Here is a 42,620-nt window from a genome sequence, read left to right as displayed (position 1 = left end):
TCCAGCGACACATTGCCCCGCTGCCGCGGCAGGCAATCCTCGATACGCGCGAATTGCGCAGGCGTAAGTTCCATGCGCAGTATGTTAGCACGTAGTGTTAACAGGCCCTAGAGAAACGAGACCGATTTGGACGGAGTTCTTACAGAACTTAACGCCGAGCGAGAAGCTCACATGGGTCGATAGGCACTATCGGGCTAGCATCACGTGGTTGGCTGCGCCCCCGCCGCCCAGCACCGTTGTCCAGATTCACCATTGGGCAGGTCGGTCGTGGGTACTTTCGCCAGACGGTACTCCGCTAGGTACAGTTCAGAACGCACTCAATTCCCATCGAAGGGGCCTGCTACGCACACAGGTGGCGCAAGATGTCAGCAAGATCGACCTCGTTTATCTTGGTCCCGACGATCTGGCGGGCGCATAACCGCCAAGTCTCCGGCACCTTGGGCCGCTGTGAAATGCTTGGCCGACCGTCCGCTTCGGGTCGAAAGCCGTCTCATCGGACCTGAGCATCGTTGTTCGATCTGTTGGTCTTGTGGCCTGAATGCGCGCGAACGAAAAAAGTAGGTTACCGATGGCAGCCCGCCAGCCCCTATTGGCTGGCGGGTGAATTGACTGGCAAGCACCCACCGGGTCTGGCCTATGACCATCACACCCATCCACGCTCAGCCAAGGCCGTCGTCTGGTGACCGCCCACAACAATGTGGTCGAGCAGTCGCACATCCACCAAGGAGAGCACCTGTTTGAGTTGCGCCGTGACAGCTCGATCCGCTGCGGAAGGTTCAACCGATCCAGAAGGGTGGTTGTGCCCAATGATGATCGCGGCGCAGTTCGTCCGGATTGCGTGTCGAACAACCTCCCTGGGGTGTACTTCAGCACCGTCGATCGTTCCTTGGAACAGCTCTGCGTACTCAATGAGGCGGTGACGGCTGTCGAGGAACGCTGCGGCGAACACCTCCCGCTGGAGTCCCGACAACTTGTCCCGAAAGAACTCCTTTGCCTTCTTCGGATCGGTGAAAGACGCCCCTCGCCTCATCCGCTGCCCGACCACGGCTCGTGCCGCTTCCACGATCTCGTCACCGCTGGCGACCTTGTATCTGCGTGACTTGCTCCTCACGTAGAGCGACAGGTGCTCTGGCGTGTCTTTGTCCATTGCTTCCTCATCTATAAGATGGCCCTACAGGACCGGAAACGACGAAGGGGCGCACGGGCGCCCCTTCGATCGCTGTTCGTGTTTGCCCGGTCAGCCGCCAGGAGACGCCTGGTGTCCGGGTGAGTACTTCGTCCCCGTCGCGGTGTACATCCACACCAGGAACCTGCCAAAGCCGTACAACGCGAAGCCGTAGACGACCACTGCGCCAATCACCCTCGTCATCGCACCCTCCTTCGCTTGGCGTCATGCGGTGCCGGCACGGGCGACCTTCTTCTGAAGGCGCTCGTGCAAGCTGACGGTGTCGCTGGTTTGCGCTGGGGCGCCGGAACCCGGCTCCTGGCTATCCGGATAGAACTCCTCCACCACGGCCGGGACATCCTCTGCCAGGTCCTCAAACGCGCCATTGGCAAACCCACGGCGAGCGGCCTCGTCCAGGGCTTCCTGATCGAACCCCGCGTCCCTGCGGCTCTGGTCGACCTCCCGCGCCTGGGTAATGGCCTGTTCCAGCGTCAGCCCCGAGCGGACGACCAGGTCGACGTAGTAGATCGCTGAGCGGAAGCTCATCGTCGTCGACTTGCCCCGTAGCTTGAGCTCCAAGGGCATGCAGGCGAGTCTTCCGCCCGACACGGCGTGGAAGTACTGCAGCCGGGCCGCGAGCGTGCGGATGGTGTTGTAGGACGTGGTGCGCAGCACGAAGCTGCCCAGCTCGTCCTCCTCCCCCACTCGTACGTTGAGTCGGGCATAGGCCTTGCATTCGCCCATGGCGAACGCGCAGGCGTCCGGACCCGGACAGGACTCCTGGGTGACGCCCTCCTTGGCCATCCGGCGGCTGGTCTCTCCATTGCCCACGCACACCGGCCTGCCCGTACTCCGGTCGAACAGGGAGTAGTCCGCCCTCAGGTTCAACGCCGGGTCGTCGAACAGCAGCTGGACCGGGACCGATCGAAGCTTGCCGCCGGCATCCTTGCGTAGGGCCTCGTCGAGCGGGTGCAGGATCCACCCTTCCCTGTTCTGCACCTGACTGGTCAGAGTGAACTGGTCATCCTTCTCCGGCAGGCGCTTGCCGTTGCGCTCGACCACACGGCCGATCGAGATCCGCCCAACCACGGGCGGCGTGATTGCCAGGCCTTTCAGCATGGTCATGCTCCTTCTGGTGAGTGGGTGACGATCCGGAAGCGACGGCTCCCGGGCCTGGTGACGGTGAACTCGGCCACGAGCTCGGGGTGCGCCTCGACCAGCTTCTTGGTGTCGACGCTGGAGCTGTCCTTGGATCGGCGGAAAGTGATCTCACCGGTCGGGAACACTGCCTTCGAGGCTTCCCCCATCGCCTCCTGCAGCCGCTGGCGAAGGCACTCGGCCTGCTTGGCCTTCTCATCGATCTCGTCCCTGAGCGAGACAAGGCCCCTGAAGGCTTCCGAGAGCGCCCCGTCCTCGCTGAAGTCCACCGTGGTGTCGTTGCCCCGGTACAGGCTCCTGAGCGCCTTGGCGGCCGATTCACTGCCGTCGGCCGGCGGTGGAACGTCCTGGGTGACGTACTCCCAGAACCGGGCTTCCAGAACGACCAGGCGGGAGATGATCTCCTCATCCCGCTCGACCCGGTGGATCTCCAGCTTCTGGCCGCACAGCAGTACCGCCACGTCCGCGGCATCCTTGCCCGTGACCGCCAGCTGGTGCTGGACCTGGAGCTGGACGTATTCGGGCACGCCATCGCGCCACAGACGCGCTCCAAACTCCCCGGCCGTCTTGCACTCAAGGATCTGGACGTCCGGGTTGCCCACGACCTCGCGGTCGATGTTGGCCAGCATGTAGCTGTAGGTGGGGTGCTGCAGGACGGCGTTGAGCCGGCGGACCTTGATGCCCGTCCGCTGCGTGTAGGCCGAGGCCACGTAGGGCTCCAGCAAGGTGCCCCAGTACATGGGCGAGTCCTGACCCGGTTCCTCGTCCTGGACGGCCCGGCCGGTCTTCTCCATCCATAGCTCCAGCTGGCTCTTGTAGGGGCAAAGGCCGACTGCCGCGGCGGCGTCCGAGCTGCCGATTCCCTGCTTACGGACCTCCAACCACTCCTCACGCGCCATCTCCCGCGTGTCGATCAGGCGCAATGCCGGTGATCTGCTCATTACGGTTTCTCCAAAGAAAAAGGCCCGGCGCTCCTTTCGGAGGCCGGGCCTATGGGTTGCTGTTGAAACGGCTTGACGAGTGCTGGCTTCTAGGCCGGCGAGACCTTCATTGCGGTGGCAACGATGCGATCCAGGATGGCGGGGGCAAGATCAACGGACCCTCCGGCCAGCAGGTGCCGGCCGAAGTCCCGACCGAAGGGTTCCGCTACCTCGTAGCACCACAGGCCCGGAAACACCTCGCTGCAGGCCTGCCACGTCCGTCCCAGCAGCTCGGCCTGGTCGATGCACGCCCGGATGTAGCCCCACTCCCCCTCGAACGGCATGTCCGAGTAGGGAGTGCAGCTCTTGTCCAGGGCGTGCTTGGCGTCGATGGCGATGTAGGCCACGTCGAGACGATCGACCGCCATCGCTCAGGCCACCAGTTTCAGCGCTTCATCCCACGCGCGCTGCTTGATCTGGGCGCCCGCACCGAACCAGGCCGCTTCCCTGCGGTGATCGTCACTGCGGGCCCGCCGATGGTGGTCGACGAACTCGGTGACGCTGCTCAGCACGCCCCAAGCCGTTCCTTTGGCGCTCGCCAGCTCGGACCCCTTGCCTGCGCCGTCGTACAGGGCGCGAGCGGTCTTGAACGCCTGCTCATTGACCGCTACGCCCTCCCCGTCCGGGTTCGGATAGGTCAGGACCCGACGAAGCAGGCCATCGACCGAGTCCGGATCCACCGGGCAGTCGACCAGCGCCTTCATGCGGGCGACGAACGAGTCCCAGGTGGAGACGGTGATCCCGAGCTGGCGCTTCACCAGGTCCGGATTGAACTGGCTGCGGTGGGGCACCTTCACGGCCCCGGCGTTGCTGCCCAGGGCGATCGACAGGGTGTTGTTGCAGACCACTCGGACCGAGGTGAACTGGGCGGTCGTGGCCAGGGTACCGTCGCAGGCCGTGGCCAGCAGCAGGTAGCCGTCCACGCGGTCCCTTCGCTTCAGGACGGTGCTCTGCCCGGTCTTGGCCAGCGCCCAGAACTTGCGCCCCTCGCGGAGCACGCCGGCCGACTCCAGCTCGAAGCCGCCGACTTCGGTCAGGTCGCGGTAGAACTCCAGGATCTCACCCGGCTGGACCACCTTGTACCGCTTGGACACGACCGACAAAGGCGCTTGCGTGTCGGACCGGTACAGGACTTTCTGCTCCGGGAAGGCGTTGATGGCACCGATCCCGTTCTTGCCAACCACGTAGCGGACCTCCGACTCTTCGATCGACCAGTCCATGCCGGCCTCCCGCTTCCAAACATCGATCGGCTGTTGCGGCGCCAGCTTGTGACCGAGGCCGTGCCACGGCCGCTCGCCGGCATAGGCCATTGTTTCAACCAGGTGCATCGTCTCTTCTCCTTAATCTCGGGCATAAACGCACAAGGCCCGGCGATTGCCGGGCCTTGTGGTGTGTCACGGGTTGGATCACGGGAACTTCGGGTGTTTACTGCGGACGCAGCTGGCAACGCTCACCAGAGCTGTTGCGACTACCACAAGGATGCAGTAGATCGCCTCCGACCTGTCACTCATAGGGAATCCATGATGAAGGCGCACAAGGAGCGCTGTGCCCTTGCGCAAAGCCAGACCCTACTGGCTTCAACGAGGTGATATGTGGATGAGATTCTTTTGAATCCAAGCACTAGCACGGGGCGTAGCATTTGGCGAAGCAAATTCGAAGGTGGTGGCCATCTCGCCGCTCATAATGCCTGCCGCCGGACGAGGTAAGCCGGCCTTCATAGGCATCGGTTGGCTCGATAACCGTGGTTAGAGAGCCTGTGGCGTTTCCCTTTTGTTTGTCTGTGGCAGCAGCCACGGTTCATCACCTCCCTCTCATAGCCGCAGCTTGGTGTAGACGGCCTCGACCATGCAGTCGTCGCCATCCTCAAAACGCAGCCGTCCGAAGCCGGACTGCGAAATCGTCAGGTAAGCCTCCTCGCCAAGCGCGAGGGACAGGCAGCTCGAAGTCTTGATGTAGGAGTTCGTTCCGAAAACCTCATACCAGTCATCGTCCTCGCGACTCACCGTCACGACGTACTTGCCCGGCTTCTGCTTCGAGACACCAAATACGGCTTTCACGTCGCACTTGTCCTTGCTGTCGAAGAAGATGACCTCGCCGCCATAGCCGGAGGTCTTGAAGATCGCCTCCTCCGAGTAGGCATAGACGTAGCAGTAGCGCGTCTGGATGATAATGTCCTTGCCGTCGATCTTGTAGACATTGCTGCCCTTGCGGGTCAGGTTCACCTCGTAGTTCTCGGCCAGAGCGGGTGTGGCCTGAAGGCACATCAGTGCAGCAAGTGTCGTCAGAAGCGTCTTTTTCATCGCCATCGTCTACTGAGATTGAGAACTCGACAGGCGGCTCTTCACGAGGTCGAGCTTGGCCTTGTGTGCGAGCGGCCTGTTGAAAACACGGTTCTGGATTTGATCGGACACCTTGCTGATGGCGATGTACGCCATGCTCAGTCCTGATTCGCGCTCGGATGCCTTTTTCTCAACGAAGTCGTAGGGGAAGTTGTCGCAGAACTTGTGGAAGCCGGAGAACTGAGCGACATCTTTCGTGAACCGGAAGCCGTCCGGGGTGAGGCGTGAGCGCCGGGGATGGTAGAGATCGACGAACAGAATGAACCACTCGGCTCCGTTGAATGACACGGCCTCGAACACGTCCACTGTGCCCATGGCACCGAGTCGATGAAAGAGGATGCGCTGACCAGATTGGGTTTCGAGCCTGGACAGATACGCCAGTTGGCCAATGGGCCCGTTGACCGGGATCGGATTCGTCTCGATGAAACCAAACGAACCCGTGCCGTTCGGGTCTTTGTCGTAGGCAGGAGCGGACTCCAGCATCGCCCTCATCGCCGGATGAACGAGTTCCAATTGAAACGCCTCATCGTCGAGGATGCGGTGGATGTGCGCCATTGCCTCACGCAGCGCTTTGTCTTCCTTGTTGCCTCCGAATAGATTGGAAAGAAATCCCATAACGCTGCTCCATTGAATTTTTGGGCTAAATCACTGCAACACATCACTCAGTCGGCGCATGCCCGGCTTCTTGAAGGCCATGCGTATGGCTTGCTCCAGAATGTGGGTGTTCGCTCCATGAATGTAGGAAATACCGGTGTTGACCTTCTTGTCGTCCTTGGCTCCGATGCAGAACGAGCCGTCGGCGCTCCACACATGGACTTGGCCCCATGAGCAGCGCACCTTCTCGTTCGAGCCGAGGAACTTGCGCTTCACCAGCGTGATGCCGTCGTCGTGCAGGAGCGCATCGCCGAAGTACAGATCACGTCCAGCCTTCAAGGCTTCGAGCATCTCGGTGAGCAGGCGCACGCAGACTGCCCGCCAGAGCTTGTCGATGAACGTGTTGTAGATATCCTGCTTTTTCAGCTCCACGACCGCTTCGGAATTCCGGTTTCCAAATGCAATCGTGTAGGTCGTCCCCGTGGGTACACCGTTGACGGAATGGTTGACGCCGCCCCAGCGAACGCGCGTGATCGTGTCGAGCGGGAAATTCTGGCCTTTCCACGAGGCACCTTGGGGCGAGATGCTCAAGGTGTCCTTGAACATGACGCCAATCTCAGCGCGGTAGGTGATTTCGCGCTCCCACTCGCCCTGACGCGCTGCGGCCTGCTTGCGCTGCTGGAAGATGTCTGCGAGCGCGTCCGCGTCTTCCTCGGCGCGATCCGAAATCTCCGGCACTTCGGAAAAAAGTTCCTGAATCAGTCCGGTCAGCCGCTGCGACTGGGCGAGCATGTCATGCTCGTTGAACAGGTCGATGGCGAGGCTACGAATCTTGTAGGCCAAGTCGCGGCTTGCCTCGTGGTCGATGCCGCGCGCCTTCGAACTCAACTGGATGGGCTGCGCGATCTTGTCCCAATTGCGCGCAACGGCATCGAGCTTGTCCACATAGGGCTTGACGGCAGCCTCACCGGAACCCGCATGATCTCTGGCGGCCTTGATGAGTTTGTGGACGTTCTCGGCCTCTTTTTGCAGCACGCCTTGGGTTTCCACCTCGTAGCTGTCAACAAGATCATCAATCAGCCCCGGTGCATGATCCTCGCCGCCGGAGGTCACGCCATCCACGGTTTCGGTCATCACTTGGATGAGCGTCATCGGCGGCAGCCGGTCAAGCGCATCCTTGATGGCAGTCCGGTAATACCGCTTGCGCTCCGTCAGCTCGGCCTCGATTTGGTCGAGCGCACGCACTTCCGGAAAGCCCGATGCGGTTCGATCCTCATTGATGTCGCGCAGCACATCCTCTGGGTATAGTTCCTCCGCAAGGTACGCGGTCTCCATAATGAATTCGGCCAAGTCGTCTACATCGTGCTTGCCATCCACGGCTTCGAACGCAGCGGCCAGCAAATTCAGATGGGCGAGCGTCGGGAGGCTCGATTCCTCTCGGATCGCCATCGGATCGCTGATCAGGTTCTCGACCAACTGGGTGGCCTTGCGTGGCGAGACGCCGGGAAGCCACGCGATCTCTGCATTCAGGCGTGTGCGCGGGTTCGTCAGGTCGGAGCGTGCCTTCTGGCAAACGTCGTGATCCAGTTCCAGCGACTTTTCTTCAGCCAACTCGACGATGCGTCTGCGGTTGTCGCGGATCGTTACGCCCAAGACCGCAAACGCCGACTGATGTAGTGCAGTCGTGGTGAGGCGAGATTGCGGCTTGACTGGAATTGGCGGCGGAGCCGTCCTCTGGGCAGTAGGGGGAACGGGTGGCGGTCGCTGAGTCGTTGCCGAGCCTGGTGGTGCAGGCGCAGGCGCGGATGATGTTGTCGATTGAGCGCGAAGCATCGCAAGAAGCTGCGGGTCTTTCAGCGCCTCCAGAGCCTGAACAAGCGCCTCGCGGGGGACGGACAGTTTCTGGCCGTTGCGCAGTTCGTGGCTGTACTGCGCCAGTTGATCTTTGGACGACAGATGGTCGGACAGCGCCAGCGAGACGGCGTATTCGCTACTTGTTTGAGGCGCAGCACCACATTGCCGGCAGGCGACGAGTGCGCCGGATTTCGCGGAACCACATTTGAAGCAGATCGCCATTGCCATAACTTCGCTCGCTCACCATCACCGTAGTCTTGCCAACTGCTCAGACAAACATCTGTTGTATGCCGCTGGCCCATTGACATATTTGTCCGTTGAGCAGGCAGACTCAATTGACCCTCTATCTGCCGCCGAAAGCCTGGATAAATCCGGCCCGCCTCCCTGTTGATCTAGTGCTGCGAGTTGGGTGTTGAGGCATCTGTTGTAGGCAGCGGGGCCATTGACATACTTGTCTGTTGAGCATGCCGCTTCGATAGACTGCCGTTCAGAATTGGAAAGACGGGATAGATCGGGTCTTCTGCTCCCTTGCCCAGACATGGCCGAAAGTTGACGCGCTAGACATTGGTTGTAGGCCGCAGGCCCATTGACATACTTGTCAGTCGAACAAGCGGCCTCAATGGACTGCTGTTCTGCGGAAGACAAAGAACTAAGGTTTGGCCGCCGCACACCTGCTGCCAAAGCTGCTTTTTGGCGATCCACGCACGTTCGATACGCAGCAGGGCCATTGACGTACTTGTCTGTTGAGCACGCTGCCTCAAGCGAAGCGGCCTCTGCGGATGACAACTGAACTGGGGTGCTGACGGGGCGGCTATCTACTGATGGAGTTGATGTGAGGGCAGGAGCACGTTGTAGCTGAAGCAGCAACGCTTGATCTGCCACTCCCGTCGCAGCCAAGCCTCTGTCCTGCTGGAATGCGATGATTGCTGAACGAGTATCTCTGCCCATCAGTCCGTCAGCAGCGCCAGCTTCGTAGCCAAGTTCATTGAGTTTGCTCTGGATAGCTTGCACGGTTACGTCCGCCGCTGGGCGAGATGGCTCTTGAGGCGATAGCGACCCCGTGGGACTGCGAGTAAACCTGCTCCTACCTTCGGATTGAAGTTGACTCCGGTATGGCTCAATGTCTCGTTGAGCGCTGGTCAAATCATTGCGCCCTCGATTGTTGGTGTGATATCGAAATGAACTGCAACGGCTGTTGTAGTCGGCCACCATCGCGTTGAAGCGATCCACATCGGCATCGACGTAGTTATTGACGGCGGACTTCGTGGCATCCAGGCGAATGTCTTCGGCCAAGCAATACCGAATCTGCTCCCGTGAGAGCACGAGGTCTTGGCCGACCGGCGGCTTGGTCTCAACCGGCCGTGATGGTGCTTGTGGCTGCGATGGTGGCGTATAGCTCGGCGCGGCGCTTTGCGTTGGTGGTGAGTAGCTGGGCGCTGAGGAGGTTGTTGGCTTGTCTGCCTGACCGATCAACCAAAGCACTCCGAAGACGGCGGCAATGCCCAACACCCACTTGCCGCCGGATGAGCCGGAGGACGGCTGCGGAGGTTCTTGATAGGTTTGACGCTGGCTCGGTTGCGGCTGTGGCTGCGGTTGAGCAGGCTGCGGAGCCGGGCGCGGGGCACTCAGCGCAGCGGCAGCAGGTTCCTTCTTTGCAGCGGGAGGCGGCGTCGTGTCCACATCGGACACAAGCGAGGAGAGGCCTGCAAAGCCTCTGCCTTCTTCTTTTTTGTCGTTTTCTCCCCCAGCCACACCTATCTCCTAAATGAATCCGATCCGTCGCTTTGTCTCAGCGCCACCCTCACGTTCCCGTGCCGGTGACGAGTGCAAGGCGGCCAGCAAGCTGGCCTGATCCAGCCGATCTTTGCCGCCGCGTGCCGCCAGTCGCGCGCCTTCGCGCACCACGAAAGAGACGTCCGACAGTGGCCTGCCCGCCAGTTCCTTCGCCAGCGGCTTGGCGTCCACGTCCGCTTCCTTCGGCAACGAGGACAGTAGGTTGTCCAGTAACGCCTGCACCTCGACCTGGCTGGCGAAATCCACCTTGATGAGGTGATCGAAACGCCCACGGCGCTGGATGGCTGGGTCGATCATCTCGATGCGGTTCGTCATGGCGATGATCAGCACGTCGTTCTTCGCTGCCTCCGGAATACGGCGCAGGAACTCGGCTACTTCCTCCACGCGGTGATGACCCGACCCCATCTCGCGGTCGGCAAGGAACGCTTCCATCTCGTCGATCACCAGCACGGACGGCGCGCTCTCCATCGCCTTGTCGAACACCTGCGCGACCTTCTTGCTGGTCTCGTGGATGTACGGGCTGGCGACGCTGGAGGCATCGATCTGGAAACTCGGCCAGCCGAGGAAGTCCACCAGCCGGTCAACCGCGAAGGTTTTGCCGCAACCCGGAGGGCCGTGCAGGATCACCGCCGACGGGAATTCGATGCCGAGCGCCTTGTAGCGGTCACGGTGCAGGATGATGTCAACGATGTGTTCGTTGAAGAAGGCGGCCAGTTCGGGACGCCCGGCGAGTTCGAAGACCTTGTCGGGTTCGGGCGCACTGCGCTTGGTCTCGACCTTTTCTTCAGCGGGAGCGGCCTCGGTATTCTCGGTTGGCGCTTCCGGCTTGCGTTCGAGCGGGATGAGTTCGCCCACCTCGAACCCCGCCGCCTGCACGACATCCTTCAAGTGGCCTGCACCGATCCAGCTCATGTTCTGGCGCAATCTGCGGAAAGCGGAAGCCGGAATACTCGTTCCACCCGTCAGCCAGTAACCGAGCACGACATCATCGCCGGTGCAGGAACTGATGCTGTAGGTTGGCAGCAGGCGGGTGATCTTTTCGACGTAGAGCGCGTCTTGCAACGGCGATTCCGCATCGATGTCGCGCGTGGCCTTCAACGCCAAGGCGAACGACAGCGCCTCGGCCTTGTTGTCAGGGGATTTCGCTTCGCTGACCGGCAACAGGGTCTGGCTTGGCGCGCATGAGATGGCTCGTAACGGCCGATCTCCGAACCGGAAGGCGTCGAACGTGCCCTCGTCAATCAGTCCTGCGTCTTGCCAGCGAACGCCCAGATCGTCGTGGACGACCAGCGCACGACCGCCGCCTTGGGTGTCGTACACCTGCCAATCCGCGCCCTCGAACAAGGCGACGCGAACCTTCGCGCCGTCTGGCAGTTTGAATCCAATAGGGAGCCATGCATCGAGAGCCATGAGGATCAACTCCGAACGATATTGGCACCGGCCATCATGTCGTCATCACCCGCAGAGCCAACTTGAATCGAGAAAAGCTGGCCAACCACTGCTCGCAATTTGTCGATGTCATTGGCCTTGATGGCTTCGGTTCCGTGCGCCACAAGCTGTGCGTGCTCTCTGGCGTCAGAGAAAAGGTAACTGGCTTGAGCCATACGTTTGAAGTGATCGATCACGAACCAGTCCTGACGCCACAGGATCATGAAGTTGCGACTGCGCAGATCGTCCAGGTGCGATTCAAAATCGCTGCTGTTGTTGTCGAGAGCGCGTTGCGCCGTCTTCACCAAGTTGTCGAACGCCGATGCTTCGGTGGGACGGGCATGCTGGCGCACGGCCTTCTCGAAGAAATCGACCGCCCTGTCCAGTTCAAGCTGACGGATGTCCTTCAGGTGTTCCTTGCGTGTCAGCGCCAGCAGGCGCTTGGCTTCCTGCACGTTGTCCATCGCCTGCTTCGCCGTTTCTGGGTCAGCCTCGCCGGACTCGATGGTGCTGGCCTGTTCCAGCTTCTCGCGGGCCTGCTCCAGACGCGGGTCATCCACCTTCGAGGCCATTTCTTCCAGACGTTCGAGTGTGTGCTCGGACTGCTCCTGAATGTTTCTGGCCTGATTGGTGTAGTCGAGCTTGCCCTCTTGACTGGAGTAGAAGTTGCGCCCGCTCTGGAACGAGCCGCTGATGGAGGGAACCGAAACCTCCAAGATGATGTTGCCGGAGTCGAGCACTTCAAACTCGCAGACCAGCTCCGCCCCTGCCGCGATGACACCATCATCGAAATCCGTTCCCTTGATCTCGAACATGCCGATGAAGCGGTTGTCGGTGATGGGGTCGGAGATTTCACCTTCCCACAGCTTGAACTTGATCGACCCAGCGCTTCCGCCCTTGAGCGACTCACCCGCCTTGAAGGACTTCTTGCCTTTCTTGGGCAACTGGTCACCTTCACGGATCAGATAGTCCAACACCAAGCGCCCGCCAACTTTGTCGCGGGCTTCCACGCCAATGGAGTGCGATGCTGGGATGGCATCGATGCTGGCGGCAGTGCGCGCGATGACGATCTTGTCCTCACCCAAGGCAACGGGTGCGCCGTTCGAGTCGAACACGAACACCTTGAAGATGTTGTCGCCGGGCTTGGCCAGGCTGAGTTCGACGCTTGCGCCGTCCTTCAGCGCGACGCGACCGGATGACCAGCCCGTGTCGAGGCTGTCGATCTGGAACTCGACACCCGCGGGCGCGAGCCCACCGAGCTTGGCGACGATCTTCGCCCTCGGCTCCGGCGTGCGCGCGATGTAGTTGAACGATAGGTCGAGCGCACCACCGGCACTGAGCGCGCCACGTGCGCTTTTGCGTCCACGGCTTTGCGAAGCCCAGTCGATGGATTCGGCAAATACCGCCGCGCCTTCGGCAACCGCCGTCATCGGGTTCACGTCGGTGGATGGCGCGATGCCCAGCTCAAAAGCAACTTTGTCGCGCAAGTTTTTGTACTGAGCTGGCCCACCCACGAAGACGATCCGCTCAACGTCGTGAGAACTCAAGCCTGCCTTCTCAATGCTCTCTCGGGTGGCCTGAATGGACTCATCTACCTTGGACGCAATCAAACCGTCGTACAAAGTCCGGCTGATCGGGATGTCAAGGTAGATTTCTTCGCCAGCTTGGTCACGTACACCCAACTCGTTCTCAGCAAGGCTGATCACAGACTCTTCGCTCTGCGACAACGCGATTTTGGCTTTTTCAGCAGCCCAAGTCGCAATGGTGCGGAGTGACTTGTACTGTGAATTGGATGCGAGATCTTCCGGCAGATCAAAGTTGTCGAGCAGCCACGGTTTGACGACGTTGTCGAACAGAATGCGGTCGAAATCCCGTCCGCCGCACATGGCAATGCCGCCATGAGCAAGCAGGTTCACTCGACCGCCAATGCTCTCCGCAATGGCGACATCCAGCGTGCCACCACCAATGTCGTACACAACAAAAATACCGTCGTTCTTCCGCTGGCGCATGACGCTCATCACGGCAGCGACTGGCTCCTGCATCAACGCAACCCGTCCAAGCCCAGCCGCATCGGCGGCGGCCATCGTGGCGTCCTTCTGCATTTGGTTGAACGCGGCCGGAACGGTGATGACGCTGCCCGTGTCGCCATCGCCACGAATCTCCTCCGGCAGATAGCCAAAGAGTGAGCGCAACACCTCCGCGGAACATTCTTCCGGCGTCATCGTGAGATTGACCGCGGGCAGCTTCACGGGGGTGCTTGTGCCCATGAGGCGCTTGAACAGCACAGCCGCGTTATCGGGATTCTTTGCGGCGCTGTTGTAGGCACGCGAACCGACGTACTTATTACCGCGCCGGTCGATGAAGATGGCCGAAGGCGTTACATCGTGCTGCTCAGGACTCTTGTAGAGGTGAATCTTTTCACCATCAAACGAGCAGATGGCACTGTTGGTCGTGCCGAGATCGATACCGACGTATTTCATGCCTCCACCTTCCTGAGCATTACCGTGCCTTCTTTGCGCAGCCCTTTCGGCCCCATGATGATCGGCTCCAGCATCTGCTCGACGAGCAACACATCGTCCGGGGCGAAATCCCCCAAGTTCAAGGCAGAAGCCGCCATCCCTGCGTCGTAGGGTTGTCCCTCGACATTGACCAGCTTCAGACCGTTTGAGTCCAGGCTTTCCTCGACCTTCTTCTGGAAGTAGCGGATCTGGTTGATGTAGCGGCCTGACTCGCCCGCGTCTAGCTTGCCGACCACCTTCCCGAACAGACGCGAGAAGCGCCAACTCTCGACAGCAATGTCGATCAGCGATTGCTCCATCTGCTCATTGGTTTCGCCCTGACTTGTCATCATGCCCCCTACTGAGAAACTTGTTGGCGTTCCAGATCGGCTCCCCCGGGCACCCAGCTTGGAGATGACCCGCGTGGAGAATTCCCCGGATCGGCCAGATCGTTAGCGCCGTCCGAGCGGACCTAGCGACGCCCTCTTTCTCTGCCACCGCACCCCCTACGAATGGCGGGAAAAAAGCACTTAAAATCCGCCGCTTGCACCCCATTAGACGGCTTTCGATGGCAAGTATAGCGCCCTTGCGGGTCCAGTTCATGCAAGACCAGCGGCCGAACACGGGCTAGACAGGCCGGATATTGGCGCTTGCCTGTCCCGGATTTGAAGAGGGCATGGTTAATCGATATTGGCGCCGCCGAAAAGGAGTAAACCCCCATCGGAAAGGAAGGCTGCTAGTTCATGCAGCGGAACTGCGTCGAGACAGAAGGCGACGGTCCGGTTTGGGCGTTTGAAGCGCGGACGCTCCACTATGCGTTGCGCCTGAGCTCATCCAAGTAGTTTGCCCAAGCCTGCATCATCTTCCTGCGCTCTTCCAGGTGAGTAGTCCGGTTGTACGCCCGCCCCAGCGGATCCCGGACCGCATGGGCGAGCTGATGCTCGATGAAATCCGGCCTGAACCCAAGCACCTCGTCCAGCAATGTTCGCGCCATGGCCCGAAAGCCATGGGCAGTCATCATTGTGCCGTCGAACCCGAGGTTCCGTAGAGCGGCGTTTATCGTGTTCTCACTGATCGGCCTCTGGACGCTCCGCACGCTCGGAAAAACGTACTGGCTTTTCCTTGCATAGGGTCGGACATCTTCCAGAAGTTCGACTACCTGCCCAGCCAGGGGAACGATGTGCTGGGTCTGGGTCTTGCTGGTGATGTAACGCCACTCAGCAGCACCCAGGTCGATATCCTCCCAGCGCGCCGCGCGGAGCTCGCCCGGCCTGACGAACAGGAGTGCCGAAAGCTTGAGCGCGGCGGAGACGATGGGCGACCCTTGGTAGCCGTAGATCGCCTTGAGAAGCTTTGCTACCTCCTCTGGCTCAGTCAGGCTGGAGAAGTGCTTGGTTTTCGTAGGGGTCAGCGCACCGGCAAGACTCAGGGCGGGGTTGTTCTCTGCACGGCCGGTGGCGATGGCATAGCGAAAGACCATGCCCGCGGCGGCGCGAGCCCGATGCGCCGTCTCGACTGCTCCACGGGCCTCGATCTTCCGGAGGGCCTTGAGCAGGATTGGCGCAGTCACGCTCCGAACGGGCAGATCACCGATACTCCCCAGATCGCGTTCCAGCATCCGGCGCTCCCGAACGACTGACCCAGGGGTCAGCTTCGTGGCCCGTTGCGTCACCAGTTCCTCAGCAAGCGCGCCAAAGGTATTGCCGGCCTCTTCCTCCTGTGCCGCTCGCTCGATCTTCACCACCAGGCCCGGGTCCATGCCCTTCTTGAGCTGGGCCCGGGCCTTGTCCCGCTCGGCGCGAGCTTCGGCCAATGAGATCGCCGGGTAGTCCCCGATGGTGAGCATGTTCGCCTTGCCGGCGAACCGGTACCGATAGCGCCAGATCCTGGCTCCAGAAGGCCTCACCTCGACGCACAGCCCATTGGCATCGGCGAGGCGATAGACCTTGCCCTGAGGCTTGAGGCTGCGCAGCTTGGTGTCTGTCAACATGGCTGTGAGTAACGGATATGTGAGTAAGCGGAGATCTTCCGATCATCTTACTCGCACCGTTACTCACGTTCCAGCTGGATGGAGGCGCACGCGACCGGACCCGGCCGGACACGAAACCACTGGATTACGGCCGTTTTGCTAGGATATTCGGACTGATCTGGACGCTGTCGGATCAGTAGATGGTGGGCCCACCAGGATTCGAACCTGGAACCAAAGGATTATGAGTCCTCTGCTCTAACCGTTGAGCTATAGGCCCGCGCTGACTGCACAGTGTAGTGGAGGTGACCCGTTCGCGACTACTTCCCTGCGTCTGATTCGATGTACATGGATTGCGAACGGCCTGATCACCGCGAATGGAGCGATCCAAACTGGGGCTGCACCCATCGGGGAGCTCATTGGTCAGCAAACACGCTGCGAGCGCCCCCATCCGATCCATGGCTAGCTCACGGTGGCTAGTCCATCGGTTCGGTGCAACATGACGCAGCTTCGTCCTGTTGCGATTTGCAGTTGCAAAAGTATCTAGCCTCGCGATCCACCCAGAGGAACGGCGTCAGTTCAGCGCAGCCAGATGCGCGATATAGGCAGACCTGCTCTCGCCGGCAGCCTTCGCATTCGCGTCCAAGCGCATCAGCACACGGCGCGGCAATGTGATGTTCACGCGCTCGGTCGTGTCGTCGAGCAAGGAAGGATCTACATTGATGTAGGCCACCATCCAACCAGCGAAATCGCCCTTCTCCAATGCAGCCTGGGCACTGGACGGCCGGGGAATCGCACGACCTGCATCCAGCGCCGAATCGATCCACGCAGCGGCCGCCTCTTCCACTTCGGTCATGGCTTCGTCCAGAGTGTCACCTGCGGAGAAGCAACCCGGCAGATCTGGAACAACCACGCTCCACGCGGTGTTTTCGTCGCCTGCTTCAATCATGACGGGATAGCGCATATCGCCTCCTATTTCAGCCCCGCAATTCTGCGGAGATTGTTTACCAGCCCTTTTCCCAGCTCCTTTTTTGGATGCGGGACGGTGATGATGTTTGGGTTGTCCGGATGGACGTAAACATGGTGGGAGCCACGCACGCGGTCCAATGTCCATCCATTGGTCATCAACTCCTTGATGAGGTCCGCGCTTTTCATGTAGACAAAATACACACGATACACACTGGCCGCAAGCAACCATAGACTGACGTCAGAAGCGAAGGCAGGCTGGATCCGGACACCGACCGCATCGTCGCAAACCAGAAAATGAAAAACCCCGCCAAGGCGGGGTTTTTCATTCCGGCATCTACGCGCCAGCAATCACTTGCAAGCCACCACTCACTCGATGTCGAGGAAGCTGCGCAACTGCTCCGAACGGCTCGGGTGACGCAGCTTGCGCAGCGCCTTGGCCTCGATCTGACGGATACGCTCGCGGGTCACGTCAAACTGCTTGCCCACTTCTTCCAGCGTGTGATCGGTGTTCATGTCGATACCGAAGCGCATGCGCAGCACCTTGGCTTCCCTCGGGGTGAGGCCAGCCAGCACGTCACGCACGGTTTCGGACAAGTTGATGTTGGTGGTGTTCTCGATCGGGGACTCCACGTTGGTGTCCTCGATGAAGTCGCCCAGATGCGAATCCTCGTCGTCGCCGATCGGGGTTTCCATCGAGATCGGCTCCTTGGCGATTTTCATCACCTTGCGGATCTTGTCTTCCGGCATGTCCATTTCCTTGGCCAGCTCCTCCGGCGTGGCCTCGCGGCCATACTGCTGGAGCATCTGGCGGGAAATGCGGTTCAACTTGTTGATCGTCTCGATCATGTGCACCGGAATACGGATGGTGCGGGCCTGGTCGGCGATCGAACGGGTGATCGCCTGGCGGATCCACCAGGTGGCATAGGTCGAGAACTTGTAACCGCGACGGTATTCAAACTTGTCGACGGCCTTCATCAGGCCGATGTTGCCCTCCTGGATCAGATCCAGGAACTGCAGGCCGCGGTTGGTGTACTTCTTGGCAATGGAGATGACCAGACGCAGGTTGGCCTCGACCATTTCCTTCTTGGCCTTGCGCGCCTTGGCTTCGCCGTAGGCCATGACACGGCTGATTTCCTTCAGCTCGTCCAGGCTCAGCTGGGTGTTCTTTTCCAGGTCGATGGTGGCCTGCTGCTCGGACACGATCTGGTCCTTGACGTCACGCAGGGCCGACGACCACTTCTGCTTACGCTTGATCGCGTCTTCCACCCACTCCAGATTCGTCTGGTTGCCTTCCCACGAGCGGATGAAATCCTTACGCGGCATGCGGGCAGTGATGGTGGCCAGGTGCAGCACACGACGTTCCTGGGCCTTTACCTGAGCCATGGTGTCGCGCAGCATGCGCACCAGCACGTCGGTCAGCGGCAGCGGCAGCTTCAAGGTCACGAACGTGGCCGAGATTTCTTCGCGCAGCTTGGCCTGGGCCTTGGTGTCGCCCTTGGCGTGTGCCTTCTTGAACTTGGCAAGGTCGCTGGCCAGCTGCTCCATGCGATTGGCAACTTCAACCGGATCCGGACCGGTCGGGCCGGCTTCTTCTTCGACGTCGTCGCCGTCAGCGTCTTCGTCGCCGTCTTCGGCAGCGTCATCGCTGGTGTCTTCGGCAACGGCCGGCGCCGGCGCTTCTTCGACCAGGTCGTTGAAGCCGACAATCACTTCGGCCAGGCGCTTCTTGCCTTCCTTGTGCAGTTCGTAATCGGCCAGCACCGACTCAACAGCCAGCGGGAAGGTGCCCAGTGCAGCCTGCACCTGGCCAAGGCCTTCTTCGATGCGCTTGGCGATGGCGATTTCGCCTTCGCGGGTCAGCAGCTCGACCGTACCCATTTCGCGCATGTACATGCGCACCGGGTCGGTGGTACGGCCACCTTCGGTGTCGAGTGCGGTAAGTGCAGCAGCAGCTTCTTCAGCGGCGGTATCATCGACTTCACGGTTGCCGGTATTGCCGTCGCTGAGCATCAGCGTGTCGGCGTCGGGGGCAACTTCGTGGACATCGATGCCCATGCCGGTGATCAGGCCGATGATGTCTTCGATCTGCTCCGGATCGACCATGTCGTCGGGCAGATGATCGTTAACTTCGGCGTAGGTCAGGTAGCCCTGTTCCAGGCCCTTGCTGATCAGAAGCTTGATGTCGTTTTGCTGGGCAGGACGTTCGTTGGCCATGTAATGCTCGCGCCACCGGCGATTGTGAAGATGGGAACCTAGCATTATACCAGCGCAGCATAGCGCTTGCCGGGGCGGTGGGTTCGCGGCGCGCTACGGTCTGAGCAGAAAGGTTACGGGCCCATCGTTGATCAGGCTGACAACCATATGGGCACCAAAGCGGCCGATTTCCACCCCTGAGCCGTGTTTTTCACGGCAGATAGCCACCAATCGGTTGAAAAGCCGTTCAGCCTCGGCCGGCGGCGCGGCGCTGGTGTAGCTCGGGCGCATGCCTGAACGGGTATCGGCGGCCAGGGTGAACTGGCTGACCAGCAGCAGCCCGCCACCGGTATCGCGCAAAGAACGGTTCATCTTGCCGGCATCGTCGGCGAAAACCCGGTAACCGAGCAGCCGGTCCGCCATCCGCGACAGCATCGCCTCATCGTCGCCCGGCTCCACCCCGACCAGGGCCAGCAGCCCCGGGCCGATCTGCCCGACCACGGCATCATCAACAGTGACCGAGGCTTGGGTAACACGTTGGATCAGGCAAAGCATTGGCAGCTCCTGCTATGGGGCCGGGCACCATAGCACCGGGCGCCAGCGGCTAAACTTGGGGGAATGAAACCGCAATCCACTGCCAAGCTCTATTACCGCCTCGCCTGCGCCCTGACCCACCTGCCCTGGTCCTGGCAGCGGACCCTGGCCGACACGGTGGCCTGGCTGTGGCGCAGCATCAATGCCCGCGAGAGTCGGGTGACTCGACGCAATCTGGAACTGACCTACCCGGAACTGGACGCCGCCCAGCGCGCGCGCCTGCATCGTGAGGTGCTGCGTACCACTGCCCGCCAGGCGCTGGAAACCCTGTATCTGTGGACCCACGACCCCGCCCAGAACCTGTCCCGCCACCTGCGCGAACGCCACGGTCAGGAGCTCTACGACGCCGCGCTGGCCTCGGGCAAGGGCGTGATCGTCATTGCCCCGCACTACGGCAACTGGGAGCTGCTGAACCAATGGCTGGCTTCGCGCGGCCCGATCGCAATTGTTTACGCGCCGCCGGAGAACCCGGTGGGTGATGAGTTCCTGCAGCTGTGCCGCGGTGGCGACAACGTGCGCCAGGTGCGTGCTGAAGGCCCAGCGGTGCGGCAGTTGTTCAAGGTACTCAAGGACGGCGGCGCCACCGGCATCCTGCCTGACCAGCAGCCCAAGAACGGCGACGGCGTGTTCGTGCCGTTCTTCGGCATCCAGGCACTGACCATGACCTTGGTCAACCGTCTGGCCGAACGCACCGGCGCCACCCTGCTGTACGGCTGGTGCGAGCGCACCGGGCCCAACCTGGACTTCGCCCTGCATATCGAACCGGCCGAGGCCCAGATCGCCGACCCGGATCTGCTACTGGCCGCCGCTACCCTCAATGCCGGCATCGAGCGCATCGCCCGCCGCGATCCTGCGCAGTACCAGTGGACCTATAAACGCTACACCCTTCGTCCACCGGGCAGCGGCGAGCACGACCCCTACGCCACCGCCCGTCACCCGCACTGAACCTGCTGCTGCAACACTGCGTCACCCGTGCCGCTCGATTGATTCGACTGCCAACGGCCCCCATAAGGTTTCAAATGAACAACCCCGTTTCTGCCAGCCCGTCCTACTTCGGCCAGACCGCCGCCATCCGCTGCGAGCGCGCCGCCGCCGAACTCCGTGCTGGCCGCCCGGTAGTGATCAGCGATGGTCAACAGCGCCTGGCCAGCATTGCCTTGGACAGCAGTTCGCCGGAAGGCTACGCGGCCTTTGCCGAGGCCGCGCAAGGTCACCATTACCTGTTCCTGAGTGCAGCGCGCGCGCAGACGCTGGGCATCAACGCCGCCAACGGCATCCACCTGCCACTGGCCGACCGCGAGTTTGCCGAGCTGCCAGCCCTGGCCTACCTGCGCGATGCAGTCGCGCCGACCGATGCACAAGCCAATGGCAATGCACTGGACGCCGCGACCGTGGAAGTGGCGCGACTGGGCTTGCTGTTGCCGGCCATGATTTCAGTGCAAATGGATGCAACAAGCAGCCCGTTTGATGACTGCCTGCAACTGGACACCACCGCCCTGTACGAGGGTGCTGGCCAGGCCGGCCAGGACTACGAACTGGTCACGCGCTCGCCAGTGCCGCTGCGTGACGTCGGCATGAGCGAGTTCGCCGTGTTCCGTGGCGGCGTGGCGCAGCGTGACCAGGTTGCGGTGATCGTTGGCAATCCGGACATGAGCGGCATCGTGCCGGTGCGCGTGCATTCGTCCTGCCTCACTGGCGACCTGTTCGGCTCGCTCAAATGCGATTGCGGCGACCAGCTGCGGCGCGGCCTGCGCACCCTGAAAGAACTGGGCGGCGGCATTCTGTTGTACCTGGACCAGGAAGGCCGCGGCACCGGCATCGCCGCCAAGATGCGCGCCTACGGTTACCAGCACGAAGGCCTGGACACCATCGACGCCGATGCACAACTGGGCTTCGGTGCCGACGAGCGCCGCTATGGCAGCGCGGTGGCCATGCTGCGCGCACTGGGCGTGCAGCGCATCCAATTGCTGACCAATAACCCGACCAAGGTGCAGCATCTGCGCAAGGCCGGCATTGAAGTGGTTGGCTGCGTCCCGGTCACCGGCGAGATCACCCACGAGAACGAGCAGTACCTGCGCACCAAGGCCGCACGCGCCGGCCACCATCTGGATGTGGATGCGCTGATCATGGCGGCACAATAAGCGCATAGATGCCCGGCGGCATTTGTAGGAGCGGCGTAAGCCGCGAAGCCATTGCAACATCCGGCGCCCACACAATGGAGCCCCAGCTTGAAACTGCGAGTGCAGGCCTTTCGGCGGCCTGCAGCCTCGCCAGCTTCGCGGCTTACGCCGCTCCTACAACAACCATCGGCATCGCACCTACCGTTGTACGGCCCCGCCGTTATATCGTCTGCGCATGACTGAACCTCCTGCCTTCGATACGCCACTGCCGGACGACATCCAGTGGCAACCGCTGCCGCCACGCGGCGCGCTGTTCGCCGCCGCTGGTTCGGCACTGAGCATGGCCCTGCTGTTCGGCGCCGCCTGCGCGGTGCTGATGCTGGCTACCGACCAATCGAACTGGCTATTGGTCCCCACGGCCGCCGCCGTGGTTGGCGCCCTGTTGGGTGCCTGGTTCGGCTGGCGCCGGCATCGGCTGACCTTCTGGCGACTGGACGCGCAGTCACTGGGCGTGCGCCGCGGCCATATGTGGCAGAGCGAAAGCCACGTGCCGGTATCGCGCGTGCAACATCTGGATCTGCGCCGGGGTCCGCTGGAACGCATGGCGGGCTTGGCGACCTTGATCGTGCATACCGCCGGCACCCGCATGAACACCGTGGCCGTGGCCGGGCTGGCACACGCCGATGCCGAACGCCTGCGTGATCGTTTGGCGCGCCAGCTCGATCACGACGACGCGCTGTGAGCGAACTACCGCCCCCTCTGCCCAGCGACGAGCAACGGCTGCATCCATGGTCGTGGCTGTTCGCCCTGCAACAGCAGGTGCAGCAGTTCCTGCTGCCCTTGGTCGCCCTGCTGGTGTTCGGCAGCCGTCGTGACGATGACTTGCCCTACCACCACTGGATCAGTGCAGCGATCATAGTAACGCTGGTCGCCAGCGCGGTACTGCAATACCTGAGCTACCGCTATCGCATCGGCAGCGATGCCTTGAGCATCCGCAGTGGCATCTTCGAACGCACCCGTCGCGAGATTCCGTTCGCGCGCATCCACAATGTGGTGGTGCATCAGAACCTGTTGCACCGCATGTTCGGTGTGGCCGAGCTGCGACTGGAATCGGCTGGTGGCGACAAGCCCGAAGCGGAAATGCGCGTACTCAAACTTGCACAGGCGCTGGAGCTGGAACGGCTGATCCGTCAGGGCGGCAGCGAAGCAGAGACAGCCGAGCAGCAGGCCGACGCCCCCACAGATGGCGTGCTGCTGAGCCTGCCATTGTCCGAGCTTGTGCGACAAGGCCTGATTTCCAACCGCGCAATGGTCGTTGTGGCGGCGGCAATCGGTGCGGCGTACCAGCTGTTCCCGCGCCGGGCCACCTCCGATTTCATCGAAGAACAGGGCCGCCACGCCTTCGGCTATGCCAGCCAGTTGCAGCTGGGAACGTTGACGATGGTCGCCACCGGCATTCTGCTGCTCGCCTTCGCACTGGTGCTGATGCGGCTGCTGTCAGTGGGCCTGGCCATCGTGCAGTACTACGGTTTCCGCCTGAGCGAGGCAGACCGCCGTCTTACCGTTGAACGCGGCCTGTTCACCCGCGTGCGCAGCAGCGTGGCGCGCCGTCGCATCCAAGCTTGGACCTTGCGCGAAGGCGCTTTGCATCGGTTGTTCAAGCGCCGCCAGCTGCGCGTGGATATCGCCAGTGGCGGCCAACAGCAGGAGCAGGTCGGCCGCGCGTTGAAGGAACTGGCCCCACTGGCAACACCGGCTACCTGCGATGGCCTGCTGCAGCACCTGCTGCCGCAGCTGCAATGGCCGCCCACGCAATGGCTGCCAGTAAGCACCCTTGGCTGGTGGCGGTTATGCCTGCCGGCGCTGCTATTGATGAGCGCCTTGTCTGCACTGTTGGTATACGAAACCGGCAGCGCATGGGGTCTGCTGCCGCTGCTCTGGCTGCCATGGTCTGCGCTGAAGGCGCATCGCCAGGTATCCCGCATCGGCTACAACATCGATGCGCAGCGGGTGGCCATCCGTGGTGGCTGGTGGAACCGCTGGTGGCGGGTCGCCGAGCTGGACAAGCTGCAGGCCCTGCGGCTGGATCGTTCACCGTTGGACCGGCAATTCGGCACCGCTACGCTGACCCTGGATACCGCTGGCGCAGGCGGTGCACCGGCCTTGCAGCTGCGATTTCTGGAAGAAGCACAGGCGCGTGCGTTGATGGCGCAGCTTGAGCGGGAGATGGTGCGGCGTAAGTTGCGCTGGTGAGGCATCACCTCTCTCGCAAGGGGAGAGGTGAGCGCTTCGCGCGACTAAACCCGCGCAGGCCCCCAATAGCCAATACGCTTGCGCAGCTTGATCTTGCGCCACCAGTTGCGCGGCTTGGGCTTGCGGTTGCGCCCCCCCTTGGCGATGAAGTCATCAATGGCCTGCAGGATGCGCTCGCTGGACTGGCCGTCGCGGTAGGGGTGCAATTGGTCGGCAAACTGGCGCACCGCCGCCATCAGCTCCGGCGGCCGCGACAGCGCGGTGCGGATTGCGCCTTCAAACTGCGCGGGGTCGTCGATATCCAGCAACTGCGGGCCTGGGCGGCGGTTCTTGAAGGTGACCACCGGCTTGTAGGTCAGCAGGAACTCGTTGAGTGCCGAGGAGGTGTCCGAGCACATCATGTCCACCTGCGGGAACAGGTCCAGGATGTTGTCGTCATCGGCAAAGCGCAGGTAAGGGCCTTGCAGCGCGCGGTACTTGGCGGTGATTTCCGGGTCCATCTTCGGGTGGAAGGTGACGATCCAACGCCATTCACCGGTCTGCGACAGCCGCTTGATCTCGTCGTACAGGATGCCGGCGGCACTCCAGGACGGCGAGAAAGTCGAGTGGTACAGGACCACCGGCGGTTCCCGCACCGGATCGGGCTCGTCCTTGAGCTGACTCATGAACGGGTCGATCTTCGGGAAACCGGTCTCAACCACCGAAAAATGTCCGGTCTTTTGTGCCAGCTCCGAGAACGCGGCGGTATCGCGCGGGCCGGTGGTGCAGTACAGGTCGAAGAAGCCACGGATATAGATGTGGCGCGGCTTGCCCGCGTCAAAACCGTGGAAGGTCTCGACCTTCACCCCGGGGAAGAAGTGCGGCACCGCGTTGGACGAGGTGATCACCGCGCAAGGGTTCCATGCACGCACCTGCTCAACGCTCAGCAGGGTTTCGTCGGCGGTCAGGTCTTCCGCGCCCGGGCCATCGAAAAACCATGCTGCCTCATCGCCACGCGCACGAATCGCCGCCTGCAGCGGACGGAGGATGGCCAGCGCATAGCGCTCGGACCCGTACAGCAGATAGTGGCGTGGCACGGTGGGGAACTCCTGAATATCCCGGATATGCCGAAATTATCGCATCGCCAGTGGAAGCCGTCGCTGCTAGGCTTTGGCCCGATCCCCCGTGCCAGACGTCGCATGCCCAGCCCAACCACCGCCCTGCCCACCCAGCGCCCGCGTCTGTCGGCCTGCATCATCGCCTTCAACGAAGCCGATCGCATTGGCGACTGCCTGGCCTCGCTGGCGTTCTGCGACGAGATCGTGGTGGTGGATTCGTTTTCGACCGATGCCACCGTGGCCGTGGCCGAAGCTGCCGGCGCCCGCGTGGTACAGCGCGCCTTCAGTGGATTCCGCAGCCAGAAGGCGTTCTGCGTGGAACAGGCCAGCAATGACTGGGTGCTGTGCCTGGACGCCGATGAACGGGTCAACCCGGAGCTGCGCGCCGCCATCGAGGCCGAACGTGACGCCGGGTTCAAGCGTGTGGTCGGCTACCGGTTCGCGCGCTGCTCGGAATACTTCGGCCGCTTCCTGCGCCACGGCACCGCCTACCCGGACCGGGTGCTGCGCCTGTTCGACCGCCGCCACGGCGGCTGGCGCGGCGATCGCGAGATCCACGAAGCGGTCTCCCTCGACGGCCCAGCCGCGCTGCTCAACGGCGACCTGCTGCATCATCCCTACCGCAGCTTCCTGCAACTGCTGGACAAGAAGCAGAAATACGCGCGGATGATGGCCGAGCATGAGTTCGGCAAAGGCAAGCGTGCCAGCCTGGGCAAGCTGATCATCGCCCCGAGCTGGCGCTTCATCCGCAGCTACGTGGTCAAACGCGGCTTTTTGGATGGCTGGCCGGGCCTGATCGAGGCCTTCGTCAGCGCCAACTACGTGCGTCAGAAGACCATCATGCTGTGGCTGCTGCAGAACGGGCAGCCGCTGGTGAACCCGCCAGCAGCGGTCGAGCCATAAGTCTCGCGCACTTTCTGAACCCAGTCCGGCGGATGACCTGTATATGCCCTCTTGTTCGTTGAAGATGCAGCCCCCCACCGCTAGAATTATCCGTTCTACCGACTGAGGTTGAGACTGGTTATCCGGTGGCCGTCCCGCTGTCACTGCCACCTTCCCAGCGGCGCCTCCACGCCCCACCGGTGTGATCCCTTACGTGAATCATTTGTCTTCGTCCCACTCCCCCCCGTTGTTACAGGGGCTCCGTACCCGCTTGCTGACGGTTGGGCAGTGGTGTGCGGTACTCTCGTTGTTTGCCGCCCCCGTCAACAAGCCCGCCACCAACATTCTGATTGGGCTGAGCCTGCTGTGCTCGCTGGCTGGCACGGAGCTGTTTGCACGCTGGCGCGCCGCTTTTCGCGAGCCAGTGGTAATTGGCTTTCTGGTCTGGTTCGGCGTGCTGCTTGCCAGTTCGATACACGCTTGGATCGCCTACGACAACCCAGCCTTTCGCGAAGGCTCCATGTGGAGCTGCCTGTATCCGGCCCTGATCGCCAGCCTGCTGCGTGATTCGCGCTGGCGCTGGCGCGCGCTTGCCGCCTTTGCGGTGGCAGCCGGCCTGGTGGTGGTGATCTCCTACCTGATGCAGTTTGGTCTGGTGCCACAACGTGCAGTGGCTGAGATCCAGCCATCCATGCGCAATACCGTTTTCAAGGAATACACCCAGCAGGGACTGGCCAGCCTGATCCTGATGTCGATGCTGCTGGCCGTAGGCCTGAAGAGCCTGGATCGGCGCTGGCGCATCGCTGCACTGGTCGGTGCCGCGATCGTGCTATGCAATGTGGTCATGCTGATCCAGAGCAGAACCACCTACATCGTGCTGCTGCCGCTGCTGGGGTACTGGATCTACCGCCTGGTTGCCCATCGCCTCAATGGCTGGCGCACGCTGGTCGTCAGCGCAGCATTGGTGGCTGTCACCATCTCCGCACTGTGGTCGACGCCCAGCATCCGCGAACGCATGCTCAGCTCGATCACCGAAGAAGTTGATGGCTACCTGGTCAGTCAGGAAGCCACCTCCAGCGGGATCCGCCTGTGGCTATGGCAGCAAACCCTGCCCATGATCGCCGACGCACCGGTTTTCGGGCACGGCCTGAACCAGTGGGAACCGCTCTACCTGGAGCAGATGCGCAGCATCCCGGGCTCGGAATCGTTCATCACCGGCCACCCGCACCAGGAAGCACTACTGATCCTGGCCGAGGAAGGCGTGGTGGGCCTGCTGCTTTTTGCCGCCCTGTTGCTGGCCTTCGCAGCCTACGCGAGCAGACTGTGTGATCCGCAAAAGGGTATCTTTGTGAGCATCCTCATCATCTATGTCGCCGCCGGCCTGGCAAATGGACTCTGGAGCAACTTCACCCATCGCCATGTCTTCATCCTGTTGATGGCCTGCATCCCAATGGGCGGCTTCCCGTGGTACGGCCTCGCCAGAGAACGCGAATCCACATCATGAAGCCCAACACGTCGTTTGATGAGGTGACCATTGTCTGCGTCACCTACAACAGCTCGACCTTGGTGGAGACGATGGCCAGCACGCTGGCCCCGTTCCCCCACGTCATCATCATCGACAATGGCAGTAGCGACGACACCGCCGCGCGCATCATGCGGCATATCCCGCATGCGCATGTAATCACCCGCCGCACCAACGTAGGTTATGGTGGTGCCAACAACCAAGCGATGGCGGCTGTGCAGACGCCGTTCGCATTACTGCTCAATCCCGATTGTTTCATCGCCCCGATTGACCTGCAGTGCCTGCTTGACTGCATGCAGCAGCATCCCAAGGCCGGCGTGATCGGCCCGCAGAACTGGCGCAGCGAAACAGTCCCACAGATATCGCATCGCCAGGCCTTCTTCAGACCCGGCGCGGACAGCTTCTGCACGGTGCCGGAAAAGGTCACCGCCGCCGAATGGATACATGGCTGTTGCCAGCTGCTGCGAACCAGCGCGTTCCGCGAAATCGGCGGCTTTGACGAAGTATTCTTCCTGTACTACGAAGACGACGACCTGTGCCTGCGGATGGCCCAGGCCGACCATCAGTGCCTGCTGCAGCCAGCGGCGCGCGCCCTCCACAAAGGCGGCGCCTCCTGCGCCCCCAGCATGCGCACCGATTTCATCAAGCGCTTCCACTACGCACGCTCGCGTCAGATCGCAATCCGCCGCTATATAGGTAATGCCGCAGGGCGCATGCATCTAGCCAAGCTGATGACCGCCACGGTACCTGCCGTGCTCGTGTATAGCCTACTGCTGCGTCGGCGGGATGTGATCAAGTGGGCCGCATGGGGAGCGGCGGGGTTTTCCGCTGCCCTGGGACTGGACGTGGTACCAGGGCGGGGTAAACCCGGCACAACGCCCACCGACAACTAGAGCTAGCACCTTTTCCACACTGACGCACCCCAACCAAGGGCACAGATCGTGGCAGAATGACGTTGCCAGCCGGGCCCCAAACCCCACGCCCGCACTACCCTTTCCTTACGAGAGTTCTTCATGCAACGCGTCCTGGTCACAGGTGGTGCGGGGTTTCTTGGTTCCCATTTATGCGATCGACTGATCGAGCAGGGACATGATGTCCTGTGCGTGGACAACTACTTCACCGGCAGCAAGCGCAATATCGCGCACCTGCTGAACCTACCCAATTTCGAGCTGATGCGGCACGACGTCACCTTCCCCCTGTATGTGGAAGTGCAACGCATCTTCAACCTCGCCTGCCCAGCCTCCCCCGTGCATTACCAGCACGACCCGGTCCAGACGACCAAGACCTCGGTGCACGGCGCGATCAACATGCTGGGCCTGGCCAAGCGTGTGAACGCGCGCATCCTGCAGGCGTCCACCAGCGAGGTCTATGGCGATCCGGAAGTGCACCCACAGCAGGAAGGCTATTGGGGCCGGGTCAATCCGATCGGCATCCGCAGCTGCTATGACGAAGGCAAACGCTGCGCCGAAACGTTGTTCTTCGACTACCACCGCCAGCACGCGCTGGACATCAAGGTCGTGCGCATCTTCAACACCTATGGCCCGCGCATGCATCCCAACGACGGCCGCGTGGTGAGCAACTTCATCGTGCAGGCCCTGCGTGGCGAAGACATCACCATTTTCGGCGATGGCAGCCAGACCCGTAGCTTCTGCTATGTGGATGACCTGATTGAAGCGATGCTGCGGACCATGGACACCGAGCGCGGCTTTACCGGGCCGATCAATATCGGCAACCCCGGCGAGTTCACCATGTTGGAGTTGGCCGAAATGGTCCTGCGACTGGTCGGCGGTCGCTCGCGTCTGGTGTACCGGCCACTGCCCTCGGACGATCCGCGCCAGCGCCAGCCGGACATCTCGCTGGCCCGCGAAAAGCTGGGCTGGGAGCCCAAGGTCGCATTGGAAGACGGCCTGAAGGAAACCATCGCCTACTTCCGCAAGCTGCTGGCCGAGGATCAGGCATGACCAGCTTCGCCGTCGTCATCACCAACTACAACTACGCCAAGTTTGTCTGCGAGACGATCGATAGCGTGCTGGCCCAGACCCGGGCGGCCGCACAGATCCTGGTGGTGGACGACGGCTCAAGCGATGGTTCACCAGAACTGCTACTCCAGCGCTACGGTGACGATGCCCGGGTAACACTGTTGTTTGGCGAAAACGAAGGCCAGCTGGCCGCGTTTCAACGCGGCGTGGCCGCTGCCAGCGCCGATGTGATCTGCTTCCTGGACGCCGATGACCGCTGGAAGCCGGAATACCTGGAAAAGATCGGCGCGGTGTATGACGCCCGTCGCGATATCGACTTCGTCTTCAGCGACCTGCAGACCTTCGGCATCGACAACCTGGACATCCGCTACGAGGACAGCCAACAGCCCATCGACCTGGGCTACACCGCAGTAAGCACTTACTTCCTGATGCCCTGGTATGGAGGCCCCACTTCGGCATTGTCCCTGCGTCGCATCTGGGCCGAGAACGTGCTCGACCTGCCGCAAAACTTACGCCGCCAATGGAAGCTCTGCGCCGACGCCTGCGTGGTGTATGGCGCCAGCATCCTCGGCGCGCGCAAGTACTACCTGCCAACTGCCTGTGTTGAGTACCGCACCCATGGCAACAACGGCTGGTGGGCCACACGGCGTGAGCCAACCACCCTTTATCGCAACGGGCTGCGCAATTACGGCATTGTCCGTATGTACGCAGCACGCAGTGGTCTGGACGACGGCTGCTGCAGTCTGAGCAAATACGAGTACCGCACCAAACCCCAACCCAGCCGCAAAGAGCAGCGGCGCTACGTCAGTATTGCGTTGCGCGGAGATGCACCTTGGTGGAAGCGCTACGAAAGAGCCATCAATATTCTGTCTGGACGCCCGTCAAGCCGCCGCTGAACAGCATCCCGGCGGATCAAACGTTACTGCTACGTGCACGCCAGCGCAGCCGCGAGGCAAGGTTGTGGGCGAACCAGCGCACGCTCAAACCGGCACGGTAGGCTTCGCGGCTCAACCGACCCAGCAGCCCAACACCAGGCTTGGCCTTGCGCCCAGCCTGGATCACCGACGCAAACAGATCACCGCTGCGCACCACACCAGGCTTGAGGCCAAGGCACTCCACCCCGTGCAGCCACGCCAGGTCCATATAGTCATCGACCGGCAGCACCCAGTGATCGGCATGGCGCAGGAATTTCTCCGCCGCGTCCGGTGTCAGGTAGTAACCCAGGGTACATAGCGGACTGCGCCAATAACGGTGCAGAACAAAGTCGCCAAAACGGACCCATGCCGAACTGGGCCGGTCCGCTGCATGCAGACGGAAATAACCCACCGACTCCGGCAATGACGGCAGATCACGCAATACATCCAGGAAGCGCGGGTCGATGGTGATGTCGTCTTCAAGCACGATCATCGGCCGGCCGCTGTCCACACACTGTTGCCACAACAGATAGTGACTGGCCCAGCAGCCGATTTCGCCCGGACGGAAAGGGCGCCCCTTGCAGGCTAGCCGCCGTTTTTCATCCACCTTGGCGAACAAGGGATGGGGGATGCCGCCATTGACTGCCTCCCACATCGTCACTTCAATGCCCAAAGCCGCCGCCTGCCGCTGGATCGAGGCACGCCGATCCGCCGATGCCGGCAGGTTGATGACATACAAAGGCAAATCAGCAGGTAGCCGAGTCATTGCACGAAGCGATCCTGGAAAAGAATCCACACAGGCTCTCCATCCACCAGGAGCCTTCCTGGACACAACAACGAGTCACGATAGTACCCGATCAGCAATTGCCTGCCTCCCTGCCATGGCACCCACCACCAACGCGTCACAGGCGTTTGATTTCATCGGCAGCGCAGCCGCCAGCGTGATCCAAGGGACGGAGATCGTCCGCTCAGGCCTGCGCCGCCTTCACCAACCGCGCGTAGAAAAAGCCATCACCACCCTGTTCACCCGGCAGCCGCTGGCGATTGCCAGCGTCGTCATGGCCAAAGGTCTCCAGCAACGCCTGCAGCTGCGCATCAGGCGTGCGTGCGAGGAAGGCCGCGACCTGCAGACCATTCTCCTGGCGCAGGATCGAACAGGTCGAGTACAGCAGTACCCCGCCCGGGCGCAGCACCGTCCACAGTGCGTCCAGCAAGCGCGACTGCAAGGCCGCCAACGCAACGATGTCTTCGGCACGGCGGTGCAGCAGTACGTCGGGCTGGCGGCGGATGATGCCGGTGGCCGAGCACGGCGCATCCAGCAACACCGCATCAAACGGCTTGCCGTCCCACCAGGCGGCGGTATCGGTAGCGTCCACCGCCAACACCTGCGCGTGAGCACCAACGCCGGTACGCGCAAAGGTTTCACGGATGCGTTGCAGACGTCGTGCATCGACGTCCAGCGCCAGCAACTGCAGGGACGGGTCGCGCTCCAGCAGATGCGCGGACTTGCCGCCCGGCGCGGCGCAGGCGTCCAGCACCCGCGCGCCGAGCGGCGCCTGCAGGGCATCGGCTACTTGTTGCGCTGACAGGTCCTGCACCGACACTGCGCCCTGCGCGAAGCCGGGCAAGCTGCTCACCGGCACCGCAACCGGCAGGCGCACGGCATCGGCCGACAAGGGCTCGGCGACGGCTTCAATGCCAGCCTCAGCCAACAAGCCCAGATACGCATCACGCGCATGCTGCTGGCGGTTGACCCGCAGCCACATCGGTGCCGGCTGCAGGCTCTGCGCGATGATATCCGCAGCCTGCTCCGGCCAGTCGCGCTGCACCTGGGCCAGCAACCATTGCGGCCACGCATCTTCAGCGCGCGCCTCGGCAAAGCCTTCGCGCTGGGCACGGCGTAGCAAGGCGTTGACCATGCCAGCTTGACGCTCACGACCCAGCGCGCGCGCCGCCTCCACCGTCGCCGACAGCGCCGCATGGGCTGGCAGCTGCAATACATCCAGCTGCGCGAAGCCGGCCATCAGCAACGCACGCAGATCACTGTCACGTGCGCCCAGCGGCTTCTGCAGCCACTGCCGCAGCGCCTGGTCATAGACCACACGACGGCGCAGCGCGGCAAAACAGATGGCTTCGAGCAGCGCGCGGTCGCGACTGTCGTCGAGCTTGGGCAGGGCAGCGCCGAGTTCGGCTTTCAGCGAGCGGCCCTTGCCGATCACCGCCGCCAGCACCTTGGCCGCCAACGCGCGGGTCTGCACGCCGGGCTGTGCCGCCGCGGATTTACCCCACGGGGAGGAAGTAGCCGCCGTCATCGCCTCAGCCCTCGATCCGCAGATCACGGCGCGCGTTCAGATAATCGGCAGCGGTAATCGCCTTGCCGCCTTCGCGCTGCACCACGCGCAGGCGCAACGCGCCTTGCCCGCAGGCGATGTCGATACCTTCGCGGGCGGCACCGATCACTGTGCCCGGTGCCTGGCCGCGATTGTCTTCAAGCGCTACCGCGCCGTGGATGCGCACACGCTCACCGGCCAGCATAGCTTCGGCCACCGGCCAGGGATTGAAGGCGCGCACGCGGCGCGCCAGTGCGGCTGCCGGCTCGGCCCAATCGAGCTTTGCTTCGGCCTTGTCCAGCTTGTGTGCGTAGGTGACGCCGGCTTCCGGCTGGCGCTGCGGCACCGGCTTGAGGCCAGCGCGCAACAGACCCAGACCATCAGACAGCACCTGCGCCCCCATCTGTGCCAGACGATCATGCAACTGACCGCCGGTATCGGTATCGCTGATCGGGGTGTGCTGGCGCAGCAGCACCGGGCCGGTATCCAGACCCGCTTCCATCTGCATCAGGCAAACGCCGGTTTCGGCATCGCCGGCCTCGATCGCGCGCTGGATCGGTGCAGCGCCGCGCCAACGCGGCAGCAGCGAGGCATGCACATTCCAGCAGCCGTGGGTCGGGATGGCCAGCACCGCCTTGGGCAGGATCAGGCCGTAGGCCACCACGATCATCAGATCGGGCTGCAGCTCGCGCAGCTGCTGTTGGGCTTCAGGCGTCTTCAGGCTTTCCGGCTGGAACACCGGGATGCCGCGCGCGATCGCGTCAAGCTTCACCGGCGAGGGCATCAGGCCACGACCACGGCCGGCCGGCCGATCCGGCTGGGTGTAGACCGCCACCACTTCATGCTGGCGCGCGGCGGCGGCCAGCGAAGCAACGGCGAATTCCGGCGTACCGGCGAAGATGATTTTCATTGGGCGGGGATTCGCTAGTCGGGATCCGGGGTTGGCAAAAGCGGCCCAGCGGCGGCAGCTACCAATCGCGAATCGAAAAAAAGAATGTGCCGATCAGGGATCCAGAACAGAGCGCCGGGACAGCTGGGAGGCGTGGCACAGCCTGCGCCTGCCAATCCCCGATCCCGGCTCCCCGATCCCGACCTCAAATCAAGCTACGTGCTTGCGCGACTTGGCCAGCTTCTTGCGCACCATCTCGCGCTTGAGCGGCGACAGGTAGTCGATGAACAGCTTACCGTCCAGATGATCCATCTCGTGCTGGATGCAGGTGGCCAACAGATCTTCGGCGGCCAGCTCCTGCTGCTTGCCCTCACGGTCCAGGTAACGCACCACGATGGAGTCAGCACGGGTGACATCGGCGTAGATCCCCGGTACCGACAGGCAGCCTTCCTGGTAGACGCGGCCGCCTTCGCTGGCGCTGACGATCTGCGGGTTGATGAACACCTGCGGCTCGTTGTGCTCTTCGCTGACGTCGATAACCATGAAGCGCTTATGGACGTCCACTTGGCTGGCAGCCAAGCCGATACCAGGGGCGTCGTACATGGTCTGCAGCATGTCGTCGAGCAGCTGCTGGAAGGCCGGCGTGGTCACTTCAGCCGCCTCGACAAGGGCAGCCTTGGTGCGCAGGCGCGGGTCTGGGAACTCAAGAATGGGCAGGAGGGCCATGGTGATACCAATCTGGGATGCCGCTTATTTCGGCAAGATGTCCCAATTCTACCGCTTGCGCTTGCCCGGCGCGCCCGTTTCTGCAATATAGTGCGACAACCTGTTGGGGAATCAGGCAGATCGCAACCATGTTGAAACAAATACGTACGGTCGCCGCCGTGGCGATGCTGACCGTCACGACCTATGCCGTGGCCGTCGAAATGAACGGTACTCACCCTGACACCTATGTGGTGCGCAAGGGCGATACTTTGTGGGACATATCGGCACGTTTCCTGAAAAAGCCATGGCTTTGGCCGGAGATCTGGCAGGCGAACCCGCAGGTCAAGAACCCGCACCTGATCTACCCGGGGGACGTTCTGAGCCTGGCCTATCTGGACCGGGTGACGGCCCAGGCAGGCCCGCGCCAGGAAGCTCCGATCACCGGCGTGCCGCTGGCGGACGTTGAGCCCTTCCTTAAGAACCTGAACGTAGTGGACAGCTTCGAAGAGCTGCCCTATGTGGTCGGACTGGAGGACAACCGTCTGCGCGCCAGCGCCGGGCAGAAGGCGTACGTTGCAGGCTTGGAGAACGCCCAACCCGGGCAGCGCTACATGGTGCTGCGTCCAACTGTACGTTTTGCCCAGCCCAAGCCCACCGAGGATCTGGACAGTCGCGGCAAGGTCACACTGGGCAGCGGAAACATCTGGAGCAACTATGTCGCCTCCAATGACCGTAACGAGTTCCTTGGCTATGAGCTGGCCAAGGTCAACGTCGGCACCCTTACCCAGGTTGCAAGCGGCAACGTCCAGGCATCCACCCTGCAACTGGAAGACAGCGGCAGTGAGGTGCGCAGGGGCGACCGCCTGATGCCGGTGCAGGTCAATCCGTATGACCTGCAGTTCGTTCCGCACGCCCCGGCCAACGCCGTGGCACCGGGCCAACTGCGCGTGCTTGCAGTTACCGACACCTTCACCAGTGGCGGCCCACGCGACGTGATCGCCATCTCCGGCGGCGCACGCGAAGGTATCAACAACGGCACGGTGTTCTCTGTCTGGCGCAGCGGCAGTCACGTTACCAACCGTATGCAGCACCCGGACTCTTCGCGCGCCGACGATGCACTGAAAGCCGGCGCCGGCCGGGTCAGCCTGCCTGACGAATATGCGGCACATGCAATGGTGTTCCGCACCTTCGACAAGGTCAGCTATGCCTTGATCATGGAAGGCACCAAGCCGGCACGCCTTGGCTATGAACTGAAGCACCCGGACGCGCAGTAAGCGCCTGCGGCCTAGCCTTACGATGCAAGACAACGGCGCCTGAGGGCGCCGTTGTTGTTTGTGGCGGCAGGCTTGGCCATGCCTTGCTCGCCCCTCGCCGATACACCCGCCCCGCCCTGCCACCTGGCGCTGCTGACCCTGACACTGGCCGGCGGCCCCCTGCAGACATTGCGTCGCCTGCTCGATCAGCATGGCAGCAGCGCGAACGCTCTGGCTGCCGGCCCCAGCGGCTGGCAAACGGCGGGCTGCACGCCAGCACAGCGCCAAGCATTGGCAAAGCCCGATGCAGATGCCTGGGCGCGCGCCATTGCCTGGCTGGAAGTCGATAGCCATCACCTGATTGGCTGGGGTGATCCGGACTATCCACCACTATTGCGCGACAGCCCGAATCCACCGTTGGCACTATTCATTGCAGGCGACCCGGCGCGCCTGTGGCAACCGGCGATCGCCATCGTCGGCAGTCGCATGCCCACTGCCGGCGGCCGCGACATCGCCCGCGACTTTGCCACCGCACTGGCCGGTCACGGCCTGACCATCGCCAGCGGCCTGGCCGCCGGCATCGATGCTGCCGCGCACCGGGCAACCCTTGCCTGCAAGTGCAGCACCTATGCGGTTATCGGCACCGGCCCGGACCTGGCCTACCCGCGCCATCATCGCCAGTTACAGGCGCAGATCGCCGCCGAAGGTGCGGTGATCAGCGAATATCCGCCTGGCACCGCCCCGCGCAGCGGCCAGTTCCCGGCCCGCAACCGCCTGCTGGCTGCACTGGCGCTGGGCACCGTGGTCATCGAAGCCGCTGAACGCTCCGGCGCACTGATCACCGCCCGCCTGGCCAGCGAGGCCGGGCGCGAGATATTTGCCGTGCCCGGCTCCATCCACAATCCAATGGCGCGCGGCTGCCATCGGCTGATACGCGAAGGTGCAACCTTGGTGACACACAGTGCCGACATTCTTGAAGGCGTGGCCAATCTGGCCGGCGAACTGGCCTGCGCCTTGCAAACCCGGCTTCAGACCCCCATCTCCCCTGTACCGTCCGGCCAGCACCCGGCCGTCACGCTACCGGACCCAGACTACCAGCGATTGTGGGATGCCTTGGGTTATGACCCAACCGGTATGGATTTACTGATCGAGCGCACTGGATTGACGGCCGCCAACCTGTCCTCCATGCTGCTGCTCATGGAATTGGAAGGCAAGGTGTCGTCGGCGCACGGCCGCTACACCCGCACCTGAAGGTTTCTTCACCTCCACAGCGCCAATGGCGCAGGCCGAGGGGCAATGAAAGAGAGCATCCTGGACGTCCTGTTGTACCTGTTTGAACACTACTTCAGCGAAGACGCTGATCTCATCCGAGACCGCGACTCGCTACAGAACGGCCTGATCCAGGCCGGTTTCAGTCCCGCCGAAATCAACAAGGCCTTCGATTGGCTCGATGCCTTGGCCGAACAACGCCCAGCCGTGGCACAGCCACGCGTTGACGGGCCGGTGCGCGTATTCCACGGCCCCGAGCTGGACAAGCTGGACGTGGAAGGCCGCGGTTTCCTGCTGTTCCTGGAACAACAACGCGTGCTCGACGCCGACCAGCGCGAGCTGGTGCTGGACCGCGCCATGGCCCTGGACCAGGACGAACTGGACCTGGACGACCTGAAATGGGTGGTGCTGATGGTGCTGTTCAACCAGCCCGGCGCAGAAGCTGCCTATGCCTGGATGGAAACCCAGATGTTCGTCGACGAACCCGAACCGCTGCATTAGGCCCAACACCGGCGTGCAGGGATGCATAAGGACAACACCTACGTGAGCCAATGGTTCTACGCCGAGGGCAACCGCGAACGTCGCGGCCCAATCAGTGACGAAAGCATCACCGAGCTGTTCCAGTCCCGTCGTATCGACGAGGACACCCTGGTCTGGCGCGAAGGCGCCGGCGACTGGCGGCCGCTGCGCGACTTCGCCAGCGAACTCGGCCTGGACATGGCGCAGACAGCCTCGGCAGCTGCGCCAGCGGGGCCGCCATCGCTGCCTCCTGGGCTGCAAACCACCCACACAGCCTCGGTCTCGGCTCCCCGCCAAGGCCTGTCCGGCTGCGCGATTGCCGGCATCATCGCCGCGGTGGTCGGGGTGGTTCTGATAGCCATCCTTGGCATCCTTGCGGCCATCGCCCTGCCCGCTTACCAGGACTATGTGATGCGCTCCAAGGTCACCATGGCAAATGGGCAAATGATTGCCCTGAAGCAGCAGGTGGCCGAGTTTGTCGCCGCCAACGAACGCTGTCCCGTCAATGATGACGAAGGCTTTGGCAGCCCGGACAGCTATGCCGAGGGCGATGTCGCCGAGATCAATATCGGCCGCTTCGAGAACGAACATTGCGGACTGGAAGCACGTCTACATGTCCCGAATAAATCGCAACTTGACGGCAAGAGCATCTGGCTCGACTACGATATGCAGGCCGACACGTGGGAATGCAGTTCCGATGTCGAGGACAAATACCTGCCAATCAGCTGTCGCGGCTGATTGGCAGTGGCCAGTACTTTTACGGGGAAAACGATGAGCCAGTGGTACTACGCTGATGCCCAGCGCGAGCGGCATGGTCCGATTGAAGCGGACGCCCTCCGCGAAAAATTCCGCGCAGGCGAGATCGACCTGGGCACCTTGGTCTGGCGTGAAGGCATGCAGCAGTGGCAGGCGCTCTCAGCCATCGCCGACGAACTGCAGCTGATCACCCAGGCCAGCACCGGTATCGACCTGCGCCAGGACTACGCTGCCATTGAAAGTGGCGAAGCCGTCGCCGCACGCGCTGCCGCCGAAGCCAACTCCCCGTACGCCGCGCCGGCCAGCCGTCCGCAGGATGTCGACCCCGCTGCCGTGCAGGGCGGACTGGTCGTGCAGGCCGGCTTCTGGAAGCGCGTGGCAGCGTACTTCATCGACTACGTGATCATGACCGTGTTCACCTACATCGTGCTGATCCCGCTGAGCATCCTCAGCGCGATTGTCGGTGGCGTATCCGGCAGCACGGACTCCGCCGCCGGCTCGATCGGCATGTTCCTGACCCTGGGTATCGGCTACCTGATCATCTTCGCCGGCAACCTGATGTATCCGGCATGGATGCACTCGTCCAAATACCAGGCCACGCTGGGCAAGATGGCGGTAGGCATCAAAGTGGTGCGCAGCAATGGCGAGCGCCTGACCCTGGGCCGCGCGGTTGGCCGCTTCTTCGCCTACATCCTGAGCAGCATCACCCTGTGCATCGGCTTTGTGATGGCCGCCTTCACCGAGCGCAAGCAGGCCCTGCACGACATCATCTGCGACACCCTGGTGGTGGACAAGTACGCCTTCACCGAGCATCCGGAATGGCAGCAGCAGGGCCTGGGCACGGTCACCATCGTGATCCTGTCGATAGCTGGCCTGGGCATGCTTTGCCTGATCGGGCTGTTGGTGCTTATCGGTGTTGCCGCAGCAGGCTTCAACTGACAAATTGCCGGGGGCGGCTTGACACAGGCCCCTCTGGCATGATTCCTCTAATAAGGAAACAAGCTGAACGCCCGGGCCGCAACCCGGGCGTCGGCTTATGCACAACCCAAACATCGGCTTCACTATCGTCCCGGTTTAAGCCACCCTAGCGCCCCCACCGGGCGTTCCGCCCCAAGAATGTACTGACATGCCCAAGCACCTGCTCATCGTCGAATCACCGGCCAAGGCCAAGACGATCAATAAATACCTCGGCAAGGACTACACGGTCCTGGCCTCGTATGGGCATGTGCGTGACCTGGTCCCCAAGGAAGGCGCGGTTGATCCGGAAAACGGGTTCGCCATGCGTTACGACCTGATCGAAAAGAACGAAAAGCACGTCGAAGCCATCGCCAAAGCCGCAAAGGGCGCCGATGACATCCTGCTGGCGACCGATCCGGATCGCGAGGGTGAAGCGATCAGCTGGCATATCGCCGAGATCCTGAAAGAGCGCGGCCTGTCCGACGGCAAGCCGGTGCAGCGTGTGGTGTTCACCGAAATCACCCCGCGTGCGATCAAGGAGGCAATCGCCGAGCCGCGCGAAATCGCCGCTGACCTGGTCGATGCCCAGCAGGCACGCCGCGCGCTGGACTATCTGGTTGGCTTCAACCTGTCACCGGTGCTGTGGCGCAAGGTGCAGCGCGGCCTGTCCGCCGGCCGCGTGCAGAGCCCGGCACTGCGCATGATCGTCGAGCGCGAGGAAGAGATCGAGGCCTTCATCTCGCGTGAGTACTGGAGCATCGAGGCTGCCTGCGCGCATCCCTCGCAGCACTTCAACGCGCGCCTGATCAAGCTGGACGGGCAGAAATTCGAGCAGTTCACCATCACCGATGGCGACACCGCCGAAGCCGCCCGCCTGCGCATCCAGCAGGCTGCGCAGGGCACGCTGCATGTCACCGATGTGGCCAGCAAGGAGCGCAAGCGCCGCCCGGCCGCACCGTTCACCACCTCCACGCTGCAGCAGGAAGCCTCGCGCAAGCTCGGTTTCACCACCCGCAAGACCATGCAGGTGGCGCAGAAGCTCTATGAAGGCGTGAACATCGGCGACGAAGGCACGGTCGGCCTGATCTCGTATATGCGTACCGACTCGGTGACGCTGTCGCAGGACGCGCTGGCCGAGATCCGCGACGTGATCGCCCGCGACTACGGCATCAGCTCGCTGCCGGACACGCCCAATACCTACACCACCAAATCCAAGAACGCGCAGGAAGCCCACGAAGCCGTGCGCCCGACCTCCGCGTTGCGCACCCCGGCGCAGGTGGGCAAGTACCTCACCGACGACGAGCGCAAGCTGTACGAACTGATCTGGAAGCGCGCCGTCGCCTGCCAGATGATCCCGGCCACCTTGAACACCGTCAGCGTCGACCTGTCGGCCGGCAGCGCGCACGTGTTCCGCGCCAGCGGTACCACCGTGGTGGTGCCGGGCTTCCTTGCCGTGTACGAGGAAGGCAAGGACAGCAAGAGCGCCGAGGACGAAGACGAAGGCCGCAAGCTGCCGCTGATGAAGCCCGGCGACCGCGTGCCGCTGGACCGCATCGTCGCCGACCAGCACTTCACCCAGCCACCGCCGCGCTACACCGAAGCGGCACTGGTCAAGGCGCTTGAGGAATACGGCATCGGCCGTCCGTCCACCTACGCCTCGATCATCCAGACCCTGCTGTTCCGCAAGTACACCGAGATGGAAGGCCGCAGCTTCAAGCCGACCGACGTCGGCCGCGCGGTGAGCAAGTTCCTGTCCAGCCACTTCACCCAATACGTCGATTACGACTTCACCGCCAAGCTCGAAGACGAGCTGGATGCAGTGTCGCGTGGCGAAGAAGAGTGGATACCGCTGATGGAGCGCTTCTGGGGCCCGTTCAAGGAACTGGTCACCGACAAGAGCGAATCTCTGGACCGCACCGACGCGGGCAGCGCGCGCGTGCTCGGCCCGGACCCGGTCAGCGGCAAGGATGTCACTGCACGTATCGGCCGCTTCGGCCCGATGGTGCAGATCGGCACCGTCGAAGACGAAGAGAAGCCCAAGTTCGCCTCGCTGCAGCCGGGCCAGAGCATCTACTCGATCTCGCTGGACGAGGCACTGAAGCTGTTCGACATGCCGCGCAAGCTCGGTGCCGACGCCAACGGCGAGGAAGTCACCGTCGGCATCGGCCGCTTTGGTCCGTTCGCCAAGCGTGGCAGCACCTATGCCTCGCTGACCAAGGAAGACGACCCGTACAAGATCGACCTGGCCCGCGCAGTATTCCTGATCGAAGAGAAGGAAGAGATCGCGCGCAACCGCATCATCAAGGAGTTCGAAGGTTCGGACATCCAGGTGTTGAACGGTCGCTTCGGCCCGTACATCAGCGACGGCAAGATGAACGGCAAGATCCCCAAGGACCGCGAGCCGGCCTCGCTGACCTTGGCTGAAGTCGAGCAGCTGATGGCCGACACCGGCAAGCCGGTGCGCAAGGGCTTCGGCAAGAAGGCTGCCAAGAAGACCACGGTCAAGAAGGAAGCCGCACCGAAGAAGGCCGCCGCAAAGAAGGCCCCGGCCAAGAAAGCGGCAACCAAGAAAGCAGCGACCAAAAAGACCGCGGCGAAGAAAGCCACCAAGAAGACCGTCGCCAAGAAGGCAGTGAAGAAGTCGGCCGCCGACGACGCACCGCCGTTCTGAAGCTGCACTTCCTTCTCCCCTCGGGAGAAGGTGTCCGAAGGACGGATGAGGGTGGGCTTCGCTCCTGAAGACGGTTGAATGCAGCTTCCGCTTGCCCCCCTCCCCCGCCAACAAGCGGATAATCAGCGCCACCCGCAGCAGGCCGCCCACCGGGCGGCCTTTGCTTTGCGTCCCTTTCGCGGACCCGCTCACAACCTGCGCGCGGCCCTCCAACGGTGCTGACCATGCTCGAACTCGACCTGCACAGCGTCGTCCCGGCCCTCAAAGCCGGCGGCGTGATCGCCTACCCGACCGAAGCGGTCTGGGGGCTGGGCTGTGATCCCTCCAACGAAGCCGCGGTGATGAAGCTGCTGGCACTGAAGCAGCGCCCGGTAGAGAAGGGCATGATCCTGATCGCCGCCAGCCCGGCACAGCTGGAAGGCTGGGTGCAGCTGGGTGCCTTGGCCGAGGATCGCAGGCAAGCAGTGCTGGACAGCTGGCCCGGCGCCAACACCTGGATCGTGCCGGCCGGCCCACGCGCGCCACGCTGGATCACCGGCGAGCACACCGGCATCGCCGTGCGGGTCAGTGCGCATCCGCTGGTACAGGCCCTGTGCACCGCCTGGGGCGGCCCGCTGGTATCAACCAGTGCCAACCTCGCCGGTGAGCCCCCGGCGCGCTCCCGTGAGCAGCTGGACCCTGCCCTGCTGGCCCTGCTGGATGGATTGCTCGACGGCGCCACCGGCGGCCTGGCCCAACCTACCCGCATCCGCGTAGCCGCCACCGGCGAAGTCCTGCGCGACTGAACAATCGTGCAAGGGCTTCACCTGTAGTGCCGAGCCATGCTCGGCAAGGGCCTTGCCGCGAAACCCCACCTGTAGTGGGGGGGGGGGGGGGGGGGGGGGGGGGGGGGGGGGGGGGGGGGGGGGGGGGGGGGGGGGCGGGGGGCGGGGGGGCGGGGGGGGCGGGCGGGGGGGGCGGCGCGCCGCGGGG

Annotated in this window: 39 protein-coding genes and 1 tRNA gene; 16 read left to right on the top strand and 24 right to left on the bottom strand. The window is 62.6% G+C overall.

Annotation, left to right across the window (positions count from 1 at the left end; translation table 11 throughout):
• Positions 1–643: 643 nt before the first annotated feature.
• The 19 genes from radC to dtd form a co-directional block, all read right to left on the bottom strand.
• Positions 644–1,147, bottom strand: coding sequence for a RadC family protein (gene radC, locus ACVOMB_RS14945; protein ID WP_099470515.1), 504 nt, complete (start codon positions 1,145–1,147; stop codon positions 644–646).
• Between the two features lie 90 nt (positions 1,148–1,237).
• Positions 1,238–1,369: a hypothetical protein gene (locus ACVOMB_RS14940; protein WP_343264226.1), complete on the bottom strand. Its 132-nt coding sequence runs from the start codon at positions 1,367–1,369 to the stop codon at positions 1,238–1,240.
• 21 nt (positions 1,370–1,390) lie between these two features.
• Positions 1,391–2,284, bottom strand: a complete 894-nt coding sequence (locus ACVOMB_RS14935) for a recombination directionality factor (RefSeq protein ID WP_099470514.1) — start codon at positions 2,282–2,284, stop codon at positions 1,391–1,393.
• A gap of 2 nt (positions 2,285–2,286) precedes the next feature.
• The gene (locus ACVOMB_RS14930; RefSeq protein WP_099470513.1) at positions 2,287–3,264 is read right to left on the bottom strand and encodes a YqaJ viral recombinase family nuclease; all 978 of its coding nucleotides are present in this window, start codon (positions 3,262–3,264) and stop codon (positions 2,287–2,289) included.
• An 89-nt stretch (positions 3,265–3,353) separates the two neighbouring features.
• Complete coding sequence (locus ACVOMB_RS14925; RefSeq protein ID WP_099470512.1) at positions 3,354–3,671, bottom strand: hypothetical protein; 318 nt, start codon at positions 3,669–3,671, stop codon at positions 3,354–3,356.
• Positions 3,672–3,674: 3 nt separating this feature from the next.
• Positions 3,675–4,631, bottom strand: coding sequence for a DUF932 domain-containing protein (locus ACVOMB_RS14920; RefSeq protein WP_099470511.1), 957 nt, complete (start codon positions 4,629–4,631; stop codon positions 3,675–3,677).
• Positions 4,632–5,114: 483 nt separating this feature from the next.
• Positions 5,115–5,603, bottom strand: coding sequence for a hypothetical protein (locus ACVOMB_RS14915; RefSeq protein WP_099470536.1), 489 nt, complete (start codon positions 5,601–5,603; stop codon positions 5,115–5,117).
• Between the two features lie 9 nt (positions 5,604–5,612).
• Positions 5,613–6,257: a hypothetical protein gene (locus ACVOMB_RS14910; RefSeq protein WP_111188966.1), complete on the bottom strand. Its 645-nt coding sequence runs from the start codon at positions 6,255–6,257 to the stop codon at positions 5,613–5,615.
• A 30-nt stretch (positions 6,258–6,287) separates the two neighbouring features.
• Positions 6,288–8,312: a hypothetical protein gene (locus tag ACVOMB_RS14905; protein WP_481531898.1), complete on the bottom strand. Its 2,025-nt coding sequence runs from the start codon at positions 8,310–8,312 to the stop codon at positions 6,288–6,290.
• A gap of 24 nt (positions 8,313–8,336) precedes the next feature.
• Positions 8,337–9,302, bottom strand: a complete 966-nt coding sequence (locus tag ACVOMB_RS14900) for a peptidoglycan-binding domain-containing protein (protein ID WP_099470534.1) — start codon at positions 9,300–9,302, stop codon at positions 8,337–8,339.
• 549 nt (positions 9,303–9,851) lie between these two features.
• Complete coding sequence (locus ACVOMB_RS14895; protein ID WP_242899334.1) at positions 9,852–11,294, bottom strand: ATP-binding protein; 1,443 nt, start codon at positions 11,292–11,294, stop codon at positions 9,852–9,854.
• A gap of 5 nt (positions 11,295–11,299) precedes the next feature.
• Positions 11,300–13,792 carry an Hsp70 family protein gene (locus ACVOMB_RS14890; protein WP_099470508.1) on the bottom strand — a complete coding sequence of 831 codons (2,493 nt, stop codon included), beginning with the start codon at positions 13,790–13,792 and terminating at the stop codon, positions 11,300–11,302.
• A complete protein-coding gene (locus ACVOMB_RS14885; RefSeq protein WP_197650461.1) occupies positions 13,789–14,163 on the bottom strand; it encodes a hypothetical protein in 375 nt (124 codons plus the stop codon). The genes ACVOMB_RS14890 and ACVOMB_RS14885 overlap by 4 nt, the downstream gene beginning before the upstream one ends.
• A 458-nt stretch (positions 14,164–14,621) precedes the next feature.
• Positions 14,622–15,800, bottom strand: a complete 1,179-nt coding sequence (locus tag ACVOMB_RS14880) for a tyrosine-type recombinase/integrase (protein WP_099470507.1) — start codon at positions 15,798–15,800, stop codon at positions 14,622–14,624.
• Between the two features lie 180 nt (positions 15,801–15,980).
• A tRNA-Ile gene (locus ACVOMB_RS14875) sits at positions 15,981–16,056 on the bottom strand.
• Between the two features lie 294 nt (positions 16,057–16,350).
• Entirely contained in the window at positions 16,351–16,740 is a 390-nt protein-coding gene (locus ACVOMB_RS14870; protein WP_481531897.1) for a type II toxin-antitoxin system HicB family antitoxin, read from the bottom strand.
• An 8-nt stretch (positions 16,741–16,748) separates the two neighbouring features.
• A complete protein-coding gene (locus ACVOMB_RS14865) occupies positions 16,749–16,931 on the bottom strand; it encodes a type II toxin-antitoxin system HicA family toxin (protein ID WP_481531899.1) in 183 nt (60 codons plus the stop codon).
• A gap of 180 nt (positions 16,932–17,111) precedes the next feature.
• Complete coding sequence (gene rpoD, locus ACVOMB_RS14860; protein ID WP_481531896.1) at positions 17,112–18,959, bottom strand: RNA polymerase sigma factor RpoD; 1,848 nt, start codon at positions 18,957–18,959, stop codon at positions 17,112–17,114.
• A 93-nt stretch (positions 18,960–19,052) separates the two neighbouring features.
• On the bottom strand, positions 19,053–19,493 hold the full coding sequence (gene dtd / locus ACVOMB_RS14855; protein ID WP_481531895.1) for a D-aminoacyl-tRNA deacylase: 441 nt from the start codon (positions 19,491–19,493) through the stop codon (positions 19,053–19,055).
• 63 nt (positions 19,494–19,556) lie between these two features.
• Between dtd and ACVOMB_RS14850 the strand changes: the two genes are divergently transcribed.
• The 4 genes from ACVOMB_RS14850 to ACVOMB_RS14835 all read left to right on the top strand — a co-directional run bounded on the left by ACVOMB_RS14850 (position 19,557) and on the right by ACVOMB_RS14835 (position 23,905).
• Positions 19,557–20,477, top strand: a complete 921-nt coding sequence (locus tag ACVOMB_RS14850) for a lauroyl acyltransferase (protein ID WP_481531894.1) — start codon at positions 19,557–19,559, stop codon at positions 20,475–20,477.
• A gap of 74 nt (positions 20,478–20,551) precedes the next feature.
• Complete coding sequence (gene ribA / locus ACVOMB_RS14845) at positions 20,552–21,673, top strand: GTP cyclohydrolase II RibA (protein WP_481531893.1); 1,122 nt, start codon at positions 20,552–20,554, stop codon at positions 21,671–21,673.
• Positions 21,674–21,887: 214 nt separating this feature from the next.
• Positions 21,888–22,394: a PH domain-containing protein gene (locus ACVOMB_RS14840; protein WP_481531892.1), complete on the top strand. Its 507-nt coding sequence runs from the start codon at positions 21,888–21,890 to the stop codon at positions 22,392–22,394.
• Positions 22,391–23,905 (top strand): PH domain-containing protein, encoded by a 1,515-nt coding sequence (locus ACVOMB_RS14835; RefSeq protein WP_481531891.1) that lies wholly within the window; start codon positions 22,391–22,393, stop codon positions 23,903–23,905. The genes ACVOMB_RS14840 and ACVOMB_RS14835 overlap by 4 nt, the downstream gene beginning before the upstream one ends.
• 44 nt (positions 23,906–23,949) lie before the next feature.
• Here ACVOMB_RS14835 and ACVOMB_RS14830 read toward each other — a convergent pair whose 3' ends face one another.
• Entirely contained in the window at positions 23,950–24,981 is a 1,032-nt protein-coding gene (locus ACVOMB_RS14830) for a CDP-glycerol glycerophosphotransferase family protein (protein WP_481531890.1), read from the bottom strand.
• A 102-nt stretch (positions 24,982–25,083) separates the two neighbouring features.
• On the opposite strand from ACVOMB_RS14830, the gene ACVOMB_RS14825 reads away from it, so the two are divergent.
• The 5 genes from ACVOMB_RS14825 (at position 25,084) to ACVOMB_RS14805 (ending at position 30,281) form a co-directional block, all read left to right on the top strand.
• A complete protein-coding gene (locus ACVOMB_RS14825) occupies positions 25,084–25,905 on the top strand; it encodes a glycosyltransferase family 2 protein (RefSeq protein WP_481531889.1) in 822 nt (273 codons plus the stop codon).
• A 286-nt stretch (positions 25,906–26,191) separates the two neighbouring features.
• Positions 26,192–27,388 carry an O-antigen ligase family protein gene (locus tag ACVOMB_RS14820; RefSeq protein WP_481531888.1) on the top strand — a complete coding sequence of 399 codons (1,197 nt, stop codon included), beginning with the start codon at positions 26,192–26,194 and terminating at the stop codon, positions 27,386–27,388.
• Positions 27,385–28,299 carry a glycosyltransferase family 2 protein gene (locus tag ACVOMB_RS14815; RefSeq protein ID WP_481531887.1) on the top strand — a complete coding sequence of 305 codons (915 nt, stop codon included), beginning with the start codon at positions 27,385–27,387 and terminating at the stop codon, positions 28,297–28,299. The genes ACVOMB_RS14820 and ACVOMB_RS14815 overlap by 4 nt, the downstream gene beginning before the upstream one ends.
• A gap of 120 nt (positions 28,300–28,419) precedes the next feature.
• Positions 28,420–29,367, top strand: coding sequence for a UDP-glucuronic acid decarboxylase family protein (locus tag ACVOMB_RS14810; RefSeq protein ID WP_481531886.1), 948 nt, complete (start codon positions 28,420–28,422; stop codon positions 29,365–29,367).
• Entirely contained in the window at positions 29,364–30,281 is a 918-nt protein-coding gene (locus ACVOMB_RS14805; protein ID WP_481531885.1) for a glycosyltransferase family 2 protein, read from the top strand. Before ACVOMB_RS14810 ends, ACVOMB_RS14805 begins: the two co-directional genes overlap by 4 nt.
• 16 nt (positions 30,282–30,297) lie before the next feature.
• On the opposite strand, the gene ACVOMB_RS14800 is transcribed toward ACVOMB_RS14805, so the two are convergent.
• From ACVOMB_RS14800 to def, 4 genes are all read right to left on the bottom strand, one after another.
• On the bottom strand, positions 30,298–31,065 hold the full coding sequence (locus tag ACVOMB_RS14800; RefSeq protein ID WP_481531884.1) for a glycosyltransferase family 25 protein: 768 nt from the start codon (positions 31,063–31,065) through the stop codon (positions 30,298–30,300).
• A gap of 202 nt (positions 31,066–31,267) precedes the next feature.
• Entirely contained in the window at positions 31,268–32,611 is a 1,344-nt protein-coding gene (gene rsmB, locus ACVOMB_RS14795; protein ID WP_481531883.1) for a 16S rRNA (cytosine(967)-C(5))-methyltransferase RsmB, read from the bottom strand.
• A gap of 4 nt (positions 32,612–32,615) precedes the next feature.
• Positions 32,616–33,539, bottom strand: coding sequence for a methionyl-tRNA formyltransferase (gene fmt, locus ACVOMB_RS14790; RefSeq protein ID WP_481531882.1), 924 nt, complete (start codon positions 33,537–33,539; stop codon positions 32,616–32,618).
• 189 nt (positions 33,540–33,728) lie between these two features.
• Entirely contained in the window at positions 33,729–34,244 is a 516-nt protein-coding gene (gene def, locus ACVOMB_RS14785; RefSeq protein WP_481531881.1) for a peptide deformylase, read from the bottom strand.
• 128 nt (positions 34,245–34,372) lie between these two features.
• On the opposite strand from def, the gene ACVOMB_RS14780 reads away from it, so the two are divergent.
• The 7 genes from ACVOMB_RS14780 (at position 34,373) to tsaC (ending at position 42,433) form a co-directional block, all read left to right on the top strand.
• Positions 34,373–35,497, top strand: coding sequence for a LysM peptidoglycan-binding domain-containing protein (locus ACVOMB_RS14780; protein WP_481531880.1), 1,125 nt, complete (start codon positions 34,373–34,375; stop codon positions 35,495–35,497).
• Positions 35,498–35,575: 78 nt separating this feature from the next.
• The gene (dprA, locus tag ACVOMB_RS14775; protein ID WP_481531879.1) at positions 35,576–36,727 is read left to right on the top strand and encodes a DNA-processing protein DprA; all 1,152 of its coding nucleotides are present in this window, start codon (positions 35,576–35,578) and stop codon (positions 36,725–36,727) included.
• A gap of 45 nt (positions 36,728–36,772) precedes the next feature.
• Positions 36,773–37,246, top strand: coding sequence for a DUF494 family protein (locus tag ACVOMB_RS14770; protein WP_481508841.1), 474 nt, complete (start codon positions 36,773–36,775; stop codon positions 37,244–37,246).
• A gap of 21 nt (positions 37,247–37,267) precedes the next feature.
• Positions 37,268–38,002, top strand: coding sequence for a pilin (locus ACVOMB_RS14765; protein WP_481531878.1), 735 nt, complete (start codon positions 37,268–37,270; stop codon positions 38,000–38,002).
• Between the two features lie 33 nt (positions 38,003–38,035).
• Positions 38,036–38,959 carry an RDD family protein gene (locus tag ACVOMB_RS14760; protein WP_481531877.1) on the top strand — a complete coding sequence of 308 codons (924 nt, stop codon included), beginning with the start codon at positions 38,036–38,038 and terminating at the stop codon, positions 38,957–38,959.
• Positions 38,960–39,146: 187 nt separating this feature from the next.
• On the top strand, positions 39,147–41,648 hold the full coding sequence (locus ACVOMB_RS14755) for a DNA topoisomerase I (RefSeq protein ID WP_481531876.1): 2,502 nt from the start codon (positions 39,147–39,149) through the stop codon (positions 41,646–41,648).
• A gap of 224 nt (positions 41,649–41,872) precedes the next feature.
• Entirely contained in the window at positions 41,873–42,433 is a 561-nt protein-coding gene (gene tsaC, locus ACVOMB_RS14750; protein ID WP_481531875.1) for an L-threonylcarbamoyladenylate synthase type 1 TsaC, read from the top strand.
• Positions 42,434–42,620 lie beyond the last annotated feature (187 nt).

Source organism: Stenotrophomonas sp. STEN018 (assembly GCF_056760235.1).
This window is presented reverse-complemented; position numbering and strand designations above follow the sequence as displayed.

Bases quoted from the DNA above. Each gene is read 5' to 3' on its own strand.
- radC (WP_099470515.1), bottom strand. From the start codon at position 1,147: ATGGACAAAGACACGCCAGAGCACCTGTCGCTCTACGTGAGGAGCAAG.
- ACVOMB_RS14940 (WP_343264226.1), bottom strand. From the start codon at position 1,369: ATGACGAGGGTGATTGGCGCAGTGGTCGTCTACGGCTTCGCGTTGTAC.
- ACVOMB_RS14935 (WP_099470514.1), bottom strand. From the start codon at position 2,284: ATGCTGAAAGGCCTGGCAATCACGCCGCCCGTGGTTGGGCGGATCTCG.
- ACVOMB_RS14930 (WP_099470513.1), bottom strand. From the start codon at position 3,264: ATGAGCAGATCACCGGCATTGCGCCTGATCGACACGCGGGAGATGGCG.
- ACVOMB_RS14925 (WP_099470512.1), bottom strand. From the start codon at position 3,671: ATGGCGGTCGATCGTCTCGACGTGGCCTACATCGCCATCGACGCCAAG.
- ACVOMB_RS14920 (WP_099470511.1), bottom strand. From the start codon at position 4,631: ATGCACCTGGTTGAAACAATGGCCTATGCCGGCGAGCGGCCGTGGCAC.
- ACVOMB_RS14915 (WP_099470536.1), bottom strand. From the start codon at position 5,603: ATGAAAAAGACGCTTCTGACGACACTTGCTGCACTGATGTGCCTTCAG.
- ACVOMB_RS14910 (WP_111188966.1), bottom strand. From the start codon at position 6,257: ATGGGATTTCTTTCCAATCTATTCGGAGGCAACAAGGAAGACAAAGCG.
- ACVOMB_RS14905 (WP_481531898.1), bottom strand. From the start codon at position 8,312: ATGGCGATCTGCTTCAAATGTGGTTCCGCGAAATCCGGCGCACTCGTC.
- ACVOMB_RS14900 (WP_099470534.1), bottom strand. From the start codon at position 9,302: ATGGTGGCCGACTACAACAGCCGTTGCAGTTCATTTCGATATCACACC.
- ACVOMB_RS14895 (WP_242899334.1), bottom strand. From the start codon at position 11,294: ATGGCTCTCGATGCATGGCTCCCTATTGGATTCAAACTGCCAGACGGC.
- ACVOMB_RS14890 (WP_099470508.1), bottom strand. From the start codon at position 13,792: ATGAAATACGTCGGTATCGATCTCGGCACGACCAACAGTGCCATCTGC.
- ACVOMB_RS14885 (WP_197650461.1), bottom strand. From the start codon at position 14,163: ATGATGACAAGTCAGGGCGAAACCAATGAGCAGATGGAGCAATCGCTG.
- ACVOMB_RS14880 (WP_099470507.1), bottom strand. From the start codon at position 15,800: ATGTTGACAGACACCAAGCTGCGCAGCCTCAAGCCTCAGGGCAAGGTC.
- ACVOMB_RS14870 (WP_481531897.1), bottom strand. From the start codon at position 16,740: ATGCGCTATCCCGTCATGATTGAAGCAGGCGACGAAAACACCGCGTGG.
- ACVOMB_RS14865 (WP_481531899.1), bottom strand. From the start codon at position 16,931: ATGAAAAGCGCGGACCTCATCAAGGAGTTGATGACCAATGGATGGACA.
- rpoD (WP_481531896.1), bottom strand. From the start codon at position 18,959: ATGGCCAACGAACGTCCTGCCCAGCAAAACGACATCAAGCTTCTGATC.
- dtd (WP_481531895.1), bottom strand. From the start codon at position 19,493: ATGCTTTGCCTGATCCAACGTGTTACCCAAGCCTCGGTCACTGTTGAT.
- ACVOMB_RS14850 (WP_481531894.1), top strand. From the start codon at position 19,557: ATGAAACCGCAATCCACTGCCAAGCTCTATTACCGCCTCGCCTGCGCC.
- ribA (WP_481531893.1), top strand. From the start codon at position 20,552: ATGAACAACCCCGTTTCTGCCAGCCCGTCCTACTTCGGCCAGACCGCC.
- ACVOMB_RS14840 (WP_481531892.1), top strand. From the start codon at position 21,888: ATGACTGAACCTCCTGCCTTCGATACGCCACTGCCGGACGACATCCAG.
- ACVOMB_RS14825 (WP_481531889.1), top strand. From the start codon at position 25,084: ATGCCCAGCCCAACCACCGCCCTGCCCACCCAGCGCCCGCGTCTGTCG.
- ACVOMB_RS14815 (WP_481531887.1), top strand. From the start codon at position 27,385: ATGAAGCCCAACACGTCGTTTGATGAGGTGACCATTGTCTGCGTCACC.
- ACVOMB_RS14810 (WP_481531886.1), top strand. From the start codon at position 28,420: ATGCAACGCGTCCTGGTCACAGGTGGTGCGGGGTTTCTTGGTTCCCAT.
- ACVOMB_RS14805 (WP_481531885.1), top strand. From the start codon at position 29,364: ATGACCAGCTTCGCCGTCGTCATCACCAACTACAACTACGCCAAGTTT.
- ACVOMB_RS14800 (WP_481531884.1), bottom strand. From the start codon at position 31,065: ATGACTCGGCTACCTGCTGATTTGCCTTTGTATGTCATCAACCTGCCG.
- rsmB (WP_481531883.1), bottom strand. From the start codon at position 32,611: ATGACGGCGGCTACTTCCTCCCCGTGGGGTAAATCCGCGGCGGCACAG.
- fmt (WP_481531882.1), bottom strand. From the start codon at position 33,539: ATGAAAATCATCTTCGCCGGTACGCCGGAATTCGCCGTTGCTTCGCTG.
- def (WP_481531881.1), bottom strand. From the start codon at position 34,244: ATGGCCCTCCTGCCCATTCTTGAGTTCCCAGACCCGCGCCTGCGCACC.
- ACVOMB_RS14780 (WP_481531880.1), top strand. From the start codon at position 34,373: ATGTTGAAACAAATACGTACGGTCGCCGCCGTGGCGATGCTGACCGTC.
- dprA (WP_481531879.1), top strand. From the start codon at position 35,576: ATGCCTTGCTCGCCCCTCGCCGATACACCCGCCCCGCCCTGCCACCTG.
- ACVOMB_RS14770 (WP_481508841.1), top strand. From the start codon at position 36,773: ATGAAAGAGAGCATCCTGGACGTCCTGTTGTACCTGTTTGAACACTAC.
- ACVOMB_RS14765 (WP_481531878.1), top strand. From the start codon at position 37,268: ATGCATAAGGACAACACCTACGTGAGCCAATGGTTCTACGCCGAGGGC.
- ACVOMB_RS14760 (WP_481531877.1), top strand. From the start codon at position 38,036: ATGAGCCAGTGGTACTACGCTGATGCCCAGCGCGAGCGGCATGGTCCG.
- ACVOMB_RS14755 (WP_481531876.1), top strand. From the start codon at position 39,147: ATGCCCAAGCACCTGCTCATCGTCGAATCACCGGCCAAGGCCAAGACG.
- tsaC (WP_481531875.1), top strand. From the start codon at position 41,873: ATGCTCGAACTCGACCTGCACAGCGTCGTCCCGGCCCTCAAAGCCGGC.